51 protein-coding genes (1 of these 51 running past the window's edge) are annotated in these 56,556 nt (G+C 70.6%); 14 read left to right on the top strand and 37 right to left on the bottom strand.

What is annotated here, in order from left to right:
* The 12 genes from ACZ61E_RS08695 to ACZ61E_RS08640 all read right to left on the bottom strand — a co-directional run.
* On the bottom strand, positions 1-2,010 hold the 5' portion of the coding sequence (locus tag ACZ61E_RS08695; RefSeq protein ID WP_469698936.1) for a DEAD/DEAH box helicase. It extends 819 nt beyond the left edge of the window; 2,010 of the gene's 2,829 nt are visible here — the first part of the coding sequence; the start codon lies at positions 2,008-2,010; its stop codon lies beyond the left edge, outside the window.
* A 69-nt stretch (positions 2,011-2,079) separates the two neighbouring features.
* Positions 2,080-2,976 (bottom strand): diacylglycerol kinase, encoded by an 897-nt coding sequence (locus ACZ61E_RS08690; protein ID WP_469698780.1) that lies wholly within the window; start codon positions 2,974-2,976, stop codon positions 2,080-2,082.
* Between the two features lie 57 nt (positions 2,977-3,033).
* Entirely contained in the window at positions 3,034-3,927 is an 894-nt protein-coding gene (gene tatC, locus ACZ61E_RS08685; protein ID WP_469698778.1) for a twin-arginine translocase subunit TatC, read from the bottom strand.
* A gap of 112 nt (positions 3,928-4,039) precedes the next feature.
* Positions 4,040-4,333: a Sec-independent protein translocase subunit TatA gene (tatA, locus tag ACZ61E_RS08680; protein WP_078078173.1), complete on the bottom strand. Its 294-nt coding sequence runs from the start codon at positions 4,331-4,333 to the stop codon at positions 4,040-4,042.
* Positions 4,334-4,542: 209 nt separating this feature from the next.
* Positions 4,543-4,740, bottom strand: coding sequence for a hypothetical protein (locus ACZ61E_RS08675; protein WP_469698776.1), 198 nt, complete (start codon positions 4,738-4,740; stop codon positions 4,543-4,545).
* Between the two features lie 52 nt (positions 4,741-4,792).
* The gene (locus ACZ61E_RS08670) at positions 4,793-5,044 is read right to left on the bottom strand and encodes a hypothetical protein (protein WP_469698934.1); all 252 of its coding nucleotides are present in this window, start codon (positions 5,042-5,044) and stop codon (positions 4,793-4,795) included.
* On the bottom strand, positions 5,044-6,039 hold the full coding sequence (locus ACZ61E_RS08665) for a helix-turn-helix transcriptional regulator (RefSeq protein WP_469698774.1): 996 nt from the start codon (positions 6,037-6,039) through the stop codon (positions 5,044-5,046). The genes ACZ61E_RS08670 and ACZ61E_RS08665 overlap by 1 nt, the downstream gene beginning before the upstream one ends.
* Positions 6,040-6,057: 18 nt before the next feature.
* A complete protein-coding gene (locus ACZ61E_RS08660; RefSeq protein WP_469698772.1) occupies positions 6,058-7,014 on the bottom strand; it encodes a helix-turn-helix transcriptional regulator in 957 nt (318 codons plus the stop codon).
* 134 nt (positions 7,015-7,148) lie between these two features.
* A complete protein-coding gene (locus tag ACZ61E_RS08655) occupies positions 7,149-7,523 on the bottom strand; it encodes an FKBP-type peptidyl-prolyl cis-trans isomerase (protein ID WP_469698770.1) in 375 nt (124 codons plus the stop codon).
* Between the two features lie 43 nt (positions 7,524-7,566).
* Positions 7,567-8,502, bottom strand: a complete 936-nt coding sequence (locus ACZ61E_RS08650) for an FKBP-type peptidyl-prolyl cis-trans isomerase (RefSeq protein ID WP_469698768.1) — start codon at positions 8,500-8,502, stop codon at positions 7,567-7,569.
* A gap of 124 nt (positions 8,503-8,626) precedes the next feature.
* Positions 8,627-9,988 carry a Pup--protein ligase gene (gene pafA, locus ACZ61E_RS08645; RefSeq protein WP_469698766.1) on the bottom strand — a complete coding sequence of 454 codons (1,362 nt, stop codon included), beginning with the start codon at positions 9,986-9,988 and terminating at the stop codon, positions 8,627-8,629.
* A 9-nt stretch (positions 9,989-9,997) separates the two neighbouring features.
* Positions 9,998-11,269, bottom strand: coding sequence for an MFS transporter (locus ACZ61E_RS08640; RefSeq protein ID WP_469698764.1), 1,272 nt, complete (start codon positions 11,267-11,269; stop codon positions 9,998-10,000).
* A gap of 161 nt (positions 11,270-11,430) precedes the next feature.
* On the opposite strand from ACZ61E_RS08640, the gene ACZ61E_RS08635 reads away from it, so the two are divergent.
* On the top strand, positions 11,431-12,492 hold the full coding sequence (locus tag ACZ61E_RS08635; protein ID WP_469698763.1) for a LacI family DNA-binding transcriptional regulator: 1,062 nt from the start codon (positions 11,431-11,433) through the stop codon (positions 12,490-12,492).
* Positions 12,493-12,580: 88 nt separating this feature from the next.
* Here the strand turns inward: ACZ61E_RS08635 and prcA are convergent, their stop codons facing one another.
* From prcA to arc, 6 genes are all read right to left on the bottom strand, one after another.
* Positions 12,581-13,351: a proteasome subunit alpha gene (prcA, locus tag ACZ61E_RS08630; protein ID WP_469698761.1), complete on the bottom strand. Its 771-nt coding sequence runs from the start codon at positions 13,349-13,351 to the stop codon at positions 12,581-12,583.
* A gap of 52 nt (positions 13,352-13,403) precedes the next feature.
* Positions 13,404-14,249: a proteasome subunit beta gene (gene prcB / locus ACZ61E_RS08625; RefSeq protein WP_469698759.1), complete on the bottom strand. Its 846-nt coding sequence runs from the start codon at positions 14,247-14,249 to the stop codon at positions 13,404-13,406.
* Positions 14,230-14,421: an endonuclease domain-containing protein gene (locus tag ACZ61E_RS08620; protein WP_469698932.1), complete on the bottom strand. Its 192-nt coding sequence runs from the start codon at positions 14,419-14,421 to the stop codon at positions 14,230-14,232. The genes prcB and ACZ61E_RS08620 overlap by 20 nt, the downstream gene beginning before the upstream one ends.
* Before the next feature lie 330 nt (positions 14,422-14,751).
* Entirely contained in the window at positions 14,752-14,970 is a 219-nt protein-coding gene (locus ACZ61E_RS08615) for a ubiquitin-like protein Pup (protein WP_469698757.1), read from the bottom strand.
* A 134-nt stretch (positions 14,971-15,104) separates the two neighbouring features.
* Positions 15,105-16,616 (bottom strand): depupylase/deamidase Dop, encoded by a 1,512-nt coding sequence (gene dop / locus ACZ61E_RS08610; RefSeq protein WP_469698755.1) that lies wholly within the window; start codon positions 16,614-16,616, stop codon positions 15,105-15,107.
* Positions 16,617-16,852: 236 nt separating this feature from the next.
* Positions 16,853-18,619 carry a proteasome ATPase gene (arc, locus tag ACZ61E_RS08605; RefSeq protein WP_147877369.1) on the bottom strand — a complete coding sequence of 589 codons (1,767 nt, stop codon included), beginning with the start codon at positions 18,617-18,619 and terminating at the stop codon, positions 16,853-16,855.
* 253 nt (positions 18,620-18,872) lie between these two features.
* Between arc and ACZ61E_RS08600 the strand changes: the two genes are divergently transcribed.
* Positions 18,873-19,193, top strand: a complete 321-nt coding sequence (locus ACZ61E_RS08600) for a ferredoxin (RefSeq protein ID WP_469698753.1) — start codon at positions 18,873-18,875, stop codon at positions 19,191-19,193.
* Positions 19,194-19,255: 62 nt separating this feature from the next.
* Here ACZ61E_RS08600 and ACZ61E_RS08595 read toward each other — a convergent pair whose 3' ends face one another.
* The 3 genes from ACZ61E_RS08595 to ACZ61E_RS08585 form a co-directional block, all read right to left on the bottom strand.
* Positions 19,256-19,843, bottom strand: coding sequence for a hypothetical protein (locus ACZ61E_RS08595; RefSeq protein ID WP_469698752.1), 588 nt, complete (start codon positions 19,841-19,843; stop codon positions 19,256-19,258).
* A 190-nt stretch (positions 19,844-20,033) separates the two neighbouring features.
* A complete protein-coding gene (locus ACZ61E_RS08590; RefSeq protein WP_147877371.1) occupies positions 20,034-20,936 on the bottom strand; it encodes a tRNA (adenine-N1)-methyltransferase in 903 nt (300 codons plus the stop codon).
* Positions 20,937-21,011: 75 nt separating this feature from the next.
* Positions 21,012-22,259, bottom strand: a complete 1,248-nt coding sequence (locus tag ACZ61E_RS08585) for a site-2 protease family protein (protein ID WP_469698750.1) — start codon at positions 22,257-22,259, stop codon at positions 21,012-21,014.
* A 110-nt stretch (positions 22,260-22,369) separates the two neighbouring features.
* Between ACZ61E_RS08585 and ACZ61E_RS08580 the strand changes: the two genes are divergently transcribed.
* Together ACZ61E_RS08580 and ACZ61E_RS08575 are read left to right on the top strand one after the other, a co-directional pair.
* Complete coding sequence (locus ACZ61E_RS08580) at positions 22,370-23,254, top strand: RecB family exonuclease (RefSeq protein ID WP_469698748.1); 885 nt, start codon at positions 22,370-22,372, stop codon at positions 23,252-23,254.
* Positions 23,255-23,335: 81 nt separating this feature from the next.
* Positions 23,336-24,007 (top strand): response regulator, encoded by a 672-nt coding sequence (locus tag ACZ61E_RS08575; RefSeq protein ID WP_469698747.1) that lies wholly within the window; start codon positions 23,336-23,338, stop codon positions 24,005-24,007.
* Positions 24,008-24,133: 126 nt separating this feature from the next.
* Here ACZ61E_RS08575 and ACZ61E_RS08570 read toward each other — a convergent pair whose 3' ends face one another.
* From ACZ61E_RS08570 to metH, 3 genes are all read right to left on the bottom strand, one after another.
* On the bottom strand, positions 24,134-25,738 hold the full coding sequence (locus ACZ61E_RS08570; protein ID WP_469698746.1) for an ABC transporter substrate-binding protein: 1,605 nt from the start codon (positions 25,736-25,738) through the stop codon (positions 24,134-24,136).
* A gap of 466 nt (positions 25,739-26,204) precedes the next feature.
* On the bottom strand, positions 26,205-26,906 hold the full coding sequence (locus tag ACZ61E_RS08565; RefSeq protein ID WP_469698745.1) for an HAD family hydrolase: 702 nt from the start codon (positions 26,904-26,906) through the stop codon (positions 26,205-26,207).
* Between the two features lie 129 nt (positions 26,907-27,035).
* Entirely contained in the window at positions 27,036-30,560 is a 3,525-nt protein-coding gene (metH, locus tag ACZ61E_RS08560; RefSeq protein WP_469698744.1) for a methionine synthase, read from the bottom strand.
* Between the two features lie 221 nt (positions 30,561-30,781).
* Between metH and ACZ61E_RS08555 the strand changes: the two genes are divergently transcribed.
* From ACZ61E_RS08555 to ACZ61E_RS08535, 5 genes are all read left to right on the top strand, one after another.
* The gene (locus ACZ61E_RS08555; protein ID WP_469698743.1) at positions 30,782-31,546 is read left to right on the top strand and encodes an IclR family transcriptional regulator; all 765 of its coding nucleotides are present in this window, start codon (positions 30,782-30,784) and stop codon (positions 31,544-31,546) included.
* A gap of 227 nt (positions 31,547-31,773) precedes the next feature.
* Positions 31,774-32,565, top strand: a complete 792-nt coding sequence (locus tag ACZ61E_RS08550; protein ID WP_469698741.1) for an MIP/aquaporin family protein — start codon at positions 31,774-31,776, stop codon at positions 32,563-32,565.
* Positions 32,566-32,611: 46 nt separating this feature from the next.
* Positions 32,612-34,165, top strand: coding sequence for a glycerol kinase GlpK (glpK, locus tag ACZ61E_RS08545; RefSeq protein ID WP_469698740.1), 1,554 nt, complete (start codon positions 32,612-32,614; stop codon positions 34,163-34,165).
* A gap of 31 nt (positions 34,166-34,196) precedes the next feature.
* Positions 34,197-35,810 (top strand): glycerol-3-phosphate dehydrogenase/oxidase, encoded by a 1,614-nt coding sequence (locus tag ACZ61E_RS08540; RefSeq protein ID WP_469698738.1) that lies wholly within the window; start codon positions 34,197-34,199, stop codon positions 35,808-35,810.
* Between the two features lie 195 nt (positions 35,811-36,005).
* On the top strand, positions 36,006-36,677 hold the full coding sequence (locus tag ACZ61E_RS08535) for a FadR/GntR family transcriptional regulator (protein ID WP_469698736.1): 672 nt from the start codon (positions 36,006-36,008) through the stop codon (positions 36,675-36,677).
* A gap of 208 nt (positions 36,678-36,885) precedes the next feature.
* Here the strand turns inward: ACZ61E_RS08535 and ACZ61E_RS08530 are convergent, their stop codons facing one another.
* From ACZ61E_RS08530 to ACZ61E_RS08510, 5 genes are read right to left on the bottom strand one after another with little or no spacing between them, the layout of a single operon-like run.
* Positions 36,886-37,917, bottom strand: a complete 1,032-nt coding sequence (locus tag ACZ61E_RS08530) for an ABC transporter permease (RefSeq protein ID WP_469698735.1) — start codon at positions 37,915-37,917, stop codon at positions 36,886-36,888.
* The gene (locus ACZ61E_RS08525; protein ID WP_469698733.1) at positions 37,914-39,473 is read right to left on the bottom strand and encodes a sugar ABC transporter ATP-binding protein; all 1,560 of its coding nucleotides are present in this window, start codon (positions 39,471-39,473) and stop codon (positions 37,914-37,916) included. Before ACZ61E_RS08525 ends, ACZ61E_RS08530 begins: the two co-directional genes overlap by 4 nt.
* A 2-nt stretch (positions 39,474-39,475) precedes the next feature.
* Positions 39,476-40,549 (bottom strand): sugar ABC transporter substrate-binding protein, encoded by a 1,074-nt coding sequence (locus ACZ61E_RS08520; protein WP_469698731.1) that lies wholly within the window; start codon positions 40,547-40,549, stop codon positions 39,476-39,478.
* Between the two features lie 44 nt (positions 40,550-40,593).
* Positions 40,594-41,382 carry an SDR family NAD(P)-dependent oxidoreductase gene (locus tag ACZ61E_RS08515; protein WP_469698729.1) on the bottom strand — a complete coding sequence of 263 codons (789 nt, stop codon included), beginning with the start codon at positions 41,380-41,382 and terminating at the stop codon, positions 40,594-40,596.
* Positions 41,379-42,698 carry an enolase C-terminal domain-like protein gene (locus ACZ61E_RS08510; protein ID WP_469698728.1) on the bottom strand — a complete coding sequence of 440 codons (1,320 nt, stop codon included), beginning with the start codon at positions 42,696-42,698 and terminating at the stop codon, positions 41,379-41,381. The genes ACZ61E_RS08515 and ACZ61E_RS08510 overlap by 4 nt, the downstream gene beginning before the upstream one ends.
* 255 nt (positions 42,699-42,953) lie before the next feature.
* Between ACZ61E_RS08510 and ACZ61E_RS08505 the strand changes: the two genes are divergently transcribed.
* Positions 42,954-44,021, top strand: coding sequence for a PAC2 family protein (locus ACZ61E_RS08505; protein ID WP_469698726.1), 1,068 nt, complete (start codon positions 42,954-42,956; stop codon positions 44,019-44,021).
* Between the two features lie 144 nt (positions 44,022-44,165).
* On the opposite strand, the gene mshC is transcribed toward ACZ61E_RS08505, so the two are convergent.
* The 4 genes from mshC to ACZ61E_RS08485 all read right to left on the bottom strand — a co-directional run bounded on the left by mshC (position 44,166) and on the right by ACZ61E_RS08485 (position 47,699).
* Complete coding sequence (mshC, locus tag ACZ61E_RS08500) at positions 44,166-45,395, bottom strand: cysteine--1-D-myo-inosityl 2-amino-2-deoxy-alpha-D-glucopyranoside ligase (RefSeq protein WP_469698724.1); 1,230 nt, start codon at positions 45,393-45,395, stop codon at positions 44,166-44,168.
* 103 nt (positions 45,396-45,498) lie between these two features.
* The gene (locus tag ACZ61E_RS08495; protein WP_469698723.1) at positions 45,499-46,332 is read right to left on the bottom strand and encodes an SCO1664 family protein; all 834 of its coding nucleotides are present in this window, start codon (positions 46,330-46,332) and stop codon (positions 45,499-45,501) included.
* Positions 46,296-46,886, bottom strand: a complete 591-nt coding sequence (locus tag ACZ61E_RS08490; protein ID WP_078078138.1) for a DUF3090 domain-containing protein — start codon at positions 46,884-46,886, stop codon at positions 46,296-46,298. The genes ACZ61E_RS08495 and ACZ61E_RS08490 overlap by 37 nt, the downstream gene beginning before the upstream one ends.
* Before the next feature lie 108 nt (positions 46,887-46,994).
* Positions 46,995-47,699, bottom strand: coding sequence for a histidine phosphatase family protein (locus ACZ61E_RS08485; RefSeq protein ID WP_469698721.1), 705 nt, complete (start codon positions 47,697-47,699; stop codon positions 46,995-46,997).
* A 120-nt stretch (positions 47,700-47,819) separates the two neighbouring features.
* On the opposite strand from ACZ61E_RS08485, the gene ACZ61E_RS08480 reads away from it, so the two are divergent.
* Entirely contained in the window at positions 47,820-48,836 is a 1,017-nt protein-coding gene (locus ACZ61E_RS08480) for a magnesium and cobalt transport protein CorA (protein WP_469698720.1), read from the top strand.
* A 105-nt stretch (positions 48,837-48,941) separates the two neighbouring features.
* Here ACZ61E_RS08480 and ACZ61E_RS08475 read toward each other — a convergent pair whose 3' ends face one another.
* A complete protein-coding gene (locus tag ACZ61E_RS08475) occupies positions 48,942-49,724 on the bottom strand; it encodes a ferritin-like domain-containing protein (RefSeq protein WP_469698719.1) in 783 nt (260 codons plus the stop codon).
* Positions 49,725-49,974: 250 nt separating this feature from the next.
* Positions 49,975-51,027, bottom strand: a complete 1,053-nt coding sequence (locus ACZ61E_RS08470) for an LLM class F420-dependent oxidoreductase (protein WP_469698717.1) — start codon at positions 51,025-51,027, stop codon at positions 49,975-49,977.
* A gap of 152 nt (positions 51,028-51,179) precedes the next feature.
* On the opposite strand from ACZ61E_RS08470, the gene ACZ61E_RS08465 reads away from it, so the two are divergent.
* Both ACZ61E_RS08465 and ACZ61E_RS08460 read left to right on the top strand, forming a co-directional pair.
* Positions 51,180-52,163, top strand: a complete 984-nt coding sequence (locus ACZ61E_RS08465; RefSeq protein ID WP_469698716.1) for an aldo/keto reductase — start codon at positions 51,180-51,182, stop codon at positions 52,161-52,163.
* Positions 52,160-54,526 (top strand): helix-hairpin-helix domain-containing protein, encoded by a 2,367-nt coding sequence (locus ACZ61E_RS08460; protein WP_469698714.1) that lies wholly within the window; start codon positions 52,160-52,162, stop codon positions 54,524-54,526. Before ACZ61E_RS08465 ends, ACZ61E_RS08460 begins: the two co-directional genes overlap by 4 nt.
* A gap of 112 nt (positions 54,527-54,638) precedes the next feature.
* Here ACZ61E_RS08460 and ACZ61E_RS08455 read toward each other — a convergent pair whose 3' ends face one another.
* Entirely contained in the window at positions 54,639-55,310 is a 672-nt protein-coding gene (locus ACZ61E_RS08455) for a hypothetical protein (protein ID WP_469698712.1), read from the bottom strand.
* Between the two features lie 47 nt (positions 55,311-55,357).
* Between ACZ61E_RS08455 and ACZ61E_RS08450 the strand changes: the two genes are divergently transcribed.
* Positions 55,358-55,546 (top strand): DUF5703 family protein, encoded by a 189-nt coding sequence (locus tag ACZ61E_RS08450; RefSeq protein ID WP_023542774.1) that lies wholly within the window; start codon positions 55,358-55,360, stop codon positions 55,544-55,546.
* Between the two features lie 88 nt (positions 55,547-55,634).
* Here the strand turns inward: ACZ61E_RS08450 and ACZ61E_RS08445 are convergent, their stop codons facing one another.
* Entirely contained in the window at positions 55,635-56,390 is a 756-nt protein-coding gene (locus ACZ61E_RS08445; protein WP_469698710.1) for a chaplin, read from the bottom strand.
* Positions 56,391-56,556 lie beyond the last annotated feature (166 nt).

Raw genomic sequence — 56,556 nt, 5'->3', positions numbered from 1 at the left:
GGACGCCAGGTCACGGCGTGACTGCGGCGAACGCTGGTTGAAGCTCTTGGGGATCCGCATCCGGTCCAGCGCCTCGACCGGCACGGGGAAGTCCATCGCCGCGAGCCGCTTGACCTGCCGCTCGGCGGTCAGGACCAGGGGCCTGGGGCCGTCGTGGTACTCCACGCCCCGGTGTCCGTTGGCCCGCCCCGCCGGCAGTCCGGGGTCGAGCACCAGGGCCAGACCGGCGAACTTGCCGGTGGGGACGTGGATGACATCGCCCGCCTTGAGCTTCTCCAGGGAGGACGCGGCGGCGGCCCGACGCTGCACGGCCCCCTGCTTGGCCAGCTCCGTCTCGCGGTCCTTGAGGTCGCGGCGCAGCCGCGCGTACTCCTCGAAGTCCCCCAGGTGGCAGGTCATGCCCGCCCGGTAGCCCTCCATCCCCTCTTCGTTCCGCTGGACCTGCCGGGAGATCCCGACGACGGACTTGTCCGCCTGGAACTGCGCGAACGAGGTCTCCAGCAGCTCGCGCGAGCGGTGCCGGCCGAACTGCTGGACCAGATTGACCGCCATGTTGTACGACGGCCGGAAGCTGGAGCGCAGCGGATAGGTGCGGGTGCCCGCGAGGCCGGCGAGCGCGCCCGGGTCCATGCCGCGCTGCCACAGGACCACCGCGTGGCCCTCGACGTCGATGCCGCGCCGCCCGGCGCGGCCGGTCAGCTGGGTGTACTCACCGGGTGTGATGTCCGCGTGCTGCTCGCCGTTCCACTTGACGAGCTTCTCCAGGACGACCGACCTGGCCGGCATGTTGATGCCGAGCGCCAGGGTCTCCGTGGCGAACACGGCCTTCACCAGCCCGCGCACGAACAGTTCCTCGACGACTTCCTTGAACGTGGGCAGCATGCCGGCGTGGTGGGCGGCGATGCCGCGCTCCAGGCCCTCCAGCCACTCGTAGTACCCGAGGACGTGCAGATCCTCGGTGGGGATCGACGCCGTGCGCTGCTCCACGATCTCCCGGACCCTGGCCCGCCTGCTGTCGTCGTTGAGCCGCAGCCCCGCGTACATGCACTGCTGTACGGCGGCCTCGCAGCCGGCCCGGCTGAAGATGAAGGTGATGGCGGGCAGCAGGTCCTCGGCGTCGAGCCGTTCGATGACCTCGGGCCTGCCCGGGGTCCAGATCCGGCTGCGCTGTCTCCGCTCGCGCTCCCGGTCGGCCTCGCGGACCATCTTGCCGCGGCGGCGCTCCCGGGGGTTGTACGTCCGCTGGTTCTCCATCCGGGCCAGCCGGACCAGGTCGGGGTTGACCTCGCGGCGGGTCCCCCCGCGGCCTCCGTGGTCGGTGCTCTCCTCGAAGAGGTCGTACATCCGGCGGCCGGCGAAGACGTGCTGCCACAGCGGTACGGGGCGGTGCTCGGAGACGATCACCTCGGTGCTGCCACGGACGGTGTCCAGCCAGTCACCGAACTCCTCGGCGTTGGAGACGGTCGCCGACAGGGACACCAGGGTCACGGACTCGGGGAGGTGGATGATCACCTCTTCCCAGACGGCGCCGCGGAAGCGGTCGGAGAGGTAGTGCACCTCGTCCATCACGACGTAGCCGAGGCCGCTGAGCGACTGCGAGCCCGCGTAGAGCATGTTGCGCAGGACCTCGGTGGTCATCACGACGACCGGGGCGTCCGCGTTGACGCTGTTGTCACCGGTGAGCAGACCGACCTTGTCGGCGCCGTAGCGTTTCGCCAGGTCCGCGTACTTCTGGTTGGACAGCGCCTTGATGGGCGTGGTGTAGAAGCATTTACGGCCCTCGGCGAGGGCCAGGTGCACGGCGAACTCGCCGACGATCGTCTTGCCCGAGCCGGTGGGCGCCGCGACCAGGACGCCCTTGCCGGACTCCAGCGCCCGGCATGCCTCGATCTGGAACGGGTCGAGGCCGAATTCGTACATCTCGCGGAACGGCGCGAGGGCGGTGGCCTGCTCGGCTGCGCGGATCCGGGCTGCGGCGTAACGCTCGGCCGGTGTGAGGTCCTCTGTCATCTTGCTCACGAGCCTACCCGTCCCCTCCGACAGTCAGGCGATCTTTATGGGTGAGCTGGCGGACGCCCGTCAGGGGCCGGCGGTCAGTACCCGTACGGCCCCGGAGACGCACTCGGCGGTGAGCGGCAGCGGCCCGAGCGGCTCCCCGTCGGCGTAGCCGGTGAGCCCGGGGGCGGCCAGAGTGATCTTCGAGGTGCGGTGGACGGTGACCTTGGGGTGGCTCAGATGCGTTCCCCGGTACACGCGCGGAAAGACCTTCAGCAGGGTGGCGCGGGTGCAGTCGCCGACGACGGTCACGTCGAAGAGACCGTCGTCCATGGCGGCGCCGGCGCAGATCCGCATGCCGCCTCCGTAGGAGGGGCCGTTGCCGACGGCGACCAGCGTCGCCTCGATCTCCCGCTCGGTGCCGTCGTCCAGGGTCATGCGGTACGGGGCGGGCCTGAAGGCGGCGAGTTCGGCGACCATCGCCAGGTCGTACTTGGCGCGGCCGCTGGGCCAACGCATGCGGTTGCCGCGGTCGTTGACGCGTGAGTCGAATCCGGAGGCGAGGACGGTGCCGTACCACCTCCCCGCGACCCGTCCGAGGTCCACGTCCCGGATCCCGTTGTTCTTGAGCGCGTCGGCCGCGAGACGGCCGGCCGCCGCGGGGTCCCGGACCGGCAGGCCGAGGGAGCGGCCGAAGTCGTTCCCCGTACCGACGGCGACGACGCCGAGCGGGGTGTCCGTCCCGGCCACGGCCTGGAGGGCGAGGGAGACCAGTCCGTCGCCGCCGACGGCGATCAGCGCGCCGGTGCCCGCGGCGACGGCGGCGCGTGCGCGCCGCAGGGCGTCCTCGGCGTCGGATCCCAGCACCGTACGGACGGAGTATCCCGCCTCCCTGAGCGCCCGGGCGGCTGGCTGCGCGGCTCGCGCGCCCCGGCCGCGCCCGGCGGTGGGATTGACGAACAGGCTGATCTCACTGGTCACGGTCGGGTCCCACGGGTCACGGTCGGGCGCGGTGCGGCGCGGTGCGGTCCGTCCGGATCAGGTGATGTCGTCGTAGCCGTTGACGCGGCTGGTGCGGCTGCTGTCCGCCTGCTCGGGGAGGGCGGGCACCGAGGCGACCGGCTCGACGCTCCCGACGCTCTCCGGGGTGTGGTCCAGTTCGGACGCCTCGTCGTCGTCCAGATCGGCGTCGGGGTTGTTGCGGCGCCGGCGCCGGTCGTTCAGCAGGGAGAAGCCCACGGCGCCGAAGTAGAGGACGATGATCGGTCCGGCCAGCGCGAGCATGCCGATGGGGTCGGTGGTCGGGGTGACGACCGCGCCGAAGACGAACACGCCCATGACGACCCCACGCCACCACCCGACCATCCGGCGGCCGGTGACGACGCCCGTCATGTTGAGCATGACCAGGACGAGGGGCAGCTCGAAGGCGAGCCCGAAGACCAGCACCATGCGCGTGGTGAAGTCGATGACCTCTTCGAGGGAGAGGATGTTCGACGAGCCGGTCGGCGTCAGGCTGAGGAGGACCTTGAGGCTGATGGGCAGGATGACGTAGGCCAGATAGGCACCGGCCGCGAAGAGGGGTACGGCGGTCGCGACGAACCCGTACGTGTACTTCTTCTCGCTCTTGTGCAGACCGGGAGCGATGAAGGCCCAGAGCTGGTACAGCCAGAACGGGCTGGACGCGATGATGCCGGCGGTGAGGCTGACCCGGATCGTGGTGGTGAAGGGCGCGGTGATCGTGTTGAAGGAGACAAGGGCGCAGTTGCCGCCGTCGCTCTCCTGGAACCCCTCCTCGCACGCGGGAACGGTACTCGCGAAGAACGTCATGATCGGCTCGCTGTAGATCGCGGCCACGATCGAGAAGGCGATGATCGCGAGGATCCCCTTCGTCAGCCGGTTGCGCAGCTCACGAAGATGCTCCACGAGCGGCATGCGCCCCTCGGGATCCTTCTCTTCAGTGCGGGCAGACTTGGGCAACCCACGTCCTCATCTCGTGCGGCAGGCCGTCACCGTGCCCGGTGCGTGCATCGGCCCAGGGATCGGATCAGCGCTTGGTCGAGTCGGTGGGCTCCGCGACGGGGCGCGAGCTGGTGACGTCGCCGGGCGCGGCCTGGATGGTCCGGGGCGCGGGCTGGTCCGGGTCGGCGGAGGCGGTCGGCGGGTCCGTCGGAGCCGTGCCGCTCTTGTTCTCGTCGGACTTCATCGCCTTCGCCTCGCTCTTGAGGATGCGCGCCGACTTGCCGAGCGAACGGGCCATGTCGGGAAGCTTCTTGGCGCCGAAGAGCAGGATGATGACGACGAGAATAAGGATGATCTCGGTGGGGCCGAGCCTACCCATAGCGATTACCTTCTTCACCGAGGCGACAGGTGGTCTGCGGCGACGGCCGGACAGGTGTCCGGACATCGTGCTGGCAGCGATCGTAACCCGCGGGGGTAAACGCAGGGCAATGCCTGTGCGTACTCCCTACGACGCGGCCCCCGCCTCCGGTCCGGGACCGCTTCGTCAGCCTACCGCCCGAACTGACGATGGAGGGAGGGTGCATTCATTTATCGGATGGCGTCCCCGGTGCGGGCGAGATGGGTGGCGGCCACCTCCAGCTCCTCCGCCGCCCGGTTGATCCGCCGCGTGGTGGCGGCGACCTGGTGGCCGAGGCGCTGGGCCTCGACGAAGACCCGGATCGCGAGGACGCCGAGCACGGCGATCCCGCAGAACCCGAGAGCGATGGCGAGCATGGGCCAGAACATGCCAGGAGTCTTTCCGCTGGGCCCGTCCGGTGGACCGGGCCGGTCCAGCTTGCTAGATCGTCGAATGGAGGCGCAGCGTCCGTACGCCGCCGCCGGTGAGCAGCTCCACGATGCGTTCGCCCGCGGGTTTGCGGACCGCCGTGTCGCACTCGGGGCAGGTGAACGAGTAGAAGGTGGTACGGCTGCTGGCGCCGATCGCGAGCCGCAGCGCGCCGGCCGAGAGCTCGAACCGGGCCCGGCACTCGGGGCAGGACGCCTGGAAGAGGACGGGCGTCATGGCCACCGGAGCGGAAAAACCAGCCATCACGGACAAATCTCCCAATTCCCCTGGTTTCGCTGGTTCGCGTCGCCGCTGTCGTACGCCGCCAGCGCCTCGCCCGCCGCCCGGCGCGCGCTCCCGGCCAGCTCCGGCGGGGACGTGATACGCCCGTCCCGGCCCAGCCGCAGCGCCAGGCGCCGCAGCGAGGTCGGAGCGGGTGTGCGCAGCGTGATCCGCAGCCCTCCGTCGGGAAGCTCCTCCGCGCTGTCGTGCGGGTAGTACTCGGCCACCCAGCGCCCGCCGGGCCCGACCTCGACCACCACCTCCGGGTCGTCGGCGGACGGCTGCACCAGCCCCTCCGACAGATCGCGCAGCTCCAGCTCCGGCGGCGCGGCCGGCGCGTCCAGCAGCCTGATCTCGGCGACCCGGTCCAGCCGGAACGTGCGCCGCGCCTCGGAGAGCCGGCACCACGCCTCCATGTACGTATGGCCCACCGCGAACAGCCTGATCGGATCGACCTCGCGCTCGGTCAGCTCGTCCCGCGCCGGCGAGTAGTACCGCAGCCACAGCCTGCGCCGCTCCGAGATCGCCCGGTCGACATCGGCGAAGACACCGCCCTCCGACTCGAAGGTCACCGAGAGCCGGGAGCTGGCGCCCGCCACCTCCCCGGCGGCGGCCTCCAGCTTCGCGGTCGCCCGCAGCAGCGCCTGCCGGTCGCTCTCCCGCAGCCCCGGCAGCGTCGCGACGGCGCGGGCGGCCACCAGCAGCGCGGTGGCCTCGTCCGCGGCCAGCCGCAGCGGCTCGGCCACGTCGTCCGGGTTGTGCCACCAGATGCGGTCGCCGTCGGTGTCGATGTCGAGCAGGTCCCCGCCGCGGAAACTCGTCCCGCACATGGGCAGCACGTCGAGGTCGGAGATCAGCTCGTCCTCGGTGATCCCGAACGCACGGGCCACGTCCTGGACGTGCGCGCCGGGACGCTCGCGCAGATAGGTCACCAGCGAGAGCATCCGGCGGGTCTGGTCGATGGCGTTGGCTGCCATGGTGTGTACGAGTTCCCCTCAGCCCTTGGCCACGGCGCGCAGCCGGTCCACGACATCGGCCCGCAGATCCGCGGGCTCCAGCACGATCACGTCGGGGCCGAACTCCACCAGCCAGGCGTCCAGGCCGTGACCGTACGGGATCTCCAACTCGTCCCACCCGTCGCCCAGTTCCCGCGACGACACCGCGCGGGCACGCAGCGGGTAACCGCAGCCGGAGCGCAGCCGGATCAGCGCCGAACGGGTCGCCGTCTCACCCGCCCAGCTCTCGACCGTCTCGCGCACCGTGACCACATCGGGCACGGGAGCGGTGAAGCCACCGGTCCGGGAGCGGACCCGGCCGGTGATGCGCGACAGCCGGAAGACCCGCTCGGCCCGGCGCTCCCGGTCCCAGCCGGCCAGATACCAGTGTCCGCGCCAGCACTCCAGCGTCCACGGCTCGACCTGCCGCTGCTCGGGCTTGGCGGCGTTGGCCTTGCGGTAGTCGAAGACGACCGGCCTGCGGTCACGGCAGGCGAGCATCAGGGGTTCGAAGGCCGCCTCGTGGACGGGGATGCGCGGCTCCAGGGCGCTGTGGTGCGCCTCGTACGAGTCCTCCGCCTCGGGCATCCCCGCGGCCCGCAGCTTCTGGAGCGCGCCGCTGGCGGCGCCCGCCAGCCGCGCCTGCTGCCAGACCTTCGCGGCGAGGCCGAGCGCCGCGGCCTCCTCGGCGTCCAGGGTGATGGCCGGCAGACGGTTGCTGTCCCGGCGGGCCAGATAGCCGGTCTCGCCGTCCAGGTTCTCCACCGTCTCGATGACGAGACCGAGTTCGCGAAGATCGTCCTTGTCCCGCTCGAACATGCGGTTGAAGCTGTCGTCGGAACCGGCTTCCAGATACGCCTCGATGGACTGGCGCAACTCGCGCTTGCTGAGCGGGCGCCGCGTACCGAGCAGGCACAGCGCGAGATTCATCAACCGCTCGGCCTTGGCAATGGCCATCGACGCCCCACACCTCATCCGATAGTGCCGCATCCCCGCGTCGAACCTACCGTCCGGCGGTCCCGCGGCAAAAGCCGAGGGCCCACGCCGGACGGCATGGGCCCTCGGTGTGTCCGTAAGTGACCGGACACGGGTCAGACAGCGACCAGATCGCAGACGAAGATCAGCGTCTCGCCGGGGGCGATCGCCCCGCCGCCCGCGCCGCGCTCGCCGTAGGCGAGATGCGAGGGAATCGTCAGCTGACGGCGTCCGCCGACCTTCATGCCCTCGACACCCTTGTCCCAGCCGGAGATGACCTGTCCCTGACCGAGCTGGAACTGGAGCGGCGTACCGCGGTTCCAGGAGGCGTCGAACTCCTCACCGGTGGAGAAGGCCACACCCACGTAGTGGACGGAGACGGTGTCGCCCGACTTGGCGACGGCGCCCTCGCCCTCCCAGATGTCCTTGATCTCCAGGTCGGCCGGCGGCTCGCCACCCGGGAAGTCGATCTCGGGCTTCTCGATGCTCACTGAACTGCTCCTCTAAATGATGAACGGGGCAACCGGGACAGTCTTACACCTTCGCCAGGATGTCCACGGCGAACACCAGAGTGGAGTTCTTCGGGATGCCCTGCTGCTCCTTGTCGCCGAACGCGTCGGCCGGCGGGATGACGACGAGCACCCGGCTGCCGACCTTCTTGCCGACGACGCCGTCCTTCAGCCCCTTGAGGGTGAGCTGCGGCAGCGGGAACGTCACGGTCTTGCCGTTCTTGTACGTGCTGTCGAAGGTCTTGGCGTCCTTCCACAGCAGCGCCTCGTAGTTCAGCACGACCGAGTCCGTCTCCTTGACGACCTCGCCCTTGCTCTCCAGCACGTAGTTGGAGACGAGCTTCTTCGGCGGGTCCGTCTTCGGGACCGTGACCTTGGGCGCCTTGCCGTCCGCGTTGACCCCGACCTTCGGCAGGTCGATGTTGTCCTGCGCGACCTCACTGCCCTTGGCGGTGGTCGGCACCTGCGTCGCCTTCAGGATGTCGACGACGAAGACCAGGGTGGCGTTGGGCTTGATGTCGCCCTGGCCCTGCGCCCCGTAACCCAGCTCCGGCGGGATGCCGAGCGCGACCCGGCTGCCGACCTTCTGGCCCTCCAGACCCTTGTCCCAGCCCTGGATGACCATGCCGGCGCCCAGCGTCAGATCGAAGGGGGCCTTGCGGTCGAAGCTGTTGTCGAACGGCTTGGTCGAGTCCCACGACTGCCCCAGGTAGTTGACCTGGATCGCGTCACCCTTCTTGAGCTTCGCACCGTCACCCTCACTGATGACATCGGTCTGGAGCTCCTTCGGCGGCTTCCCCTCCCCCTTACCCAGGGTCGGCTTCTCACCGAACTTGGCACCCGCGGTGATCGCGGGAAGCCCGTTCTTGGACGAGGTTGAGTCGGAGCCTCCGTCGTCACCGCATGCCGCCGTGGACAGCAGCAGTAGGGGGATGACGACGAGGCCGGCTAGTCGGCGCACGAATTCCTCAGATCTCAGACGGAAGGTTAAGTTCCTCGACACTCTAGGGCGTGCCATGGGCCCCGCACGAGAAACGTACGGGGCCCGAGTCGTGTTCCGGACCGCGGATGTCAGCCGCGTCCGGTCACATACCGGCGATCAGTTTCTCCACCCGGTCGTCCACCGAGCGGAAGGGGTCCTTGCACAGCACGGTGCGCTGCGCCTGATCGTTGAGCTTGAGATGGACCCAGTCGACGGTGAAGTCCCGCCGCTGCTCCTGGGCCCGGCGGATGAAGTCCCCGCGCAGCCGCGCCCGGGTGGTCTGCGGGGGCACCGACTTGCCCTCGAAGATCTTCATGTCGTTGCAGATCCGGGCGGCCTGGCCGCGCTTCTCCAGGAGGTAGTAGAGCCCGCGGCGGCGGTGGATGTCGTGGTAGGCGAGGTCTATCTGCGCGACCCGCGGGTGGGACATGGTCATGTTGTGCTTGGCCCGGTAGCGCTCGATGAGCTTGTACTTCATGACCCAGTCGATCTCGGTGTCGATCCGGTCCAGGTCCTCGGCCTCGATCGCGTCGAGCGCACGGCCCCAGAGCTCCAGCACCTGCTCGACGGTGCCGGTGCGGATGCCCCGGCGGTCGACGAAGTCCACGGCCTTCTCGTAGTACTCCCGCTGGACCTCGATCGCGGACGCCTCGCGACCGCTGGCCAGACGCACCTTGCGCTGACCGGTGATGTCGTGGCTGACCTCGCGGATCGCCCGGATCGGGTTCTCCAGGGTGAGGTCACGCATGACCGTGCCCGCCTCGATCATGCGCAGCACGAGATCCGTCGCGCCGACCTTGAGGAGCATCGTCGTCTCGGACATGTTCGAGTCGCCGACGATGACGTGCAGCCGGCGGTAGCGCTCCGCGTCGGCGTGCGGTTCGTCACGGGTGTTGATGATGGGACGGGAACGGGTGGTGGCGGAGCTGACACCCTCCCAGATGTGCTCGGCGCGCTGGCTGACGCAGTAGACCGCGCCACGCGGGGTCTGGAGCACCTTGCCCGCGCCGCAGAGCAGCTGCCGGGTGACGAGGAACGGGATGAGGATGTCCGCGAGCCGGGAGAATTCCCCGTGGCGGGCGACGAGGTAATTCTCGTGGCAGCCGTAGGAGTTTCCAGCCGAATCGGTGTTGTTCTTGAACAGATAGACGTCGCCCGCGATTCCCTCCTCGTGCAGGCGGCGTTCGGCGTCGACGAGCAGGCCTTCCAGAATGCGCTCACCGGCCTTGTCGTGCGTGACCAGTTCGGTCACGTTGTCGCATTCGGGTGTCGCGTATTCCGGATGCGATCCCACGTCGAGGTACAGGCGGGCGCCGTTCCGCAGGAAGACGTTGCTGCTGCGGCCCCATGACACAACACGGCGGAAGAGGTAGCGCGCCACTTCGTCAGGTGACAGCCGGCGCTGTCCCCTGAAGGTGCACGTGACGCCGTACTCGTTCTCCAGCCCGAAAATGCGGCGGTCCATGTCTGAACATTACGCCTGATGGCCTGAGCTGAAACCGTGTTGGGCCGCACCGTTGCGATCATTTTCGAGTCCGGCTTCCCCGGTCGGGCGGCCGGCCGCGTCCTCCGCGGGAGCCGCGAGGACGCTCCGGGTCACCAGCAGGACCAGCAGCGCGGTCGCACCGCCCGCCCCCGCCACGGCGAACCCGGCCGGTGTCCCGGCGAACTCGACGGCCGGTCCGGCCACTCCCGTACCGAAAGCGGCGCCGACACCGAAGGTGGTCACGAGCCAGGAGAACGCCTCCGTGACCGTGCCGCGCGGGGCGTGCCGGTCGACGACGATGAAGGCGCAGGCCAGCGCGGGCGCCAGGAAGACGCCGGAGAGGGCGGCGAGCGCCGTCATGGCCACCACGCCCGGGGTGAGCATCAGGGGCAGATAGCCCGCGGCGAGCAGCGCGGTGATCCACAGCAGCCTCCGCTCGGGGGTACCGGTCCACTGCCTGGCCCCGTAGACGAGACCGCCCAGCAGAGCGCCGAGGCCCAGGGCGGCCATCAGCCAGCCGTACACGGACTCGCGGCCCTGGTCGTCGGCGTACGCCACGCCCGCGACGGTGATGGAGCCGAGCGCCAGTCCGATGAAGAGGAAGGCCGCGAGGAGCGCGAGGAGTCCGGGCGAGCGCAGGGCGCCCAGCCAGTGCGCCTCCCTGGGCGCGGACCGCCAGGCGCGCGAGGGCTTGGACAGCACGACGGTGAGCGCGCCGAGGACGCCGATGCCGTTGATGACCAGCAGGGCGGCGGCCGGGGACCAGAGAGCCACGAGGAGGGTGACGAACAGCGGGCCCGCCGTGAACATCACCTCCTGCGCGACGGCGTCCATGGCGTACGCCCGGTGCACCCGGTCCTCCCTGCCGAGGACGCTGGGCCACAGGGCCCGCAGACCGCCTTCGAGGGGCGGGGTGAAGAAGCCGGCGATCACCACCGCCGTGTACGCCGGGACCAGCGGCTCGATTCCGGTCAGGGCGAGGAGCACCATGCCGAGGGCGGAGACGAGCGCGGCCGGGAGCTGGACGCGCGGCTGGCCGACCACGTCGACGGCGCGGCCGAGCAGCGGCTGGCCGATCGCGGTGGCCAGCCCGTAGGCCGCCGCCAGGGCGCCCGCGAGGGTGTAGCTGCCGCCCGCCTCGCGGGTGAACAGGACGATCGCGATGTGGCCCGTGGCACTGGGCAGACGCCCGACGAGGGTGCCGCTGAGCAGTCGCGCGGCGTGCGGCGCCCTGAGAATGTCCACATAGCCCGCGGCCATGACTCCCCCTGTCTCTCCCCGGTTCACCCGGCACAGCGAAGTTTTACGTATAACGTCCGGTGCCATACGTACCATGTCCGCAGCCCGCGGGTCCACAGACTTGTCGGGGCGCACGGTCCGGGCGCTCCCGCCCGCGGCAGTCACCACGGAGGACGACACCCATGGCAGAGCCGCCCGGCACGGACCGGCCCGGCCCCGGCACGGGCGCCCGCCCCGCTCGACCGACCAGCAGGGACGTCGCACGGGCCGCCGGAGTCTCGCAGGCGACCGTCTCCCTCGTCCTCGGCGACAAATGGCCCGGCCGGGTCTCCGAACGCACGGCCGGACTCGTCCGGGACACCGCGCGCGAACTCGGCTACCGGCCCAACCTCGCCGCCCGCAACCTCCGGCTGGGCCGCACCAGGACCGCGCTGCTCGTGGTGCCCGCGCTCACCCACGAGTTCTTCGCCCGCGTCTACACGGGCGCCGCGAGGGTCGCCGCCGAACACGGCTTCGGCGTGGTCCTCTACCCCTCGCCCGACGGCGTCGGACCCGCCAAGGACCCCTTCGCCTCGGCGCGCGCCGCACTCGACGGTGTCATCGCCTCGTCCATCGCGACCGACGCGCTCGCCGCCATCCGCGGCAGCGGCCTGCCACTGGTGATGCTCGACAGCGACCCCACCGGATCAGGCGCCTGCGCGTACGTGAACCTCGACCTCGCCGACGCCGTACGGCAGGTGACGGACCATCTGCTCGGCCTCGGCCACCGCCGAATCGTCCACCTCGCCTCGGCCGTCACCTCCTGGACCTTCGGCGTCCGGGCCGACGCGCTGGCCGAGGCGGTACGAGACGTGCCCGACGCGGTCGTGCGCACCGTGCCCTCCGCGCTGGAGGTGCACGCCGCGCGGGAGGCCACCGAACGGGCCCTCAGCGGCCCCGGCCCCCGGCCCACGGCGTTGATCTGCGACAGCGACGTCCTCGCGGCGGGCGCCGTCAAGGGCGTACGGAAACTCGGCCTGCGCGTCCCGGACGACGTCTCGGTCACCGGCATGGACGACCTCGCCCTCGCCACGGCGGTGGAACCGGAACTGACCACCGTCCGGCTGCCTGCCGAGCGCGTCGGCGAACACGGGATGTCCGCCCTGCTGGCCATCCTCGACGCACGCGAGCCCGAGAACACCGTCCTGCCGGTGTCCCTGGTGATCCGCGGCTCCACCGCGCCCCCGCCCCCGCCCGCCGTCTGAGACAGCGCCCCCGGACGGGCGAGGGCCCCGGACGGACCGGTGCCCCGAACCGCACGGGCGGTTCGGGGCACCGGAAGAACCGCGCCGCTCACTTCTCGGCGTCGCCGGACTCCTCCGACTCCTCGTCCGACGGAGCGTCGGTCGGTGTGGACGCCGCACCGTCCGCCTCCAGGAGACGGGCCAGCTGACGGCCCACGACACGCTTGAACTTGCGCTCCTGCGGCCGGGTCCGGTCCAGGACCGCGACCTCCAGCCGCTCCGCGGGAATCTCCCGCTCGCTTCCGTTGGTGTCCCGCGACAGCGCCTGAACAGCCAGCTTCAGCGCCTCGGCCAGCGACATCCCGTCACGGTGCTGCTGGTCGAGGAACGTGCTGATCTGCTCCGCGTTGCCACCGACGGCCACCGAACCGTGCTCGTCCACGATCGAACCGTCGTGCGGCAGCCGGTAGATCTGGTCACCGTCGGCCGTCGGGCCCACCTCGGCGACGACCAGCTCCACCTCGTACGGCTTCTCGCCCGCGCTGGAGAAGATGGTGCCCAGCGTCTGCGCGTAGACGTTCGCCAGCCCACGCGCCGTCACATCGTCACGGTCGTAGGTGTATCCACGCAGATCCGCGTAGCGCACACCGCCGATGCGCAGATTCTCGTACTCGTTGTACTTGCCGGCGGCGGCGAAACCGATCCGGTCGTAGATCTCGCTGAACTTGTGCAGCGCGCGGGACGGGTTCTCACCGACGAAGACGATGCCGTCGGCGTACTGCAGCACAACCAGGCTGCGGCCGCGGGCGATGCCCTTGCGGGCGTACTCCGCCCGGTCGGCCATGGCCTGCTGGGGTGAGACATAGAACGGCGTCGACACCGGCTATCCGTCCCTTCCTGTCAGTGACATGTCTATTCGGCGGAGGCCGGGATCAGAGCAGTTCGGCGCGCGGGCCGTCGGGCTGCTCCAGCCGGCGCTCGATGATCGAACGGGCGATCCGCGAGGACTCCTCGTCGGACACCCTGCGGAAACCCTCGTCCGTCATGATGTTGACGAGGGGGTAGATCCTGCGGGCGACATCCGGCCCGCCGGTGGCCGAGTCGTCGTCGGCGGCGTCGTAGAGCGCCTGGATGACGAGGGTGACGGCCTGCTCCTCCGTCAGGTCGTCCCGGAACAGCTTCTTCATCGCACCCCGCGCGAAGATCGAGCCCGATCCGGTGGACGCGTACCCGTGCTCCTCGGAACGGCCGCCCGTCACGTCGTACGAGAAGATGCGGCCCTTCTCCCGGTCGACGTCCCAGCCGGCGAAGAGGGGGACGACGGCCAGGCCCTGCATGGCCATCGCGAGATTGCTGCGGATCATCGTGGAGAGCCGGTTGGCCTTGCCCTCGAAGGAGAGCTGTGCGCCTTCGACCTTCTCGAAGTGCTCCAGCTCCAGCTGGAAGAGCTTGACCATCTCCACGGCGAGGCCCGCCGTACCCGCGATGCCCACGGCCGAGTACTCGTCGGCCGGGAAGACCTTCTCGATGTCGCGCTGCGCGATCATGTTGCCCATGGTGGCCCGGCGGTCGCCGGCGAGGATGACCCCGCCCGCGAACGTCACGGCGACGATCGTCGTCCCGTGCGGAGCCTCGATCGCACCCTGGACGGGCGGCAGCACCCGGTTGCCCGGCAGGATCTCCGGCGAGTGGACGGACAGGAAGTCCATGAACGAGGCCGAGCCGGGCGTCAGGAAGGCAGCCGGCAGACGCCCGGTGCTACGAGTGTTGGCTTCCACGCGTTTCCCTCCAGGTATGCGGTTGCACGGCGCAGGGTGTGTCGGGATCGTCCCCCAACTTGCCAGTGGCCGAATTGCAGTTGAAGCACGGTACGCCCCGGACCCTACCCGTCTCATGGCGGTGATCCACATGCGCGGCGGGAGCAGATGGGCGGATGACGCAGACGCCCATCTGCGACGGGATCATCTCGTCGCGCTGGGCTTCGGTTGTGCCGAACCGCCGCTTCGGGCGGCCCGCGCGCCCTCGGACCGCCCGGCGGGATGTGCACCGCGTGGACGGTCCGTCCGACGTACGTGAATCTCGGTGCCACTCGCTGTGAGGTTTGCCCGCGCCCTCGGCCTCCCGGCGGTGCCGGCAGTGTGTGGCGCCGTACTCCGCCACGCACTGCCGCCACCGCGTCTGGAGACGGTCACGCCTACTGCTGTCCGTCGCGAAGGAGCTGAGCAGCAGGGTGCGGCGACAACCCGCGCACTGCTTCTCTTCGGACGGATCGCCCATCGTTCACTGTCCGCCCTTTTGCACGAAGCTTCGAACGAAGTCCTCGGCGTTCTCCTCGAGTACGTCGTCGATCTCGTCCAGCACGGAGTCCACGTCGTCGGACAGCTTCTCCTGGCGTTCCTTGAGGTCCTCGGACTGCTGTACGTCCTCGGTCTGCTCCTCGACCTCCTCGGTGGAACGCGTCGCCTTCTGCTGCCCGCCGTCGGTGTCCTTGGTCGCCATAACCCTCACCCCGCTCGGTTCGCCCCGCTCGATGTGACCTTCAAGATCCGACCCTACAAGCAGGGTCCGACATCGGCCCCGCAGTTCTCGCAACGTCCGGGGGCCACTCCCATGATTCCCGGACCGGGACCGTTTCAGCCGCCCGAGAGCACCCGGACCAGCTCCTCGGCCGTGCGGCACCTGTCCAGGAGCTCCTTCACGTGGTTGCGGGTGCCCCTGAGCGGCTCCAGGGTCGGTACCCGCTGGAGGGAGTCGCGGTCCGGCAGGTCGAAGATGACCGAGTCCCAGGAGGCCGCGGCCACGTCGTCCGCGTACTGCTCCAGACAGCGGCCGCGGAAGTACGCGCGCGTGTCCTCAGGAGGCTTCGCCTCGGCCCGTTCGACGTCCGCCTCGTCCAGGAGCCTGCTCATCCTGCCGCGGGCCACCAGACGGTTGTACAGGCCCTTCTCGGGGCGTACGTCCGAGTACTGGAGATCCACCAGGTGGAGCCGCGCCGCGTCCCACTCCAGGGCGTCACGGCGGCGGTAGCCCTCCAGGATCTCCTTCTTCGTCACCCAGTCCAGCTCGCCCGACAGGCTCATCGGGTCGTTCTCCAGGCGGTTGAGCGTGTCCTCCCAGCGGCCCAGCACGTCCCTGGTCTGCTCGTCCGCGTCGGCTCCGTAGCGCTCCTCGACGTATTTGCGCGCCAGTTCGAAATACTCCATCTGGAGCTGTACGGCGGTGAGTGTCCGCCCGCTGCGGAGAGTGATCAGACGGGCCAGGGACGGGTCGTGCGAGACCTGGTGGAGCGTGCGTACAGGCTGGTCGACGGCCAGGTCCACATTGATGAACCCGTCCTCGATCATGGACAGGATCAGGGCCGTCGTCCCGAGCTTGAGATAGGTGGAGATCTCCGAGAGATTCGCGTCGCCGATGATCACATGGAGCCTGCGGTACTTCTCGGCGTCCGAGTGCGGCTCGTCCCTGGTGTTGATGATGGGCCGTTTGAGTGTCGTCTCCAGCCCGACCTCGACCTCGAAGTAGTCGGCCCGCTGGCTGATCTGGAAACCGTGCTCGTGGCCGTCCTGGCCGATGCCGACCCGGCCGGCACCGGTGACGACCTGCCGGGAGACGAAGAACGGCGTCAGGTGCCGCACGATGTCCGAGAACGGGGTCTCCCGCTTCATCAGGTAGTTCTCGTGCGTGCCGTACGAGGCGCCCTTGTTGTCGGTGTTGTTCTTGTACAGGAGGATCGGCTGGGCGCCGGGGAGCTGTCCGGCGCGCTCGGCGGCCTCGGCCATGATGCGCTCGCCGGCCTTGTCCCACAGGACGGCGTCGCGCGGGTTGGTGATCTCCGGGGAGCTGTACTCGGGGTGCGCGTGGTCGACGTAGAGCCGGGCGCCGTTGGTGAGGATCACATTGGCCAGCCCGATGTCCTCGTCGGTGAGCTGGCTGGACTCGGCGGCCTCGCGGGCGAGGTCGAAGCCTCGTGCGTCCCGCAGCGGGTTCTCCTCCTCGAAGTCCCAGCGGGCGCGGCGCGCCCTGTGCATCGCCGCCGCGTAGGCGTTGACGATCTGGGACGAGGTGAGCATGGCATTGGCGTTCGGTTGGCCGGGGACGGAGATGCCGTACTCCGTCTCGATGCCCATTACTCGCCGTACGGTCATGCGGCCCTCCTTGCCCGGCGGCGCTCCCGGACGGGAACGCCGCTCAAGTACCGCTGTCTCTCCGGTGCGTGTGCGGTGCCCGTCCCCGCACTGCGCGACATGGCGGTACCGACGAGCCTAAAACGGCTTCGCACTGGTGGGGAGATCGTTTCCGTCATTGTCCCGGTGTCGTGAAAGGTAGGGGGAAAACAACCGGCTGCGGATGCCCGTCCGGACATCCGCAGCCGGTCTTTCTCTTACAGGTACTGTCCGGTATTGGCCACCGTGTCGATGGAGCGTCCGGTGTCCGCGCCCTGTTTTCCGGTGACGAGGGTGCGGATGAAGACGATCCGCTCGCCCTTCTTGCCGGAGATACGGGCCCAGTCGTCCGGGTTGGTGGTGTTGGGCAGGTCCTCGTTCTCCTTGAACTCGTCCACGCAGGCCTGGAGGAGATGGGCGACGCGGAGTCCTCGCTGGTTCTCGTCGAGGAAGTCCTTGATCGCCATCTTCTTGGCCCGGTCGACGATGTTCTGGATCATCGCGCCGGAGTTGAAGTCCTTGAAGTAGAGGACTTCCTTGTCGCCGTTGGCGTACGTGACCTCGAGGAAGCGGTTCTCCTCGGACTCGGTGTACATCCGCTCGACGACCGACTGGATCATGCCCTGCACCGTGGACTCGGGGGAGCCCTTGTGCTCGGACAGGTCGTCCTCGTGCAGGGGCAGCGAGGACCGCAGGTACTTCGCGAAGATGTCCTTCGCCGCCTCCGCGTCCGGACGCTCGATCTTGATCTTCACGTCGAGCCGGCCGGGCCGCAGGATCGCGGGGTCGATCATGTCCTCGCGGTTGGAGGCGCCGATGACGATGACGTTCTCCAGGCCCTCCACACCGTCGATCTCGGCGAGGAGCTGCGGGACGATGGTGTTCTCCACGTCCGAGCTGACACCGGAACCGCGGGTGCGGAAGAGGGACTCCATCTCGTCGAAGAAGACGATGACGGGGGTGCCCTCGCTGGCCTTCTCACGGGCGCGCTGGAAGACCAGGCGGATGTGCCGCTCGGTCTCGCCCACGTACTTGTTGAGGAGCTCGGGGCCCTTGATGTTCAGGAAGTAGCTCTTGCCGGCGGGCCGGCCGCTGACCTCCGCGACCTTCTTGGCAAGGGAGTTGGCCACGGCCTTGGCGATGAGCGTCTTGCCGCAGCCGGGCGGGCCGTAGAGCAGGATGCCCTTCGGCGGGCGGAGCTCGTGCTCCTTGAAGAGGTCCGGGTAGAGGTACGGAAGCTCCACGGCGTCGCGGATCATCTCGATCTGGCCGCCGAGACCGCCGATCTTGCCGTAGTCGACGTCCGGTACCTCTTCGAGGACGAGTTCCTCGACCTCGCTCTTGGGAACCACCTCGTAGACGTAGCCGGAGCGCGGTTCGAGCAGGAGGGCGTCGCCGGCGCGGATGGTGATGTCGAGCAGCGGCTCCGCGAGCCGCACCACCCGTTCCTCGTCGGTGTGCCCCACGACCAGGGCGCGCTCGCCGTCCTCAAGGATCTCCTTGAGGGTGACGATGTCCCCGGCCCGCTCGAACTCCATGGCCTCGACCACATTGAGGGCCTCGTTGAGCATCACTTCCTGGCCGCGCCGGAGCTCTTCGAGCTCGACGCCCGGGCTGACGTTCACCCGGAGCTTGCGGCCCCCGGTGAAGATGTCGGCCGTGCCGTCCTCGTTCGCATGCAGGAAGACACCGAAGCCGGCCGGCGGCTGCGCGAGCCGGTCGACCTCTTCCTTGAGGGCCACGATCTGGTCGCGGGCCTCACGCAGCGTATTGGCGAGCCGCTCGTTCTGCGCGGACACACCTGCCAGGTTCGTCTGCAGTTCGACGATCCGCTCTTCGAGAATTCTCGTATGACGCGGAGAGTCGGCGAGCTTACGTCGCAGGACGGCGATTTCCTGCTCGAGATAGGCAACCTGGCCTGCTGGGTCTTCTGACCCCCGCCCGGGCCGGATGCCGCGGTTGATGTCGTCGTCGTGGGCTGCCACGGTCCTCACCTCCTCCAAGGGGAGCTGGACGCTTCCTGACCCTACCTGGGTAGGTGGTGATTAAAACCCCTAGATCACAAACACTGTCGGGGTGTGTCCGATCTTCACCCTTGCGCTCTCCCTCACGCCAGGGGAATACCCACCGATCAACATCGGAAAGCGGCCGGTTGTATCGTCGAGGTGTTCAACACCCGTCAGGGCTGGCGCGACTTGCCCGAGGTGGTCCCGGCCCACGCAGGAAACGGCAGGCGATATGACCGTGCAGCAGCAGGCTCCGACCGGCACCCTCACCGAGGGCGGCGAGCCGCTCGAAGTCTGGATCGACCAGGACCTCTGCACCGGCGACGGGATCTGCGCCCAGTACGCGCCCGACGTCTTCGAGCTGGACATCGACGGGCTCGCCTATGTGAAGAGCGCCGACGACGAGTTGCTCCAGTCCCCCGGCGCCACCACCCGGGTGCCGCTGCCGCTTCTCCAGGATGTCGTGGACTCGGTCAAGGAGTGCCCGGGTGAGTGCATTCATGTACGGCGCGTCTCGGACAGTGTCGAGGTGTACGGCCCCGACGCGGAGTGACGGGCTCCCGGCCGTCCGCGGCGCCGTCGCGGCAGCGCGGGCTGGTCACGCGGTGTGACCGGTCAGACGCTGCGTGACTCGTTCCGGTCGCTCTGTACGAAGGCGCCGTCCCGCCATCGCCAGGTCAGGTTCCGCTCCTCGTCGGGGCAGCAGCCCGGTACGTCGGGCCCGGAGTAGCCGAGCAGCCGGGCCCGGACGAAGCCGTCGGCTATCGCCAGGTCGGCGACGGTCTGCCGGTCGGCCGGGTCCACGAGGGTGGCGACGACGCGGGGGGCGTTCGCGTCCTTCGTCGCTGTGAGTACGTAGACGCCGCTCGGCGGGGTGCCCGATCCGGCGTCGCAGCGGGCGGCGGCCACGGTCTCGGGGCGGCCGTCGCCGTCGAGGTCCCCGGCGGCCTCCTTGGTGACCAGTGCTTTCGCGCCACCGCATTCGAGCGGGAAGTCGACGCCTGCGGTGTCGGGCGCGGGCAGTGGCGCGGTGTTCGGCGCGGTCCGCGCGGTGGTTCCGGAGCCTGTCTGGTTGGCGGTGGCGGCGTCCGGCTGGAGCAGGCCGGCGCCGGCCATCACGGCGGCCATCGCGGTGGCCGTGGCGAGCCAGTGCACGGGACGCGGGCGGGTGTGCGCGAGGTCCGGGACGTCGGAGATCTGCACGCGGTGTCTCCTGTGAAGGCAGGGCCGGTGGGGGTGGCGAGAATCGTGCCACACGTCACAGTGCGGTGGAACAGCGGGGTCGTTAAGGCCAACGTAAAGAAGCCGCCGCCTGGTTCACGTCGGGCGGACGTGAACCGGGCGGCGGCGCTGCCGTGTTGTGGGTTCCCGGGGCCGGGGAGGTGACGCGGGCTCAGCTCCGGGAGCCGCTGCCGCTTCCGGGGCCGTCGTAGTCCTCGCCGTACGCGCCCTTGGAGGGGCGGCGGCGGCGCAGGGGCGGCTCCACGCCGTCGGCGAGGCGGCGGGCGGTGATCAGGAAGCCGGTGTGGCCGATCATGCGGTGGTCGGGGCGTACGGCGAGTCCTTCGACGTGCCAGTTGCGGACCATCGACTCCCAGGCGGCCGGTTCGTTGAACGAGCCGTGTTCGCGGATCGTCTCGACGGTGCGGGCGAGCTGGGTGGTGGTGGCGACGTAGGCGCACAGGATGCCGCCGGGTACGAGCGCCTTCGACACGGGCTCGACGCATTCCCACGGTGCGAGCATGTCGAGGATCACGCGGTCGACCTCGGTGTCCGAGAGGTTGTCCTGGAGGTCGCCGACGGTGAGCTGCCAGGCGGGGTGGGGGCCGCCGAAGTAGCGTTCCACGTTCTGGCGGGCGATGTCGGCGAAGTCCTGGCGGCGCTCGTAGGAGTGCAGCATGCCCTGGTCGCCGATGGCCCGCAGCAGGAAGCTGCTGAGCGAGCCCGATCCCACTCCGGCCTCGACGATGCGGGCGCCGGGGAAGATGTCGGCGAAGGCCAGGATCTGGCCCGCGTCCTTGGGGTAGACCACGGCGGCGCCGCGGGGCATGGACAGGACGTAGTCGGGGAGCAGGGGGCGCAGCGCGAGGTAGGCGACGTTTCCCGTGGTGCGGACAACACTGCCCTCGGGAGCACCGATCAGCTCGTCGTGCGGGAAGGAACCCTTGTGGGTGTGGAAGTTCTTCCCGGCTTCGAGCGTGAAGGTGTAGTGGCGTCCCTTGGGGTCGGTGAGCTGGACCTGGTCCCCGACCTTGAAGGGGCCGCGACGACGGGCGGCACCGGTCGGTTCGGACATGCGGTCAGACTACCTGCTCCGTTTGAGGCCCTCTCACCTGGCGTGGGGGTGCCTCATGGGCGCCTCGGCCGGTGCCTATGAGGAATCGGGCCTGGCCATGGCGGCGACGAAGGCCCGTTCGACGTCGGCGGTGGAGAGGACTCCGTAGATCTCCCCGGTCTCCTCGACCACGAGGTACTCGGTGGCGGGGCTGGCCCTGAGCCGGTCAAGGAGGGCTTCTCCGGCGAGTTCGGCGGGGATCTTCATGCCGTCGGTGAGGTCCTGGGCGAGGCCGCTGACCGCGACCCAGGGGCGGCGGTGGGCCGGGACGCCGACGATGGCGGCCTCGCGGACCAGGGCGGTGGGTTCGCCCTGTCCGTCGACGACGACGAGGGCACGGGCGCCGGCCTCGTTGGCGCGGCGCAGCGCCTCGGAGAGCGGGGTGGCGGATTCGACCGGGACGGCGCGGCGGGTGAGGGCGCGGGCCCGCAGTTCGGGCAGGTGTTCACGCAGGCGTGCCATGCGCAGGCTGTTGCCGGCGCCGGTCCAGATGATCGCGGCGAGGATGGCGGCGAGGAGCGCGTCGGTGACGGTCTCCATCCCGCCGATGTCCTTGGTGGAGTTGCCGAGGGCGCCGGTGTGGGTGAGCAGCGGGAGGCCGATGAGGACGGCGACGGCGAGGGCCCTGCCGACCCAGGCGGCGGCGACGGTGCCGGTCATGGGTTTGCCGCTGATCTTCCAGACGACGGCGCGGAGCATCCGGCCGCCGTCGAGGGGCAGGCCGGGCAGCAGGTTGAAGGCGGCGACGATGAGGTTGGAGATCATGAGTCCGGCGAGCAGGACGCCGGGGACGGTGCCGGGTTCGACGGCCATCATCGTGAGGTAGAAGAAGGCGGCGAGGACGAGGGAGAGCAGGGGGCCGACGAAGGCGAGCACGAACTCGCGGCCGGGGGTCTCGGACTCCTTCTCGATCTCGGAGACGCCGCCGAAGAACTGGAGCTGGATGCGGCGTACGGGAAGGCCGTAGCGCAGGGCGACGACCGTGTGGGCCAGTTCGTGGACCAGTACGGAGGCGTAGAAGGCGACGGCGAAGAAGAGCGCGACGAGGTACCGGACGCCGCCGAGCTCGGGGAGCACCCGGTCGAGCTGGCCGCCGAAGACCCAGGTGATGAGGGCGGCGACCAGGAACCAGCTGGGCGCGACGTAGACGGGAACGCCGAAGGGACGGCCCATCAGGATCCCGCCCCCGGGGTCTTCGGGCCGCTTCCGCTTGCCGCCGGGGGGCGCGTCCTCAGGACCGGACCGCGGCCTCCTGCTCTCGCCGCTCTCGTCGTCCTTGTTCACGTCGTCCCTTCGTTGCGGCGCCGTCACTCGCTCCGATGATGCCGTGTGCGCGAGGTCTTGTGCCGATGGTATTCCGCTCGCTGTCGGTGGCGGGCCGTAGGGTCTGCGTCATGAGTACGAGTCAGCAGCCCATGTCGCTGTCGCCGTCGCGTGCGAGTGACTTCATGCAGTGCCCTCTGCTGTACCGGTTCCGGGTGATCGACAAGCTGCCGGAGAAGCCGAGCGAGGCGGCCACCCGGGGGACGCTGGTGCACGCGGTGCTGGAGAGGCTGTTCGACGACCCCGCTGTCGAGCGTACGGCGCCGCGGGCCAGGGCGATGGTTCCCGGGCAGTGGGAGCGGCTGCTGGAGTCGAGGCCGGAGCTGGGTGAGCTGTTCGAGGGGGACGAGGGCGGCGAGCGGCTGACCCGCTGGCTGTCGGAGGCCGAGGGGCTGGTCGAGCGGTGGTTCTCGCTGGAGGATCCGACACGGCTGGAGCCGGCCGAGCGTGAGCTGTTCGTGGAGACGGAGCTGGAGTCGGGGCTCCGGCTGCGCGGGGTGATCGACCGGGTCGACGTGGCGCCGTCGGGCGAGGTGCGGATCGTGGACTACAAGACGGGCAAGGCGCCGCGTCCGGAGTACGCGGAGGGCGCGCTGTTCCAGATGAAGTTCTACGCGCTGGTGATCTGGCGGTGGAAGCGGGTGGTGCCGCGCCGGCTCCAGCTGGTCTATCTGGGCAGTGGTGACGTCCTGACCTACGACCCGGTGGAGGCGGATCTGGAGCGGATCGAGCGCAAGCTGCTGGCGCTGTGGGACGCGATCAGGCAGGCGACGGAGACGGGTGACTGGCGGCCACGGCCGACGAAGCTGTGCGGCTGGTGCGATCACCAGGCGGTCTGTCCGGAGTTCGGCGGCACTCCCCCGGTGTATCCGCTGACGGTGCCGCCGGCGCGGGAGGAGCAGCCGCCTCCGGCGGTGGAGCCGGCCGTTTCCGCCGGGCCGGCCGAGGGGGCGTAGCGCGGCGGCGTCCGCCCGCCGCTCCCGGGGGCGGGGCCGCAGGGCAGAATGGACCGGGATCGGTCTACCGAAGGAGATCCCGTGGCGACCCGCGTCCTACTGGTCGATGACCAGCCACTGCTGCGTACCGGCTTCCGGATGATCCTGGAGGCCGAGCAGGACATCGCGGTCGTCGGGGAGGCCGGGGACGGGCTTCAGGCCATCGACCAGGTGCGGGCGCTCCAGCCCGATGTGGTGCTGATGGACATCCGGATGCCGCGGATGGACGGGGTGGAGGCGACGCGGCAGATCACGGGTCCCGGCAAGGACGGTCCGGCGAAGGTGCTGGTGCTGACCACGTTCGATCTGGACGAGTACGTGGTGGAGGCGCTGCGCGCGGGGGCCAGTGGCTTCCTGCTGAAGGACGCGCCGGCGAACGAGTTGGTGCAGGCGATCCGGGTGGTGGCCGCAGGTGAGGCGATGCTCGCGCCGAGCATCACGCGCAGGCTGCTGGACAAGTACGCGGACCATCTGCCGTCGGGTGACGAGCAGGTGCCGGACACCCTGCACACGCTGACCGACCGCGAGGTCGAGGTGCTGAAGCTGGTGGCGCGGGGGCTGTCCAACGCGGAGATCGCCGCGGATCTCTTCGTCAGCGAGACCACGGTCAAGACGCATGTGGGTCATGTGCTGACGAAGCTGAGCCTGCGGGACCGTGTGCAGGCGGCGGTGTACGCGTACGAGAGCGGTCTGGTGCGCCCCGGCGCCCAGTGACCGCCGGCGCTCCCGGCGGACACGGGAGTGGTCCCGGCGGTGCGGGTGACGTCCCGCGGGTGAGGTCCCCGGCACGGGTGCGGTGCCGGGGACCTCTCGCGTCCTCGCCGCGTGGCGGTGGTCCGGTCAGACGGCGCTGCCGGTGCCGAGCTCCCACAGCAGCAGTTCGCCGGAGGGGTTGAGCGCCCACTCCACACCGGAGATGTCGTCGGCGGCGGCCACGTACTGCTTGCCCTGCCAGAGCGGCAGTACCGGTACGTCCTCGGCGACGATGTCCTGCATCTGCGCGAAGGCCCTGGCTGCGGCGCTGCGCTCGGCCTCGCTGCGTGACTGGGGGATCAGCCGGTCGCTGACCTTCTTGTTCGAGTACGGCGCGTTGAGGAAGTTGTCCTCGTCGAGGAACGGCGCGATGTAGTTGTCGGGGTCGGGGAAGTCGGGGAACCAGCCCATGCCGTAGACGGTGTAGTCACCGCGTGTCTGGGCGGGCCGGAACTCGGACCACTCGGTGCCCTTGATGTCGACGTCGAAGAGGCCGCTGGAGTTCAGCTGCTTCTTGAGCGTCTCGAACTCCTTGGCCGTGGCCTCGCCGTAGTGGTCGGTCGTGTAGTTCAGGGTGAACTTCACGGGCGTCTCGACTCCGGCTTCGTCGAGGAGCCGCTCGGCCTCGGCCCGGTCGGGTTCGCCGTACTTGTTGAAGAACGAGTTGGTGTGCGCGGTGATGGTCGACGGGATGAGCGAGTAGAGGGGTTCGGCGGTGGAGCCGTACACCTCGGAGGCGATCTGGCCGCGGTCGACGAGGGAGGCGACGGCCTGGCGTACGGCCTTGTCCTTCACCACGGGCTCGTCGGTGTCGAAGGCGAGGTACCGGATCTCCAGACCGGGCATCTCGGTGAGCTCGACCTCGTCGGTGGGCTTGGCGGTCATGTCCTCGATCTGGTCGGGGGACATGGTGCGGGCCATCACGTCGATCTCGCCGGAGTCGAGGGCCTTGCCCATGGCCGCCGCGTCGGGGTACGAGCGCAGCTCGACCTTATCGTTGCGGAGCTTCAGGTCGCCCTTGTAGGAGGAGTTCCTGGTGAAGACCGCCTTGACGACGCGGTCGCCGTCCGTCTCGGTCTTGACGTCGTACGGGCCTGAGCCGGTCACGTCGAAGCCGTCGCGGAGCTTCTTGCCGTCGTACGCCTCGGGGTCGACGATGCCGGCGACGGGAGTGGAGAGCTTGTACGGGAACGTGGCGTCGGGGGTCTTGAGGTGGAAGACGACCTCGGAGGCGCTGGGCGTCTCGATGGTGTCGATGTTCTTGAGCAGGCCCACCGCGCCGGCCTCGGAGTTGATGTCGATCACTCGTTCGATGGAGAACTTCACGTCCTGTGAGGTGATCCCGGCCCCGCCGGAGAACGTGAGCCCCTGGCGCAGTTCGCAGCGGTAGCTCTCGTTCTGGTTGTCCGTGAAGCGGCAGTTGGACGCGGCCTCGGGGACGGGGGCGCCGCCACCGCGGGGTATGTGCATCAGGGTCTGGAGGGACTGGCGCAGGACGTTCCAGGAGCCGGTGTCGTAGGCGAACGCCGGGTCGAAGGGCGCCGGGGAATCCTTGGTGGCGGTGAACTGGTCCGTGGTGCCGACGACGATGGCGTCACCGCTGCCGGACCCGCCGTCCGTGCCGCCGCAGGCGGCGAGCACCGGGGCGAGCAGTCCTGCCGCGACCGGCAGCACGAGACTCTTGCGCTTCATCCTGGACGTACTCCTCATCCGAACACCCTGCGCGACAACGGTGGTTGAGAATTTCGCGACGTGATTGAGCGTCGGAACACACCGTTGAGGTGGTGAACGTATGGCGAAGTTCTCGCGACGAGATTAGTCGGCGGGTGCGGATGTGGTGAACCGGGCTCGGTTCGGGCGTAATCGCAAAGCGATCAGCAAATACCGTGAAGCGGTATCGGCGCCGGGGAATGATTCGCGCATCGAGCCATAAAGCGGGGCACATGGGCGCCCGGATGAGCGCGGGGATCGGACAGGAAAGGCCCTCCGAACGGGCGCGCTCACCCTCGGCGACGGCACGCTGAGTGACAAAGGTCACCGCATTTCCGCCCGCCCCACCGCGACCGGGCACCCGATGATCATCGGGCTATCGCCGCAAAGGACGTACCCCAATCCCCCGGCTATTCGATAGTTTCAGGGGGCACGCTCCTCGTACCGATCAGTGATCGCGTGTAATCAGAGCGCGCAGGAAATGCAGATCGACCTCTTCGAGCGAGCCCACGACGACCCGCCCGTCGGCGGCGGCGATGGGCGCCACGGAGGGCACCGCCACCACCCGGCAGCCCGCGGCCTCGGCCGACGCCACCCCCGTCGCAGTGTCCTCGATGACGGCGCATCTGCCCGGAGCGGCGTTCAGGCCGCGCGCGGCGAGCAGGTACGGGTCGGGGTGCGGCTTGGTGTTCAGCACCTCGTCACCGGCCACGGTGAGGCCGAAGTGGTGGCGCCCCACGGAGTCCAGCACCCGGTCGATGATGCGCCGGTGCGAGGCGGAGACCAGGGCCGTGGGCACGCCGTGCCGGGCCAGCTCGGCGAGCAGCCTGGCGGCTCCGGGCATCAGCGGCACGTCGAAGCCGATGCGCTCCTCGAAGCGGTCGTTGAGCAGTACGGTCAGCTCGTCGAGGGTGATGTCGGCGCCGGTCGCCTCGATGAGGAATCCGGCGCTCCTGGTCATCGGACCGCCGACGACGACGTCGCGCCACGCCTCGTCCAGGGGGTGTCCGAGGTCCTTGAAGACCGCGACCTCCGTGTCCCACCAGAAGCCCTCCGTGTCGACCAGGGTGCCGTCCATGTCGAGGAGAACGGCCTGGAGCGCCGATCCTTCGGCCGTACGAGTCAGGGACGCGGGAACCGTACTGGTCATCCGGGCACACCTCCGAGAGGGACGAGAAGGCCGGCCGCCTTTCCTGACGGGCATCCCGTCAGGGCCGGCGACCGGCCCACGCTGGACCGACCAGTGTACGACTCGTCCGGTGAAGGCGCGCGGTGAGCGCTATCGCGCGTTGAAGTACTTCGCCTCGGGGTGGTGGATGACGATGGCGTCGGTGGACTGCTCGGGGTGGAGCTGGAACTCCTCGGAGAGCTCGACGCCGATCCGGCCGGGCTCCAGGAGCTCGGCGATCTTGGCGCGGTCCTCCAGGTCGGGGCAGGCACCGTAGCCGAGCGAGAACCGGGCGCCCCGGTACTTCAGCGCGAACATGTCCTCGACCTGCGACGGGTCCTCGGCCGCGAAGCCCAGCTCGGAGCGGACACGGGCGTGCCAGTACTCGGCGAGGGCCTCGGCGAGCTGGACGGACAGCCCGTGGAGTTCGAGATAGTCGCGGTAGGCGTTCTTCTCGAACAGCTCCGCGGTCACGCCGCCGATCCTCGACCCGACCGTGACGACCTGGAGGCCCACGACATCGGTCTCGCCCGACTCCTCGGGGCGGAAGAAGTCCGCCAGACAGAGCCGCCTGCCGCGCCGCTGGCGGGGGAAGGTGAAGCGGGTCCGCTCCGCCCCGTCCTCGCCGAGCAGGATCAGGTCGTCGCCCTTGGACACGCAGGGGAAGTACCCGTAGACCACGGCCGCTTCCAGCATGTTGTCGGTGTGGAGCTTGTCGAGCCAGCCCCGCAGGTGCGGCCGCCCCTCGGACTCCACCAGCTCCTCGTACGACGGCCCGCCCTTACGGGCCTCCTTCAGTCCCCACTGGCCCTTGAAGAGCGCGCCCTCGTCGAGCCAGGAGGCGTACTCCTTCAGCTGGATGCCCTTGATGACGCGGGTGCCCCAGAAGGGCGGCTCCGGGACCGGGTTGGTCGTCGACACGTCCGAGCGGACGGCGCCTTCCTCCGGGGCGTCCTCCACCACCGAGGCCGCCGCGACCGGCTTGACGCGGCGCTGCTTCAGCTCCGGGAGCACGGCCCCGGGGACGCCGCGCTTGATGCCGATCAGGGCGTCCATCAGCCGCAGGCCCTCGAACGCGTCCCGGGCGTAGCGGACCTCGCCCTCGTAGATCTCGTGCAGGTCCTGCTCCACGTAGGCGCGGGTGAGGGCGGCGCCGCCCAGGATGACGGGGAAGTCGGCCGCCAGCTTGCGCTGGTTCAGCTCCTGGAGGTTCTCCTTCATGATCACCGTGGACTTCACCAGCAGCCCCGACATGCCGATCACATCGGCCCGGTGCTCCTCGGCGGCTTCGAGGATCGCGGAGACCGGCTGCTTGATGCCGAGATTCACCACCGTGTAGCCGTTGTTGGACAGGATGATGTCGACCAGGTTCTTCCCGATGTCGTGCACGTCGCCCCGGACGGTGGCCAGGACGATGGTGCCCTTGCCGACGGCGTCCTCCCCCTCGGCGACCTTCTCCATGTGCGGCTCCAGGAAAGCCACCGCCTGCTTCATCACCTCCGCCGACTGGAGGACGAAGGGCAGCTGCATCTGCCCGGAGCCGAACAGCTCGCCGACGACCTTCATGCCGTTCAGCAGGGTGTCGTTGACGATCTCCAGGGCCGGCCGGGTCTCCAGGGCGGCGGTGAGGTCGGCCTCCAGGCCGTTCTTCTCGCCGTCGATGATCCGCCGCTCCAGCCGCTCGTCCAGCGGCAGCGCGAGCAGTTCCTCGGCCCGTCCGTCCTTCATCGACTTGGTGTTGACGCCCTCGAACAGCTCCATCAGCTTCTGGAGCGGGTCGTAGCCCTCCGCGCGCCGGTCGTAGATGAGGTCGAGCGCGGCCTTGACCTGCTCCTCCTCCAGCCTGGCGATCGGCAGGATCTTCGACGCGTGCACGATCGCCGAGTCCAGCCCGGCCTTCACGCACTCGTCGAGGAAGACGGAGTTGAGGACGATACGGGCCGCGGGGTTGAGGCCGAAGGAGATGTTGGACAGACCCAGGGTCGTCTGGACGTCGGGGTGGCGCTGCTTCAGCTCGCGGATCGCCTCGATCGTCGCGATGCCGTCCTTCCGCGACTCCTCCTGCCCCGTGCAGATCGTGAAGGTGAGGGTGTCGATCAGGATGTCCGACTCGTGCACGCCCCAGTTGCCGGTCAGGTCCGCGATCAGCCGCTCGGCGATCGCGACCTTGTGTTCGGGGGTGCGGGCCTGGCCCTCCTCGTCGATCGTCAGCGCGATCAGCGCGGCACCGTGCTCGACGGCCAGTTCGGTGACCTTCGTGAACCGGGACTCCGGGCCGTCGCCGTCCTCGTAGTTCACCGAGTTGATGACCGCGCGCCCGCCGAGCTTCTCCAGCCCCGCGCGCAGCACCGGCAGTTCGGTGGAGTCGAGCACGATCGGCAGGGTGGAGGCGGTGGCGAAGCGGGCCGCCAGCTCCGCCATGTCCGCGACGCCGTCACGGCCCACGTAGTCCACACACAGGTCGAGCAGGTGCGCGCCCTCCCGGATCTGGGCACGGGCCATCTCGACGCAGTCGTCCCAGCGGCCCTCCAGCATCGCCTCGCGGAACTTCTTGGAGCCGTTGGCGTTGGTGCGCTCACCGATCGCCAGGTACGACGTGTCCTGCCGGAACGGCACCGACTGGTACAGCGACGCCGCTCCCGGCTCGGGCCGCGCCACCCGCTCGGTGACCTCCGCGCCCCGAACCCGCTCCACGACCTGGCGCAGATGCTCCGGAGTCGTTCCGCAGCAGCCGCCGACCAGGGAGAGCCCGTACTCCTGGACGAAGTTCTCCTGGGCGTCGGCCAGTTCGCCCGCGGTCAGCGGATAGTGCGCGCCGTCCTTGCCGAGGACGGGCAGTCCGGCGTTGGGCATGCAGGAGATCGGCACACGGGAGTGGCGGGCCAGATAGCGCAGGTGCTCGCTCATCTCGGCCGGCCCCGTCGCGCAGTTCAGACCGATCATGTCGATCCCGAGGGGCTCCAGGGCCGTCAGCGCCGCGCCGATCTCCGACCCCAGCAGCATCGTGCCCGTCGTCTCGACGGTGACGGAGCAGATGACCGGCAGGTTCGCGCCGGTGCTGTCCAGGGCCCGGCGGGCGCCGAGGACGGCGGCCTTCGTCTGGAGGAGGTCCTGTGTCGTCTCCACCAGCAGGGCGTCCGCGCCGCCGGCGATCATGCCCTCGGCGTTGCGCTGGTAGGCGTCGCGCAGGGTCACGTAGTCGACGTGCCCCAGGGTCGGCAGCTTCGTCCCCGGGCCCATCGAGCCGAGCACCCAGCGCTGCTGTCCGGTCGAGCCGGTGAACTCGTCGGCGACCTCGCGGGCGATGCGGGCGCCGGCCTCGGAGAGTTCGAAGACCCGCTCGGGGATGTCGTACTCGGCCAGCGCGGCGAAGTTGGTACCGAAGGTGTTGGTCTCCACGCAGTCGACGCCGACCGCGAAGTACTCCTGGTGGACCGAGCGCACGATGTCCGGGCGGGTCACGTTCAGGATCTCGTTGCAGCCTTCCAGGTTCTGGAAGTCCTCCATCGTCGGATCCTGTGCCTGGAGCATCGTGCCCATCGCCCCGTCGGCCACCACCACGCGGGTGGCAAGGGCCTCGCGGAGGGCTTCGACTCGGGTCCGGCTGTCGGCGGAGACGCTGGAGGACGGGGCCATGTAAATACTCCCGGGGCTGCGACGGCTGTCGGCTTTGCGCCTTCCGGTGGAAGGGGCACCCGGCCAGGGTAGCGGTGCCCGGCTCGCGGCGGCGGTGTGTTTCACGGGGCGGACGGTCGTGCGTCGGCCAAATTGGAATCCGGTTGTCCGGCACACGGAGTCGGCATGGGCCGATATTGTTCAGCATTGTCGAACGACTTGCGACAAGGAGGTCCGGGCCGATGGCGAAGAGCATCCAGTCGCTCCAGCGCGCGGCGGCGGTACTGCGGCTTCTCGCGGGCGGCGAGCGCAGGCTCGGCCTGTCCGACATCGCCTCCACGCTCGGGCTGGCCAAGGGGACGGCCCACGGCATCCTGCGGACCCTCCAGGAGGAGGGGTTCGTGGAGCAGGACGCCGCTTCGGGCCGCTACCAGCTGGGGGCGGAGCTGCTGCGGCTCGGCAACAGCTATCTGGACGTCCACGAGCTGCGCTCCCGCGCCCTGGTGTGGACGGACGATCTGGCGCGGTCCAGCGGCGAGAGCGTGCATCTGGGGGTGCTGCACCTGGAGGGCGTACTGATCGTGCACCACGTCTTCCGGCCGGACGACAGCCGGCAGGTCCTGGAGGTGGGCGCGATGCAGCCGCTGCACTCCACGGCCCTGGGGAAGGTGCTCGCGGCGTACGACCCGGTGGCCCGTGCCGAGGCCGTCAGGGGCACCCGGGAGCGGCTGACCGGGCGCACCGTCACCGATCTGGAGCAATTCGAGTCGATTCTCGAACTCACCAGGTCACGGGGGTGGGCGGCGGATGTCGAGGAGACCTGGGAGGGCGTGGCGGCGGTGGCCGCGCCGATCCATGACCGACGGCGGATGCCCGTCGGGGCCATAGCACTCACGGGCGCGGTGGAACGCCTGTGCGAGTACGACGCGATCCGTCCGGAGCTGATCGCGGCGGTGCGCGAATGTGCCCGTTCGGTGTCCAGGGATGTCGGCGCCGGGCGGTTTTGAGTCGCATGGCCGATGATTCGAAGAGAACAAGGTTCCGGCGACAGGACCCTTGACGACTCCTTCACCCCAGGATGACACTGCCGTTCAGCGGTCGGCATTGTCGAACATTGATCGACGGGTCAACATGTGTGCACGACAAGGCCAGAGGCCGGCAACGCCCTCACCTGAGGGCTCGGACCATCGGTGCGAGCCGCTGGTCCGCCTTCCCCTGGACGAAGGAGTCTTGGGTGTCACACTTCGACATCTTCATAGGCGAGACCGTAGGTACCGCTCTCCTGATCCTGCTCGGTGGTGGCGTGGTCGCGGGCGTCGTCCTCAAACGCTCGAAGTCGCACGGCGCGGGCTGGGTCGCCATCAGCTTCGGGTGGGGATTCGCCGTACTCACCGGTGCGTATCTCGCCGCGGGCGTCTCGGGCGCCCATCTGAACCCCGCCGTCACGCTCGGCCTCGCGATATCCGGCGGTACGGAGTGGAGCGATGTGCCGCTCTACATGGCGAGCGAGCTGCTCGGCGCCGCCATCGGCGCCTTCCTTGTCTGGGTGGCGTACATGGGCCAGTTCAAGGCCCATCTGACCGACCCGGAGATCATCGCCGCGCAGCCGGCGGTCGAGGGGATGGTCGACCAGAAGACCGCGCCCAAGGCCGGTCCCGTCCTCGGTGTCTTCTCGACGGGCCCGGAGATCCGGCACACCGTGCAGAACGTGCTCACCGAGATCATCGCCACGTTCGCCCTGGTGATCGCGATCCTCACCCAGGGACTGAACGACGAGGGCAACGGCCTCGGTGTCCTCGGCGTCCTGATCACCTCGCTGGTGGTGGTGGGCATCGGCCTCTCGCTCGGTGGCCCCACCGGATACGCGATCAACCCGGCTCGCGACCTCGGCCCCCGTATCGTCCACGCGCTGCTGCCGCTGCCCAACAAGGGCGGCTCCGACTGGACGTACGCCTGGATCCCGGTCGTCGCTCCGCTCATCGGCGGCGCCGCCGCGGCCGGTCTCTACAACGTGGCCTTCAAGTAGGCCCACGCCCTTCCTCCGCCCTCCGCACCGAGCAGGAGCTGACACCGTGAGTGACGCACAGAGCACCGGGACTTCCTCCCACGGAACGGGACCCTTCATCGCGGCCATCGACCAGGGCACGACGTCCAGCCGCTGCATCGTCTTCGACGTCGACGGACGCATCGTCGCCGTCGACCAGAAGGAACACCGGCAGATCTTCCCGAAGCCAGGGTGGGTCGAGCACGACGCCAAGGAGATCTGGACCAACGTCCAGGAAGTCGTGGCGAACGCCATCGAGAAGGCCGGGATCACCAAGGCCGACGTCCTGGCGATCGGGATCACCAACCAGCGCGAGACCACCATGCTCTGGGACAGGAAGACCGGTGAGCCCGTCCACAACGCCATCGTCTGGCAGGACACCCGCACCAGCTCGCTGGTGAAGGAGCTGGGCCGCAACGTCGGCCAGGACCGGTTCCGGCGCGACACCGGACTGCCGCTGGCGACCTACTTCGCCGGGCCGAAGGCGCGCTGGCTGCTCGACAACGTCGAGGGGCTGCGCGAGCGGGCCGAGAACGGCGAGATCCTCTTCGGCACCATGGACTCCTGGGTGATCTGGAATCTCACCGGTGGTGTCGACGGCGGGGTGCACGTCACGGACGTCACCAACGCCTCGCGCACGATGCTGATGCGCCTCGACACGCTGGAGTGGGACCCGAAGATCTGCAACTCGATCGGCGTCCCGATGGCGATGCTCCCCAAGATCCGCTCCTCCTCCGAGGTGTACGGAACGGCCAAGGGCGGCCCGCTGAACGGGATTCCGGTCGCCTCGGCCCTCGGTGACCAGCAGGCGGCCCTGTTCGGCCAGACCTGTTTCGCGGAGGGTGAGGCCAAGTCGACGTACGGCACGGGCACGTTCATGCTGATGAACACCGCCCACAAGCCGGTCAACTCCTACAACGGGCTGCTCACCACGGTCGGTTACCGCATCGGCGACGAGCCCGCGGTGTACGCCCTGGAGGGCGCCATCGCGGTCACCGGCGCGCTGGTGCAGTGGATGCGCGACCAGCTGGGCCTGATCAACTCCGCCCCGGAGATCGAGACACTGGCCTCCTCGGTGGAGGACAACGGCGGCGCGTACTTCGTCCCGGCCTTCTCCGGACTCTTCGCACCCCACTGGGACTCGGCCGCCCGCGGTGTCATCGCCGGTCTCACCGGCTACGTCACCAAGGCGCACCTCGCCCGCGCGGTGCTGGAGGCCACGGCCTGGCAGACCCGTGAGATCAGCGACGCCATGACCAAGGACTCCAAGGTCGAGCTGACGTCCCTGAAGGTCGACGGCGGCATGACCGCCAACAACCTGCTGATGCAGACGCTCTCCAACGTCCTCGACGCGCCCGTGGTGCGTCCGATGGTCGCGGAGACCACCTGTCTCGGCGCCGCGTACGCGGCCGGGCTCGCGGTCGGCTTCTGGCCGGACACCGAGGCGCTGCGGGCCAACTGGCGCCGGGCCGCCGAGTGGACGCCGGACATGGACCCGGCGAAGCGCGAGCGCGAGTACAAGAACTGGCTCAAGGCCGTGGAGCGCACCAAGGCCTGGGTGGACGAGGACGACGAGCACTGACCCAGGCGTTTCGTCCGAGTGAGGAGACACCATGACCACCCTTCACAGCAGTCCCGCACTGGGCACGCACCCGGCGGGCGGCTCGCTCCCGAGCCGCGCCGAGACCCGGGAGCAGTTGTCCCGCGCCACCTACGACCTGCTGGTCATCGGCGGCGGCATCCTGGGCATCTCCACCGCCTGGCACGCCTCCCAGTCGGGACTGCGGGTGGCTCTGGTGGACGGTGGCGACTTCGCCGGCGCCACCTCCTCCGCCTCCTCCAAACTGCTGCACGGCGGTCTGCGCTATCTCCAGACCGGTGATGTGCGGCTGGTCGCCGAGAACCACTTCGAGCGCCGCGCGGTCTCGCGCCGCGTGGCGCCCCATCTGGCGAACCCGCTCACGTTCTATCTGCCCGTCTACCGGAACGGGCCGCACAGCGCGGCCAAGCTGGGCGCCGGAGTGTTCGCGTACTCGGCGCTCTCCGCCTTCAACGACGGCGTCGGGCATCTGCTGAGCCCGGCGAAGGCACGGCGCGCGGTGCCCGAACTGCGCACGGACAATCTCCGGGCCGTCGCGGTCTACGGCGACGACCAGATGAACGACGCGCGGATGGCCGTCATGACGGTCCGGGCGGCCGTCGAGTCCGGGGCCGCCGTCCTCAACCACGCCCAGGTCACCGGATTGCGGTTCACCGGCGGCCGGGTGACGGGCGCCGACCTCAAGGACGGTATGGACGGTACGGAGTTCGGGGTCGACGCCCGGCTCGTACTGAACGCCACCGGCCCCTGGGTCGACCATCTGCGCCGGATGGAGGACCCGCGCTCCGAGCCGTCCATCCGGCTCTCCAAGGGCGCGCACCTCGTGCTGCGGCGCACCGCCCCGTGGAACGCTGCGCTCGCGACGCCGATCGACAAGTACCGCATCACCTTCGCCCTCCCCTGGGAGGACATGCTGCTGCTCGGCACGACGGACGAGGTGTACGAGGGCGATCCGGCGGACGTCGCGGTCAACGACGCCGACATCCACCAGATCCTCGACGAGGCGTCGCTCTCGGTCCGCGACCAGCAGCTCTCGCGGGAGCTGATGACCTACTCGTTCGCCGGTCTGCGGGTGCTGCCCGGCGGCCCCGGCGACACCTCGACCGCCAAGCGGGAGACGGTCGTCACCGAGGGCAGTGGCGGCATGCTGTCGGTGGCGGGCGGCAAGTGGACGACGTTCCGCCACATCGGCCGTACGGTGCTGGACAAGCTGGAGACCCTGCCGGGCCGTCCGCTCGGCTCGGACATCGAACCGACGTCGCGGCTGCCGAAGATGCTGCCGCTGCCCGGCATCGCCAATCCGCAGGCGGTGACGCACCGGCTGCTGATCGACGGCGGGGCGCACGGCGACGGCATCGCGCGGGACACGGCGCACCATCTGGCCAGGCACTACGGTTCGCTGGCCTTCGACATCGCGCGGCTGGCGTACGAACGGCCCGAGCTGGGCGAGCGCATCCACCCCGACGCCCCGGAGATCTGGGCGCAGGTCGTCTACGCGCGGGACCACGAGTGGGCCGAGACGGCGGACGACGTGCTGCGGCGGCGTACGACGCTGACGATCCGGGGGCTGGACACCGATGGTGTCCGTGCCCGGGTGGAGGAGTTGCTGGGCGGGCGGAGCGGCTGAGCGGCCGGGTTCGAGCGGGCCGGGTGGTGCGGGGAGCGTGAGCGGCACGCTTCGAAACGAGTTCCGAATCGGTGCCGGGGCCGGGAGCGGCGGCCCCGGCCCCGTGCGTCCGGGAGATCTCCGGCCGAACGGGGCGCCGGGCCCGCGGGGAGACGCATAATGGAGGCCGATACATCGGATGTATGGAGGTCGCCCATGGCTGTCACCGACGAGGCCATCGAGAAGATCAAGGGAATGATCGTCTCGGGCGCGCTGCGCCCGGGGGACCGCCTTCCCAAGGAGAGCGAGCTCGCCGCCGAACTGGGCCTGTCGCGCAATTCGCTGCGCGAGGCGGTACGCGCCCTGTCGCTGATCCGGATTCTCGACGTACGGCAGGGCGACGGGACGTATGTCACCAGCCTCGATCCCCAACTGCTGCTCGAAGCGCTGAGTTTCGTCGTGGACTTCCACCGGGACGACACGGTGCTGGAGTTCCTGGCGGTACGGCGGATCCTGGAGCCGGCCGCGACGGCGATGGCCGCGTCCCGGATCAAGGACTCCGAACTGGACGCGCTCGGCGCGCAGTTGGACGCGCTCGGGGACGATCCCTCGGTGGAGGAGCTGGTCGCGTCCGATCTGGAGTTCCACCGAGGCATCGTGCAGGCCTCGGGCAACTCGGTGCTCTGCTCTCTGCTCGACGGTCTGTCGGGGCCGACGACCCGGGCCCGGGTGTGGCGCGGGCTCACGCAGGAGGACGCGGTCAGCCGGACCCTGCACGAGCACCGGGCGATCCTGGCCGCGCTGCGCGACCGGGACCCGGAGGCGGCCAGGTCATGGGCGACGGTGCATGTCGCGAGTGTGGAGCAGTGGCTCCGCTCGACCCTCTGAACCGGGGAGGGACGGAGGGCCGGGGCACCGGGACCTGACGGACGGGCCTCCCCGGGGGACGGACGTGGCCGGGAACGCCACTCGCCGGTCCGGACCGCGGGCGCGGTCCGGACCGGCGAGTGAAACCGGCTGTCGGCCACCGGACGTGTCCCGGGGAGGCCCGCGCCGGCGCCGGTCCGCCGCGCCGGGGGGACCGGCGGACCCGCCGTCAGTCCTGCTTCTCGCCGCTCGCGAACCGGGAGATGACCAGCGCGACGATGATGATCGCGCCGTTCAGGAACTGGTTCCAGAGCGCGGGCACCCCGCCCAGCGTCATCACATTGACCACCAGCTGGAGCGTGAGCACCCCGGTCAGCGCGCCGAAGAGCGTGCCGCGCCCGCCCTTGAGGCTGATGCCCCCGATCACGGCAGCGGCGAAGACCTGGAAGATCCAGCCGTTGCCCTGGGTGGCGGCGACGGAGCCGTAGTGCCCGGTGTAGAGGATGCCGGCGAAGGCCGCCAGGACACCGCCGATGGCGAGCACGACCCAGGTGATGCGGTCGACCCTGATACCGGCGGCGCGCGCCGCCTCCGGGTTGCCGCCGATCGCGTACAGGGAGCGTCCGTGCCGCAGCCAGGCGAGCGACGCGCCGCCGATGGCGAACAGCGCGAGACAGATCCAGACGGCGGCGGGCGCTCCCAGCCAGTCGGTCTTGCCGAGGTAGCGGAAGGACTCCGGGACGTCGGTGATCGACTTGCCCTCGGTGATGCCGATCTGGAGGCCGCGGAGCATGGTCAGCATGCCGAGGGTGGCGATGAAGCCGTTGACCCGCAGTTTCAGGATCAGGAAGCCGTTGATCACCCCGACGACCAGGCCGACCAGCAGACAGGCCGGGACGGCCGCCCAGACGGGCAGGATGTCGAGGCCCGCGAACCGGCCGCCCTCGGACGGCAGCACCATCCACATGGCGACGACCGGCGCGATGCCGATGGTCGACTCCAGCGACAGGTCCATCCGGCCGCAGATCAGGATCAGCGCCTGGCCGAGCACCAGCAGGCTCAGTTCGGAGGACTGCTGGACGACGCTGATCAGGTTGTTGGAGGTGAGGAAGACCGGCGAGACGATGAAGCCGATCACCATCAGCACCAGGATCACCGGCACGAGCGAGAAGTCGCTCCATCTGATGAACTTCAGCCGGCTCAGCGGGTGGTCGTTGTCGCGCTCCTTGTCGGGCACCGGCGTTCGTATCGTCCCGGTCATCGGCTCTCCCCCACACCTTCCATGGCGGCGACCAGTTCCCGGTCGGTCCACCCGCTCCCGAACGTTGCCACCACTCGCCCGTGGAACAGGGCCAGTACGCGGTCGCAGACCCGTAGATCATCCAGCTCGTCCGAGATGATCACGGCCGCGTTTCCCTCGTCGGCCACCCGGCGCACGACGCCGAGCAGCGAGTCCTTCGACTTGACGTCGACGCCCGCCGTGGGGCGCACCGCCACCAGGACGCCGGGCGCCCGGGCCAGGGCCCTGGCGACGACCACCTTCTGCTGGTTGCCGCCCGACAGGCCCGAGACCGGCTGCTCGGGGCCCGTCGTCTTGATGTCCAGCGAGCCGATCATGGACCGGGCGAACTCCCTGGTGCGGGAGGGCAGTACGGTCCCCCACGGGCCGAGCTGGTCGGCGACCGTGAGCGTGGCGTTCTCGGCGACGCTGCGGTTCAGCACGAGCCCCTGGAGGTGCCGGTCCTCGGGGATGTAGCCGATCCCGGCGTCCAGGGAGTGCGGGACGCTGCCCGGCCGCACCGTGCGGTCGCGGACCGCGATCCGGCCCGCCGTCGCCTTCCGCATACCGACCAGCGTCTCGCCCAGCGCGGTGTTGCCGCTGGCGGCGGCCCCGGCCAGGCCGAGGACCTCACCGGGGCGCACTTCGAGGTCGAGCGCTTCGAACTCGCCGTCCAGGCGGAGCCCTTCGGTGGTCAGTACGGGCTCCACCGTGCGGTCCGGGGGCACCGCGTGCGCGGCGTGCCAGGCCGCCGCCGAACTCGCCGCGTCCCCGGTCATGGCCGTCACCAGGTCGGCCTTGGCCAGTTCGGCGACCGGCGCCGTCAGGACGTGGCGGGCGTCGCGGTAGACGGTGACGGCGGTGCACAGCTCGTACACCTCCTGGAGGTGATGGGAGATGAAGAGGAACGCCACCCCCTGGCTCTGGAGGTCCCGGAGCTTGTCGAAGAGGCTGTCGATGCCGCGGGCGTCGAGCTGGGCCGTGGGCTCGTCCAGGATGATGAGCCGGGCGCCGAAGGACAGGGCGCGGGCGATCTCCACGAACTGCCGCTGTTCCACGGCGAGATCCTTGGCCCTGGTGTCCGGGTCGACGCTGACGCCGTACTCGGCGAGCAGTTCCCCGGCCCGGGCACGGAGCCTGCGCCAGCTGATGAACCGGCAGCCCGCTCCGGAACGGCCCTTGTCGAGGCCGTAGTTGTTGAGGAAGAGGTTCTCGGCGACGGTCAGGTCGGGCACGACCATCGACTTCTGGTAGACGCAGGCGACCTTGGACTGCCAGGCCGGGATGTCGCCGAAGGCGGGGGCCGGCTCGCCTCCGAAGCTCACCTCGCCCGCGTCGGCCTCGTGGAGTCCGGTGAGGATGCTGACGAGGGTGGACTTGCCGGCGCCGTTGCGCCCGACGAGTGCGTGCGACTCGCCGGGCGCGACGGTCAGCCGGACACCGTCGAGCGCCACCGTGGGACCGAAGCGCTTGACGACGCCCTCCGCGTGGACGGCGGGCGCCGGCGCTCCGGCGGCGGGTGCCTGGGCGTGATGCATGGTCAGCTCTTCTTTTCCAGCTGGTTGGCCCACAGCGACTCGTCGTCCACGTTCTCCTTGGTCACCAACGGCGCCGGGAGCTGGTCCTCGAATCCGTTGGGGATCTTGATGATGTTGGAGTCGTGGTCGGTCGGGCCCTCCTTCGGGGTCTTCCCGGCCAGCGCCTCCTTCGCGTAGTACAGGGCGTACTTGGCGTACAGGTCGGCCGGCTGGGAGACAGTGGCGTCGATCTTGCCCGCGCGGATCGCGTCCAGCTCCTCGGGGATGCCGTCGTTGGAGATGATCGTGATGTGGCCCTTCTCCCCCGGCGGCTTGAGGAGCTTCTTCTGCTCCAGCAGCGCCAGCGTGGGCTGGAGGAAGACACCGCCGGCCTGCATGTAGATGCCGTTGAGGTCGGGGTGGGCGGCGAGGGTGGACTGGAGCTTGGCGGAGGCGACTTCGCCCTTCCACTCGGTGGCCAGCTCGAACACCTGGATGTCCGGGAACTTCTCGTCCATGCAGCTCTTGAACGCCTCCGAGCGGTCGCGGCCGTTGATGGAGGAGAGGTCGCCCTGGAACTCGGCGACCTTGCCCTTGCCGCCGAGCTGCTCACCGAGGTACTCGCACGCCTTCTGGCCGTAGGCGCGGTTGTCGGCCCGCACGACCATGTAGACGTCGCCCTTGTCGGGGCGGGTGTCGACGCTGACGACCGGGATCTTCTTCTCGTTCAGGTTGGCGAGCGTCTCGGCTATCGCGCCGGTGTCCTGCGGGGCCATGACCACGGCCTCGGCGCCCTGGTCGGTGAATGCCTGGACGTTGGAGACGAGCTTGCCGATGTCGTTCTGCGAGTTGGTCACTGACAGGGCGTCGATCCCCTCGTCCTTGACGCCGGACTCGATGTACTGCTGGTAGGAGTTCCAGAAGTCGCTGTCACTGCGCGGCAGGTCGATCCCGACCTTGCCGCCGCCGTCGGCGTTCCCGCTCCCCGAGTCGCGGTTGCAGCCCGCGAGGGCCGTGACGGCGAGCAGCGCGGCGCAGGCCGCGGCGCTCGTACGCAGTGTGGTGCGTGGGGATCGCCCCACGGGGTGTCGCAGCATTGGTTGTCCGTCCTTGGGTGAGTGTCGGCTCAGAGCTCACAGGTTCAGGGGGTGGCGGGGCGCAGGCGCAGTCCCTGCATTCCGCCGTCGACCGCGAGTGCCGTGCCCGTGACGGCCGCCGCGGCGGGGCTCGCGAGATAGACGACCGCGGCGGCGACCTCGTCCGCGCCGACCAGCCGTCCCGTGGGCTGGCGCGCTTCGAGGGCGGCGCGTTCGGCCGCGGGGTCGGACGCCTGGTCGAGCAGGCGGCCGACCCAGGGGGTGTCCGCGGTACCGGGGTTGACGCAGTTGACGCGGATGCCCTCACGGACGTGGTCGGCGGCCATCGCGAGGGTCAGCGAGTACACGGCGCCCTTGCTCGCGCTGTAGAGCGCGCGCTGCGGGAGCCCGGCCGTGGCGGCGATGGAGCAGGTCTGGGTGATCGAGACGTGGCCGGGCCGGGCGGCGGCGGCGCGCCGCAGATGGGGCAGTGCGTGGCGTGCGGTGCGGACCATGCCGAGGACGTTGATGTCGATGACCCGCAGCCACTCGGCGTCGTCGTTGTCGGTGACGGTGCCGACGGCGCCGATCCCGGCGTTGGAGACGACGGTGTGCAGGGCCCCGAACTCGGCGGCGGCGGTGTCGACCGCCGTGCGGACCGCGTCGTCGTCCGTGACGTCGGCCGTGAGTGCCAGGGTGCCCGCGGGGGCGGACGCCGTGTCGCGGTCGAGTACGGCCACGCGTGCGCCGCGCGCCAGCAGCAGGGTCGCGACGGCCGCGCCGATGCCGGAGGCGCCGCCGGTGACGAGGGCGCCCAGGCCCGTGAAGTCGCCTGTGCCGTGTGCTGCCGTCATGAGTTGACCTCCTCGGTGGTGCGGCGGGCCTGCCAGACGGGCCCTTCGGGGTAGCGGTGCGCGGCGACGGACTCGGGGCGCATGCGAGCGGAGAAGCCGGGAGCGGCGGGTGCGACGTAGCGGCCCGAGTCGATCACCACCGGGTCGGTGAAGTGCTCGTGGAGGTGGTCGACGTACTCGATGACGCGGTCGTCCCAGGTGCCCGAGACGGCGACGTAGTCGAACATCGCCAGATGCTGGACCAGTTCGCACAGGCCGACCCCGCCGGCGTGCGGGCAGACCGGTTTGCCGTACTTCGCGGCGAGGAGCAGGATCGCCAGGTTCTCGTTGACGCCGGCGACACGTGCCGCGTCGATCTGGACGAAGTCGACGGCGTCGGCCTGGAGCAGTTGCTTGAACAGGACGCGGTTGGCGCCGTGTTCGCCGGTGGCGACCTTGACGGGCTGTCCGGCCCGGACGGCGGCGTGGCCGAGGACGTCGTCGGGGCTGGTGGGCTCCTCGATCCAGTGCGGTTCGTGCGGGGCGAGCGCGGTCATCCAGCGGATCGCGTCGGGCACGTCCCAGCGCTGGTTGGCGTCGACGGCGATACGGATGCCGGGGCCGACCGCGGCGCGGGCGAGCTTCATGCGCCGTACGTCGTCGTCCAGGTCGCCGCCGATCTTGAGCTTGATCTGCTCGAAGCCGTCGGCGACGGCCTGTTCGGCGAGGGTGACGAGTTTGGTGTCGGAGTAGCCGAGCCAGCCCGGTGACGTGGTGTACGCGGGGTAGCCCTCGGCGCGCAGTCTGGCGGCGCGTTCGGCCCGGCCGGGCTCGGCGGCGCGCAGGATCTCCAGCGCCTCGGCCGGGGTGAGGGCGTCGGTGAGGTAGCGGAAGTCGACGAGTGAGACGAGTTCCTCGGGTGTCATGGAGGCCAGGAACTCCCAGACCGGCAGCCCCGCCGTCTTGGCCGCGAGGTCCCAGGCCGCGTTGACGACCGCGCCGGCGGCCATGTGCATGACGCCCTTCTCCGGGCCGAGCCAGCGCAGCTGCGAGTCGTGGGTGAGCTCGATGTGGAGCGCGGCGAGATCGGCGGCGGTACGTGGCGCGGGGCGGCCGAGCACGTACGGGCGCAGGGCCTCGATGGCCGCGGCGAGTACGTCGTTGCCCCGGCCGATGGTGAAGCAGAACCCGTGCCCCTCGGCGCCGTCGTCGGTGCGCAGCACGACGTAGGCGGCGGAGTAGTCGGGGTCCGGGTTCATGGCGTCCGAGCCGTCGAGCTGTTCCGAGGTCGGGAAACGGATGTCGTGTACCCCGAACTCTGTGACGGTCTGACTCACTGCACGCCCCCTGAGAAGAACATCGGACCTCTTCGGTCATCCGATGTATAGCGTCGTTGACGGGTAAACGTCCAGGGGCGGTACGAAATTTGAGGTCACAGCTCGGATGAATTCTCCGGTTCGTCGCGGCGGCACCCCCAGCCATGCCCAGCGGCGCGGAAGTTCACCCGCGCGTGCACGGGGGCTGCGGACGGCCGGCTGATAAGCCGTAAGGTTGGTCCGTACGTTCAGAGAACACTTCGGAAGGAGGCCTGGGTGATCGAGCTCGAGGGGGTACCCGAGCTGATCGACCCGGTCATGGTGGCCGCGTTCGAGGGCTGGAACGACGCGGGCGACGCCGCTTCCACGGCGGTCGGGCATCTGGACCGGGAGTGGAAGGGCGAGGTGTTCGCCGCGCTCGACGCCGAGGACTACTACGACTTCCAGGTCAACCGGCCCACGGTCTGGCTGGACGGCGGCGTACGGAAGATCGTCTGGCCCACCACCCGGCTCTCCGTGGTCCGGGTCGGCGGGGAGAAACCCCGCGACCTCGTGCTGGTCCGGGGCATCGAACCGTCCATGCGCTGGCGCTCCTTCTGCAACGAGATCCTGGGCTTCGCCCATGAGCTGGGCGTGGAGATGGTGGTGATCCTGGGCGCGCTGCTCGGCGACACCCCGCACACCCGTCCGGTGCCGGTCAGCGGTGTGACCTCGGACGCGGACCTGGCCAGGACGATGGACCTGGAGGAGACCCGCTACGAGGGCCCGACCGGCATCGTCGGCATCCTCCAGGAGGCGTGCACGCACGCGGGTGTGCCCGCGGTGAGCCTGTGGGCCGCCGTACCGCACTACGTCTCGCAGCCGCCCAACCCGAAGGCGACGCTGGCCCTGCTGAACCGGCTGGAGGATCTGATCGGGCTGCGGATCCCGCTGGGCGAGCTGGCGGAGGACGCGCGGGCGTGGCAGCTCGGGGTGGACCAACTCGCCGCCGAGGACAGCGAGGTGGCGGAGTACGTCCAGTCGCTGGAGGAGGCGCGGGACACCGCGGAGCTGCCGGAGGCGTCGGGCGAGGCCATCGCGCGGGAGTTCGAGCGGTATCTGCGCCGGCGCGACGGCGGTCCCGGCCAGACGCCGGGCGGGCACGCCACGGAGACCGGCGAGGGCTCGGGGACGTATCTGCGTGACACGTCGGGTCCGGGACGCGGCAGGCCGCCACGGGCACCGCGGCCGGGGCCGGGGCCCGATCCGGGTGCCGGGCCGGAGAAGGGGCCGGGTGCCGGGCCGGACGGGAAGCAGGATCCGGACGCCGGCCCGGGTGACGACGAGGACTCCTCGGACGACTGACCACGGCGGGGCGCGACGGCCGGACGAGGCGCGCGCCCGGCCGTACCCGCGCCCGCTCACGCCTGTTCCCGGTCGCCGGGCGGACCGTCCGGCGACCGGGAACAGGATCCGCCGCCGGGTGCCCGGCGGCGGACCCGTCAGCCGCTACAGCGCGACGCCCAGCAGGGCGTCGACCGTGCGGGACACCACTCCCGGCGCCCCTTCGTCCGTACCGCCCGTGGCCTCCTGAAGCGCGGCCCAGCGGTCGACCGCGGCCAGCGCCGCCGGAGCGTCCAGATCGTCCGACAGCGCCTCGCGCACCTCCTCCACCAGGTCCGCGGCCGGCGGGCCGTCGGGCCGCGACACGGCGGCCCGCCAGCGCCCCAGCCGCGCCACGGCGGCCTCCAGCACCTGGTCCGTCCACTCCCAGTCCGCGCGGTAGTGGTGCGCGAGCAGCGAGAGCCTGATGGCGGCCGGGTCCACGCCCTGGCGGCGCAGGGCGGAGACGAAGACCAGATTGCCCTTGGACTTGGACATCTTCTCGCCGTCGAGCCCGACCATCCCGGCGTGCACGTACACCTTCGCGAACGGGTACTCACCGGTCAGCGCCTGTGCGTGGGAGGCGCCCATCTCGTGGTGCGGGAAGGCGAGATCGCTGCCGCCGCCCTGGACGTCGAAGCCCATGCCGAGGTGGTCGAGCGCGATGGCCACGCACTCGATGTGCCAGCCGGGCCTGCCGGGGCCGAGGCCGCCGCCGTCCCAGCTCGGCTCGCCCTCACGGGCGGCCATCCAGAGCATCGGGTCGAGCGGGTTCTTCTTGCCGGGCCGCTCGGGGTCGCCACCGCGCTCGGCCGAGAGCAGCCGCATCGCCTCGGCGTCGAGACCGGAGACCTCGCCGAAGTGCGGGTCGGCCTCGACGGAGAAGTAGACATCGCCGTCCAGGACGTAGGCCGCGCCGCTGTCGCACAGCCGCTCCACGAGCGGCACGATGCCCGGTATCGCCTCGACCGCGCCGATGTAGTGCCGCGGGGGCAGCATCCGCAGCGCGGTCATGTCCTCACGGAAGAGGGCGGTCTCGCGCTCGGCGAGCCCGGTCCAGTCCTCGCCGTCGCGCGCCGCCCGCTCCAGGAGCGGGTCGTCAATGTCGGTGACGTTCTGGACGTACTCGATCTGCCGCTTGGTGTCGAGCCACACGCGCTGGACGAGGTCGAACGCGTTGTAGGTGGCCGCGTGGCCGATGTGCGTCGCGTCGTACGGCGTGATGCCGCAGACGTAGATCCGGGCGACGGGGCCGGGGGCGAGGGTGACGGGACCACCGGTCGCCGTGTCGTGAATCCGGAGGTCGCGGCCCTTGCCGGGCAGGGCGGGGACGTCGGAAGCGGGCCAGGCATGCATGTCCTGAGCGTAACCGGACGTTGGTTCCGGATACGAACCGGACCGGGCCTGTTGTCCGGTTCGGCGCTCTTGCGTGATCGCCCGGTTGATGCCTGGCCGACGGTCAGACCGGCGGCCAGGGGATCGCGGGCCACTGTCCGGACGGCTTCGGATGAAGTCCCGTACGGCGCATCTCCTGTACCCGGGACCGGACGGCCTCCGTCTCGGCCGGTGTGATCAATTCGGCCAACCGGGTGGTGAGCGGAGTACCTTCGGCCATTTCGCCGGCCAGCCGGTCCAGCACGGTCACCGCCTCGGCGGGCAGCGGCTCCCCCGCCCAGCCCCAGAGCAGGGTGCGCAGTTTGTCGTCCACGTTGAAGGTGACGCCGTGGTCGATCGCGTACAGCCGACCACCGGCCCCGGGCAGCAGATGGCCGCCCTTGCGGTCGCCGTTGTTGATCACCGCGTCGAGGACGGCGAGCCGCCGCAGCCGCGGGTCGTCGGCGTGCACCAGCAGCGCCGTACGGCCCTCGCCGACCTCGGCGAAGCCGATCGCCTTCCAGCCGTCGGCCGGCTCGTCCTCCTCGACAAGGGCGAGGAGTTGGGGCGCCGCGTCGCTCTCGTCGGCCTCGATCCACAGCTGGCACATGCCCTCGCCGTACGGACCGTCACGCAGCACCGTGGGCGGGACGAGACCCCAGCCGGTCGCCTCGGACATCTCGTACGCCGCCACCTCTCGGCGGGCGAGCGTCCCGTCGGGGAAGTCCCAGAGCGGCCGCTCCCCCGCGACGGGCTTGTAGACGCACAGGGCCTCCTCGCCCTCGTACGACACCGCGCAGTGCAGGACCGCGTTGGACGCCTCACGGATCCGGCCGCGGACCGTCAGCTCGCCCCTGGTGATCAGATCGACCGCTGTCACGCTCATGCGTCGCGGCGGTATCCGTTCTGGCGCGGACATACGTGTCCCTCCGGGTCGAGCGGCAGACTGCACAGCGGGCACGGCGGCCGGCCTGCGTTGACCACGTCCAGGGCACGTTTGGCGAAGGCCCTCGCCTGGGCGCCGGACAGCCGGACGCGGAGCATCGGCGGACCGTTCTCCTCGTCCTGGAGCAGCCGCTCCTCGGCGTCGGCGAGGTCCTCGTCGGTGTCGGCGTCGAGTTCGACCAGGGCCTGGGCCTCGACGATCATGCGCTGTTCGTCGCCGTCCCAGGCCAGCGCCATGGTGCCGACCCGGAACTCCTCCTCGACGGGCGCGTCGAGCGGTGCGGCGTCGGCGACGTCGGTGGGTGCCACGGCGGGCACCGGCGCGTTGCCGCCGGTACGGCGCACGACCTCGTCCAGCAGCTCATCGATCCGCTCGGCGAGTGCGGCGACCTGGGTCTTCTCCAGGGCCACGCTGGTGACGCGGCCCGAGGCGGATGCCTGGAGGAAGAACGTACGGCGGCCAGGCAGCCCGACCGTACCGGCCACGAAGCGGTCCGGCGGGTCGTAGAGGAACACCTGACGGGACACGTCCTGTCTCCCTTGGGAATTGACGGAATGGGGCGGGCCGGGGGGCGCCCGGAGAGCGAATGCTCCGGGGTGGCACGGACGGCCCGTCCACCCTACTGCGCGCGGAGATCACGGCGCGCCGCTGCCACCGCCCACGACCGCCGTACCACCGCTGTCCTGCTTTGCGCTCCCGCCGTTCTCACGCGGTGTCAGGGAACCGAGGTCCCCGGTGTCCCCGAGCCGCAGCACGAACGGACGCAGCGGGGTGTATCTGATGGCGGTGACGGAACAGGGATCGGCGTGGATCCGCTGGAAGAGGTCGAGATGCATGCCGAGCGCGTCGGCCACCAGGGATTTGATGATGTCGCCGTGCGAGCACATCAGAAAGAAGGCGCCCTCGCCGTGCTCCCCCTCGACACGCGCGTTCCAGTCGCGCACGGCGTCCACGGCGCGGGCCTGCATCGCGCGCATCGACTCACCGCCAGGGAACGCGGCGGCCGAGGGATGCCGCTGGACGACCGACATCAGGGGTTCGTCGGCCAGTTCGGCGAGCTTGCGGCCGGACCAGTCGCCGTAGTCGCACTCGCTGATCCGGTCCTCCTGGTGCGTCGCGATGCCGGGGCGGGCGTCGACCAGTGGCCGGACCGTCTCCAGACAGCGCTGGAGCGGGCTGCTGACCACGGCGGCGAGCGGCAGCCCCGCGAGCCGTTCCGGCAGGGCGGCGGCCTGGGCGACGCCCTGCTCGTCCAGCGCGACGCCGGGGGTCCGGCCGGCGAGGACGCCCGAGGTGTTGGCGGTGGAACGCCCGTGCCGTACGAGGATCAGGGTGGCCATGGCGGCCAGCCTAAACGCTCCGGTGACGGAGGTGGCCGCCGCCCGGAGAGCGGGCACCGGGCGGTACGCGGCGGGGTCCGGACGCGGTCGGGGTGCGTCAAAGCGCGCCGCCCGGGAAGAATGTCGGGCGTGATCGTCGACAGTGCCATCTACCGCGACGGGCGCCGTACGGACGGGCCCGCCGATCTGTCCGACGCCCTGGCCGAGGCGCGGGCGTCGGGGAACGCCTTCCTGTGGGTGGGGCTGCACGAGCCGACGGAGAACGAGTTCGAGCTGGTCAGCGGAGAGTTCGGGATGCACCCGCTGGCCGTGGAGGACTCGCTCAAGGCGCACCAGCGGCCCAAGCTGGAGGTCTACGACGACTCCCTGTTCATGGTGCTGAAGCCGGTGGTGTACGACTCCGAGCACGACACCGTCTCCAGTGGTGAGCTGATGGTCTTCGTCGGCGACTCGTTCGTGGTGACGATCCGGCACGGCGAGGGCGCGCCCCTGCACGCCGTACGCCGGCGGCTGGAGTCGGAGCCGCAGGTACTCAAGCACGGGCCCACCGCGGTCCTGTACGCCGTCAGTGACGCGGTGGTCGACCACTACCTCGATGTCGGCTCCGAACTCCAGGTCGACCTGGAGGAGTTGGAGTCGCAGGTCTTCTCGCCCACCGAGGGCGGTTCGGGGCGGCGCCGCGAGGCGGGCGACCAGCCGGCCGCGGAGCGGATCTACACCTTCAAGCGGCAGGTGCTGGAGTTCCGCCGGGCCGCGGGGCCGCTGGCGGCGCCCATCTCGCGGCTCACGCGCTCCGGGGTGCCGTTCGTCCATGAGCGGTCGCAGCCGTTCTTCCGGGACGTGGACGACCATCTGACGCGCGTCAACGAACAGGTGGAAGGGCTAGACCGGCTGCTGTCGGACATCCTCTCGGCGCATCTCGCGCAGATGGGCGTCCGGCAGAACGACGACATGCGCAAGATCTCGGCCTGGGCGGCGATGGCGGCCGTACCGACGCTGCTCGCGGGGATCTGGGGCATGAACTTCCAGCACATGCCCGAGCTGGGCCAGGTGTGGGGCTACCCGGGCGCGCTGATCCTGATGGCGGGCGCGGTGACGTTCCTGCACCGGCTCTTCAAACGCAACGGCTGGCTCTGACGGCGCGCGGCCGGACGGGCAGCCGGGGTCCCGGGCAGCCGCCCCGGACCGCGGCTCTCCGGTGTCCCGGCGGACCGGGGGTCGCGCTCCCGGTCCGCCCCGGGGTCAGAACGCGGCGGCGGGGGCCGGGCCGCCCAGGGCGTCGCGGCGCTCCGGCATCGAGAGGCTGACCATCCGCCGCCAGCCGCCCGCCCGCTCCACCGCGTACAGACCGTGGATCCCCGCCCTCAGCAGCGCCGACTTGGCCCGGGGCCAGCCGAGGACACGGCCCATGTGGTCCATCACGGCGAGGCTGACTTCGCGGTAGATCCGGATCTCGGCCCGTGCGCTCTCCTGGAGCACCCGGTGGATGGTGCGGCCGTGTCCCCGGCGCGCGAGACGCAGCAGCTCCTCGTGGCAGTAGGCGAGATGGTTGACCTCGTCGGCACTGATGATCTTGATCGCGTTGCCGACGAGCGGGTGGTCGCCGAAGTACCTGACCAGCATGTCCATCTGGTCGGCGGCACGCTGTTCGGTCACCCGGCTGTGGCAGAGGTAGACGACGACGTCCTGCTCGGTCAGCGGGTCGTTCCGGCGCAGCTTCTCGTGCGGGAGGCCGATGCCCCGCTGTTCGAGCAGCATCGTGTAGTCGGTGGCGGGCGGGACGTCGACCGGCTCCAGACCGCGCCGCTTGAGCAGCGCGTCGAAGATCCGCCCGTGTTTGTCCTCGTCGGCGCCGTGCCGGGTGATCTTGGGTGCGAGATCCCGCATCCCTTCGGGCACCAGCGCGGCGATACGGCCGTTCTCCCAGCCGCCCTGGGCCTCACCGCTGGCCGCGATGGAGCAGAAGAGCCGGAAGGAGTCGTCGTTGTCGAGGATTTCCTCGAACAGGCTTCGGGCCGAGAGCATCGAATGCCACCTCCATGGAGGATGTCCCCACAGACACCCGCACAAGGAGTCAAATCCGACCGGAGGGAACAGGCAACAGCTCAGGGCCCGGACTCGGCCGAAGGAGCGAGAGCCAGGGGCACGTCCGTACGTATGCGGGGACGCGTAACCGGGTGGAGGGGCGGGGCGTTGTCCTTCATGACGGCCGTGGCGGGGAAGACCCCCGAGCCCCCACCACGGCCGCGGACTTCCCAGCCGCGCGGGAGCGCGCTCAGGTGACGAGGCCGGCCAGTTCCAGCGCCTCGGTGCCCGCGCGCAGGGCCGCGAGCCGCTCGTCGAGGGTGAAGCCGGCGGGGGCGAGCGTCAGCGTCGTGACACCGGCCGCCGCGTACGCCGTCATCCGGTCGGCGATCCGCTCCACCGAGCCGAGCAGCGTGGTCGAGTCGATCAGCTGGTGCGGTACGGCAGCCGCGGCCCCGTCCTTGTCGCGGTCCAGGTACTTGTCCTGGATCTCCGCAGCCTCGCGCTCGTAGCCCATGCGGCGGGCGAGCTGGTTGTAGAAGTTCTGCTTCCGGCTGCCCATGCCGCCCACGTAGAGCGCGGTGTACGGGCGGAACATGTCGGCCAGCGCCTCGATGTCGTCGCCCAGCGCGATCGGCAGGGTCGGGCATACGTCGAACCCGTCCATGGTCAGTCCGGCCTTCTCGCGGCCCGCGCGCAGATGCCTGAGCGCCGTCTCCTCGAGATGCTCGGCCGACGGGAAGATCAGCAGGGCGCCGTCGGCGATCTCGCCGGTCTGTTCCAGGTTCTTGGGGCCGATCGCGGCGATGTAGAGGGGGATGCGCTCGCGCTCGGGGTGGACCGTGAGCTTGAGCGGCTTGCCGGGGCCGTCGGGCAGCGGCAGGGTCCAGTGCTCGCCTTCGTAGGAGAGCCGCTCACGGGACATCGCGCGGCGGACGATCTCCACGTATTCGCGGGTGCGGGCCAGCGGCTTGTCGAACTTCACGCCGTACCAGCCCTCGGAGACCTGCGGTCCGGAGACGCCGAGGCCGAGGCGGAACCTGCCGCCGGAGAGGGAGTCCAGCGTGGCGGCGGTCATCGCGGTCATGGCGGGCTGACGGGCCGGGATCTGCATGATCGCCGATCCGACGTCGATGTTCTCGGTCTGGGCGGCGACCCAGCTCAGCACGGTGGGGACGTCGGAGCCGTACGCCTCGGCGGCCCAGCACACGTCGTAGCCGAGGCGGTCGGCCTCCTGGGCGACGGCGAGGTTGTCGCCGTCCATGCCGGCGCCCCAGTAGCCGAGATTGATGCCGAGCCGCATAACCACTCCCTTACTGATCAGTAACGTACCTGTGCCGGGACTCTAGCGCGTGGTGCCGGCATCCGTCAGGGGCGGCATCGGGCGTCCGCCGCCGGGGCGGGTTGTCCACAGGCTCACTGCGAGTGGGACAACGGCCAGTAATCTCAGCGGTCATGGAGCAGAGGCATCTCGGCCGTACCGGCCTGCGAGTGTCCCGTATCGGACTCGGCACGCTGACCTGGGGGCGCGACACCGACGAGCACGACGCCGCCGACCAGTTGAAGGCTTTCTGGGAGGCGGGCGGCACTCTCGTCGACACCGCCGACGTGTACGGGGGCGGGGAGGCCGAGTATCTGCTCGGGCAGCTCGTGGACAGACTCCTGCCGCGTCACGAGCTGGTGATCGCCACCAAGGCGGGCAGCGTGGCGGATCCGTACAGACGCTTCAACGGGTCGCGCGGGCATCTGCTCTCCGCGCTGGACGCCTCGCTGGAGCGGCTGGGGACCGACCATGTCGACCTCTGGCAGCTGCACGCGTTCGACGCGGGGACGCCGCTGGAGGAGACGCTTCAGGCGCTCGACATAGCCGTGAGCAGCGGCCGGGCGAGATACGCGGGGGTGTCGAACTTCTCGGGCTGGCAGCTCGCCAAGGCGGCGACCTGGCAGCTTGCCGCGCCCGGGGTGCGGACCCGGCTGGCCAGCACACAGATGGAGTACTCCCTGCTGCAAAGGGGCGTGGAGCGCGAGGTGCTGCCGGCCGCCGTGGACCTGGAGGTCGGGCTGCTGCCGTCGTCGCCGCTGGGCCGGGGGGTGCTGACGGGCAAGTACCGGCACTCGACGCCCGCCGACTCCCGTGGCGCTTCGGACCGGTTGGCGCCGTTCGTGGAGCCGTATCTCGACGAGCCGGCGAGCCGCATCGTGGACGCGGTGGTGACGGCGGCGGAGGGGCTGGCGACGACGCCGCTGGAGGTGGCGCTGGCGTGGGTCAGGGACCGGCCGGGCGTGGTCGCGCCGATCGTCGGGGCGCGCAACGCGCAGCAGCTCACGGCCGCGCTGTCAGTGGAGAGCCTTAGGCTTCCGGACGAGATCTGCCAGGCGCTCGACGATGTGTCGGCGCCCGTGCACCGCTATCCCGATCAGGACTGGAGCACGCTGTGACTGTGCCTTCCCGGGGGACGACCCCCGGATCCCCCGCCGAGGACCGCGAGGCCGAGTCGCCGCCGGCGCCGGGCGGGGCCGGCGAAGGCGCACCCGCGACTCCGGGCGGGGCCGGCGAAGGTGCGCCCCACGAAGCCGGAAAGGCGGGCGCACCCGGCGGAACGGCTCCTGCCGAGAGCCGGGACCACTCCGGGGACGGCGACGCCGTGGACGGGGCCCCGGACGGGGTCGCGCCCTCGGGCGACGAAGACGGCGGCGTACCCGGAGCGGACCGCCCAGCCGACCCCACCGGGGACCCGACCGGAACCAGGGCCGCACCCGGCGACGACGAGCCACCGAGCGGAGAAACGAACCCGCCGAGGGACGGGGACGCCGGGGGTGGGAAAGCGGCGCCCGGTGGGGGGCAGGGGGTGGCGGAGCCGTCCGAGGCCGAGGCGGAGATCGCCGCTCAGCGGGAGTTGCGTGAGCGGATCGCGCGGCGGAAGGCCGAGAAGGAGGGGCCCATCCCCGCGGGCGCCAAGCTCAGCGGGCAGGCGGCGGATCTGCTCGCCGCGGTGCGGGCCATGGAGGGCGGCCAGGCGGCCCCTGTCCGCCCTGCCGCCCCCGTCGTCGCTCCCGGGCCCGCCAGGCCCGCCGTACCGGCCCAGAATCCGCCCCGGGCCACCGGGCCCGCTCCAGAGACCGCCGCGGCCGTCGCCGCCGTGCTCGCCGAGGGCGGCGCCCCCCGGACGCTGGGCCCGCAGGTCGCCGCCACGCTCGGGGAGCGGGCCGGTGACGCGCTGCGCGAGGACCCGTGGCTGCTGCTGTCCGTCCCCGGTGTCCGGCCCGAGCAGGCCGACGGTTTCGCCCGCGCCCTCCTCGGCGACGGCGCCGGCCCCGGCGACGAACGGCGCGCCACCGCGCTGGTCGGCTGGCTGCTGGAGAGCGCCGCCCTGCGGGGGCACACCGCGCTCACGTTCCCGGCGGTGCGGGCCGCCCTGGCGGAGCGGTCGGTGCCCGATCCCGACCGGGCGCTCCGGCACGCGATCGCGGAGGGCGCCGTGCTGGTGTTCCAGGACGGCGCCGAGGAGACCGGCGGGGAGTCGGAGGACGGCGCCGCCGACGGTCCGGCCGTGCCCGTCCTGCTCGGGCTCGACCGGTACGCACTCGCCGAGGAGAGCCTCGCCGACGGACTGGCCCGGCTGGTGAAGACGGTCCGGGCGGCGTCCTGGGACGAGGCGGCGGCGCAGGCCCCGTCACCCTCTGCGGGCGAGCTGATCCGCGCGGTCGCCGGACACGGCCTGGTGGCCCACACCGGCGGCGAGGCCGCACGCGCCGAGCCGGTGGCCCTGGCGGAGGCCGTGCGCACCCTCGGGCTGCGGCCGGTCGTCGCGGCCCACAGCGAGAACGGCCGTCGCCGGCTGGGCGCGGGCGCCGTGACCGTCGCCGGGCTGCTGGCCGGCACGGAGGGGCCCGGACGGGACGCGGACGGAGCGCTGGACCTCGACCTCCTCCTCGTCCTCGACGCGCCCCAACTGGACGTGGAGACCGCGACGATGCTGGTCGAGTCGCTGCCCGACGGCGCGCGGCTGGTCCTCTCCGGCGACCCCGGGGTGCTGTGGTCGGCGGGCGCCGGGCGGGTCTTCGCCGATCTGCTCGCGGCCCGTGTGTGCCCCCAGATCGCCTCGCGGACGCCGGACCCCGGACCGCTCGGCGAGCTGGTCTCGGGTATCGGCATCGGTGAGCTGAACCAGGTCGAGGCCCCCGGCAAGGAGATCGTGATCGTGCCCGTACGGGACGCGGGCGAGGCCGTGCACCGTACGGTGCAGCTCGTCGCCGACTCGGTGCCGCGCGCCATCGGTGTGCCGTCGGGCCGGACGCAGGTGATCACGGTCGGGCATGGTGGCGCGGTGGGGACACGCGCGCTGAACACGGCGCTCAAGGAGCGGCTGAATCCCGGTCCCGGCCGGTTCGGCGGTTTCGACCCGGACGACCGGGTCGCCTATGTGCCCGCCCCGGGCCGGACCCTGACGGGCTCGGTCGTGTCGGCGGACGCGGAAGGGCTCCGTCTCGACTGCGACGGGATGCCGGTCGTGGTGCCGAGGGAGCTGGTCGAATCGGTCGTACGGCACGGCTGGGCGCTGACCGCGCACCAGGCGGCGGGGATGCGGTGGCCGGCCGCCGTCGTGGTCCTGCCGGGCGACGCGGCGCAGGGCCTGAACCGGCCCTGGGTGTACACGGCCTTCGGCCGGGGCGAGCGCCATCTGTCGGTGGTCCACGGCGTCGACCAGGCGCTCGCGCACGCGGTGGCCGGGGTTCCGGCCGCCGAACGGACGACACGGCTCCGTACGCTCCTGGAGGTCCTGCTGACGCCCGCCGTGTGACCGGTGCGACCGAGCGGCGCGCACCGGGGGTCCGTAACCCGAACGGCCGCCGGCCCGCCCACGGGATTCGCGGGCGGGCCGACGGCCGTCGCGGCGCGGGGCGCCGGAGCCGTCAGGCGTCCTGTTCCTCCAGGTCACCGAGGTCCCCGGGGCGGCTGCCGCCGAAGCCGTCGAATTCGTCCTCGTCGAAGACCGAGCTGACGTCGAAGCGGCAGACGACCTGCTGCGGATCGGCCTGCTCGAAGGGGGCGCCGAGCCATTCGCCGGGCTCCGGAAGGTCGTCGGCAGCCGACACCCACAGCGTCGAGTCGCCCTCCTCCAGGCCGAACTCCTTGTGCCGGGACGCGATCTCGTCGGGTTCGTACTCGCCGAAGAGCACGCCCACAGCGGCGTGCACACTGGCGCCGACGACCGCCACGGTCTCGGCGTCCCCGTCGACATCGGCGATGCGCTGCGCCTGGGCGAGCAGCCGCCGCGGCTCGGCCACCGCGTAGTCGCGGCGGATCAGCACACTGAGCGCGTTCGGCTCCTCCGGGCCCCGGTAGGGCGGCAGGGAGTCGTCCGTGCCGGGGATCTCGAAGGGGGTGACCTCGTCGTAGAGGTCGTAGAGCCGCTCGTCGTACGCCTCCGCCGCGGTGGCAAGGGCGTTGAACGCCTCGGAGACCGCCGGGTCGTCCTCCCCCGTGCGGCGTTCGACCGCCGCGAGGTGACGGTCCAGCGCGACCTTGACCGCCTCGGCGGCGGCACGTACCTCGGCAGCCGTGGGCTGCGCAGCATCAGACATAGAGCAGACGCTATCCGTACCGGGCCTCTGCCCGCACAATAGATGCGATGCCGGAATACGAATTTGTCGACGTGTACGTGCCGCGCGGGGTGTCCCGCAGCGACGCGACCCGCCTGCTGACCGACCACGCCGAGTACGGACACTGGGAAATGGACCGCCTGAGCCTCCACCGGGACGGCAGTCGCAGAGTGCGGCTGCGCCGGCGCATCATCCGTCAGGTACGCGCCACCTGGTGAACGGCGACGGGGCGGGTCCCCGCTTGTCCGCGGAGACCCGCCCCGTGCCGTACCGGGCCGGAGACCTGCCTTACTCGCGCCGGCCGTGTTACGCGGCGGCGCGGGTGCGGCGGTAGATGACGCCGCCAGCGAGCAGCAGGGCCGCGCCCGCGGGGATGACCAGTCCGAGCCCGCCGGCGCCGGTCTGGGCCAGCACCTCGGTGCCCTCCTGGTCGACGGCCTGTGTGTCGGGGCGGTTGGGGGACGGCGGGACGGCGCGGTCCGTCTGAGGCTCGGGGGTGACCGGCTCTCCGGGCTTCTCTGGCTTCTCGGGCGGCGGCGCGGGGGTGTCCGCGTCGTTCGCGCACTCGTTGCCGAAGGCGGGGTTCAGCACCCCGACGATGTCGACGCTGTTCCCGCAGACGTTGACGGGGATGTCGATCGGCACCTGGATGACGTTGCCGGAGCCGACACCGGGTGAGTTGCCGGCGCCTCCCCCGGCGTGCGAGCCGCCGCCGTGGCCCCCGTGCCCGCCCTGCGGGCCGTTGCCTCCGGGGCGGTCCTTGCCGCCGTGCGAGCCGCCGTCCTGGGAGCCGCCGCCGTGCGAGCCGCGACCGCCGTCGGACGCGTTCGCGCAGTTGTTGCCCATGGCGGGGTTCAGCACCCCGACGACATCGACGGTGTTGCCGCAGACGTTGACCGGGACGTGCACGGGGACCTGGACGTTGTTCCCGGACAGCACGCCCGGGGAGTTCGACGCCGTTCCGTCCGCGGCCGAGTCCGCCTGCGCGTAGCCGCCGCCCATGGCGAGTACGCCACCGGCCGCCGCGACGGTGATCAGGCCTTTGCGCGTGACCTGTCTCATAGCTTGTTCCTGCCTTCTGCCTTCCGGTTACCCCCGGCACGACCGCCTGGGGATTGAGGCCCGGGGGGGGGGGGGGGGGGGGGGGGGGGGGGGGGGGGGGGGGGGGGGGGGGGGGGGGGGGGGGGGGGGGGGGGGGAGGGGTAAGGGGGGGAGGTGGGTGGGGTGG

This window comes from Streptomyces sp. NPDC104581 (assembly GCF_055583685.1).
This window is presented reverse-complemented; position numbering and strand designations above follow the sequence as displayed.

What these genes read in the sequence shown, in the direction of transcription:
- tatC (WP_469698778.1), bottom strand. Translation starts at nt 3,927, where the DNA reads ATGCCGCTCGTGGAGCATCTTCGTGAGCTGCGCAACCGGCTGACGAAG.
- tatA (WP_078078173.1), bottom strand. Translation starts at nt 4,333, where the DNA reads ATGGGTAGGCTCGGCCCCACCGAGATCATCCTTATTCTCGTCGTCATC.
- ACZ61E_RS08675 (WP_469698776.1), bottom strand. Translation starts at nt 4,740, where the DNA reads ATGTTCTGGCCCATGCTCGCCATCGCTCTCGGGTTCTGCGGGATCGCC.
- ACZ61E_RS08670 (WP_469698934.1), bottom strand. Translation starts at nt 5,044, where the DNA reads ATGGCTGGTTTTTCCGCTCCGGTGGCCATGACGCCCGTCCTCTTCCAG.
- ACZ61E_RS08665 (WP_469698774.1), bottom strand. Translation starts at nt 6,039, where the DNA reads ATGGCAGCCAACGCCATCGACCAGACCCGCCGGATGCTCTCGCTGGTG.
- ACZ61E_RS08660 (WP_469698772.1), bottom strand. Translation starts at nt 7,014, where the DNA reads ATGGCCATTGCCAAGGCCGAGCGGTTGATGAATCTCGCGCTGTGCCTG.
- pafA (WP_469698766.1), bottom strand. Translation starts at nt 9,988, where the DNA reads ATGGACCGCCGCATTTTCGGGCTGGAGAACGAGTACGGCGTCACGTGC.
- ACZ61E_RS08640 (WP_469698764.1), bottom strand. Translation starts at nt 11,269, where the DNA reads ATGGCCGCGGGCTATGTGGACATTCTCAGGGCGCCGCACGCCGCGCGA.
- ACZ61E_RS08635 (WP_469698763.1), top strand. Translation starts at nt 11,431, where the DNA reads ATGGCAGAGCCGCCCGGCACGGACCGGCCCGGCCCCGGCACGGGCGCC.
- ACZ61E_RS08620 (WP_469698932.1), bottom strand. Translation starts at nt 14,421, where the DNA reads ATGGGCGTCTGCGTCATCCGCCCATCTGCTCCCGCCGCGCATGTGGAT.
- ACZ61E_RS08615 (WP_469698757.1), bottom strand. Translation starts at nt 14,970, where the DNA reads ATGGCGACCAAGGACACCGACGGCGGGCAGCAGAAGGCGACGCGTTCC.
- dop (WP_469698755.1), bottom strand. Translation starts at nt 16,616, where the DNA reads ATGACCGTACGGCGAGTAATGGGCATCGAGACGGAGTACGGCATCTCC.
- ACZ61E_RS08600 (WP_469698753.1), top strand. Translation starts at nt 18,873, where the DNA reads ATGACCGTGCAGCAGCAGGCTCCGACCGGCACCCTCACCGAGGGCGGC.
- ACZ61E_RS08590 (WP_147877371.1), bottom strand. Translation starts at nt 20,936, where the DNA reads ATGTCCGAACCGACCGGTGCCGCCCGTCGTCGCGGCCCCTTCAAGGTC.
- ACZ61E_RS08580 (WP_469698748.1), top strand. Translation starts at nt 22,370, where the DNA reads ATGAGTACGAGTCAGCAGCCCATGTCGCTGTCGCCGTCGCGTGCGAGT.
- ACZ61E_RS08570 (WP_469698746.1), bottom strand. Translation starts at nt 25,738, where the DNA reads ATGAAGCGCAAGAGTCTCGTGCTGCCGGTCGCGGCAGGACTGCTCGCC.
- ACZ61E_RS08565 (WP_469698745.1), bottom strand. Translation starts at nt 26,906, where the DNA reads ATGACCAGTACGGTTCCCGCGTCCCTGACTCGTACGGCCGAAGGATCG.
- metH (WP_469698744.1), bottom strand. Translation starts at nt 30,560, where the DNA reads ATGGCCCCGTCCTCCAGCGTCTCCGCCGACAGCCGGACCCGAGTCGAA.
- ACZ61E_RS08555 (WP_469698743.1), top strand. Translation starts at nt 30,782, where the DNA reads ATGGCGAAGAGCATCCAGTCGCTCCAGCGCGCGGCGGCGGTACTGCGG.
- ACZ61E_RS08540 (WP_469698738.1), top strand. Translation starts at nt 34,197, where the DNA reads ATGACCACCCTTCACAGCAGTCCCGCACTGGGCACGCACCCGGCGGGC.
- ACZ61E_RS08535 (WP_469698736.1), top strand. Translation starts at nt 36,006, where the DNA reads ATGGCTGTCACCGACGAGGCCATCGAGAAGATCAAGGGAATGATCGTC.
- ACZ61E_RS08530 (WP_469698735.1), bottom strand. Translation starts at nt 37,917, where the DNA reads ATGACCGGGACGATACGAACGCCGGTGCCCGACAAGGAGCGCGACAAC.
- ACZ61E_RS08525 (WP_469698733.1), bottom strand. Translation starts at nt 39,473, where the DNA reads ATGCATCACGCCCAGGCACCCGCCGCCGGAGCGCCGGCGCCCGCCGTC.
- ACZ61E_RS08520 (WP_469698731.1), bottom strand. Translation starts at nt 40,549, where the DNA reads ATGCTGCGACACCCCGTGGGGCGATCCCCACGCACCACACTGCGTACG.
- ACZ61E_RS08515 (WP_469698729.1), bottom strand. Translation starts at nt 41,382, where the DNA reads ATGACGGCAGCACACGGCACAGGCGACTTCACGGGCCTGGGCGCCCTC.
- mshC (WP_469698724.1), bottom strand. Translation starts at nt 45,395, where the DNA reads ATGCATGCCTGGCCCGCTTCCGACGTCCCCGCCCTGCCCGGCAAGGGC.
- ACZ61E_RS08495 (WP_469698723.1), bottom strand. Translation starts at nt 46,332, where the DNA reads ATGTCCGCGCCAGAACGGATACCGCCGCGACGCATGAGCGTGACAGCG.
- ACZ61E_RS08485 (WP_469698721.1), bottom strand. Translation starts at nt 47,699, where the DNA reads ATGGCCACCCTGATCCTCGTACGGCACGGGCGTTCCACCGCCAACACC.
- ACZ61E_RS08480 (WP_469698720.1), top strand. Translation starts at nt 47,820, where the DNA reads ATGTCGGGCGTGATCGTCGACAGTGCCATCTACCGCGACGGGCGCCGT.
- ACZ61E_RS08475 (WP_469698719.1), bottom strand. Translation starts at nt 49,724, where the DNA reads ATGCTCTCGGCCCGAAGCCTGTTCGAGGAAATCCTCGACAACGACGAC.
- ACZ61E_RS08470 (WP_469698717.1), bottom strand. Translation starts at nt 51,027, where the DNA reads ATGCGGCTCGGCATCAATCTCGGCTACTGGGGCGCCGGCATGGACGGC.
- ACZ61E_RS08465 (WP_469698716.1), top strand. Translation starts at nt 51,180, where the DNA reads ATGGAGCAGAGGCATCTCGGCCGTACCGGCCTGCGAGTGTCCCGTATC.
- ACZ61E_RS08455 (WP_469698712.1), bottom strand. Translation starts at nt 55,310, where the DNA reads ATGTCTGATGCTGCGCAGCCCACGGCTGCCGAGGTACGTGCCGCCGCC.
- ACZ61E_RS08450 (WP_023542774.1), top strand. Translation starts at nt 55,358, where the DNA reads ATGCCGGAATACGAATTTGTCGACGTGTACGTGCCGCGCGGGGTGTCC.
- ACZ61E_RS08445 (WP_469698710.1), bottom strand. Translation starts at nt 56,390, where the DNA reads ATGAGACAGGTCACGCGCAAAGGCCTGATCACCGTCGCGGCGGCCGGT.